The sequence below is a fragment of the Olivibacter sitiensis DSM 17696 genome (assembly GCF_000427965.1).
Lineage (GTDB): Bacteria > Bacteroidota > Bacteroidia > Sphingobacteriales > Sphingobacteriaceae > Olivibacter > Olivibacter sitiensis.
In genome coordinates this window covers 57672-103166 of record NZ_ATZA01000015.1, presented here as the reverse complement: position 1 = coordinate 103166, position 45495 = coordinate 57672, and the positions used below count along the sequence as shown (strand labels likewise).

The following is a 45495-nucleotide window of genomic DNA, read 5'->3' as shown; positions in this document are numbered from 1 at the left end:
CTCAGCCTATACCAACTACCAAATAGAGGACGATCTGCTGGAGAACGATCAGATTGCCCTTAAAGTGCACCGAAAGGCAAACAGCAAAAGGAAGGACAGTGCAAGCGCGGCATTCATAAAAGAGTATATGAGAAAAAGGGTGGAGACGACCATCAGTGAGATAAAGGGGCTGTTTCTTAGAAAAATCCATGCCGTAACATTTAGGGGATGGATTCTTAAAATATCCCTGTTCATCTTCGCTTTTACATTGAACAAGATTATATAACTAGCAACTTGAATTAATTATGAACATTTACTTATGAATTTAAGTAAAAAGCTACAACTATCGTTTCTTGTGTTCCTATTAAGTATAGGACACAGCATAGCTCAAGAAGCTCCTTTAAGCCTAAGAGAAGCCCTGAACTATGCCATGCAGAACAGCGAAGCGTTGCAGAAGGCAAAGCTTGACATACTGAATGGTCAGCATCAAATAGACGAGGTGAGGTCTAATGCCCTCCCACAATTGAGCGCTACGACCAATGCAGCTTATAACCTCATCATTCCGCAGTTTGTTTTTCCTAACGAGAACGGTGAGTTCCAGACCATTCAGATAGGACAGGCTTGGCAAGGTATGGCGCAAGTGCAGCTGAGCCAGCAACTCTTCAACCAAGCGGTATTTACAGGCCTAAAGGCGGCGAGATCTACCGAAGAATACTACCGTCTGGCCGCTGAGCTGAGCGAGGAAAACCTCATCCAGCAAGTAGCAGCCAATTACTTTCAGGTGATTTTGAACAAGGAACAGATCGCCGTCATTGATGCCAATATAGATCGGACCAAAAAACTATTGGAAATGACCAATAGCCAATATGAGGTGGGCCTGGCCAAAAAGATAGACCTAGACCGCGTGAAAGTGAACCTGAGCAACTTGCTCGCTCAACGCGAGCAACTGGAATCGGCCATAAACCAGCAGACCAACCTGCTCAAATATTATATGGGTATGCCCGTAGACCAGTCTATCACACTACCCAATGATATCGTGTCTCAACTGGAAAGCGAAGCCACGATCACCAATGACGACTTTAACGTGAACAAGCTACTGTCGTTCAAGGTGCTTCAGAGTCAAGGGGTGCTATTGGATTATCAAAAGAAATCCATTGTGGCCGAGTACTACCCTACGCTCTCAATCGGCGCCAATTATGCCTATAACACCCAGAGCGATCGGTTCAATCTGTATACAAACAATGCGCTGAACTATGATATGAGTGCCATCACACTCACGCTCAACATACCCATATTCGACGGTTTCAACCGCCGCTCGCGCGTACGCCAAGCAGACATCGAGATAAAAAAATTGGAGCAGGACATCAAGAACACCTCGAACTCGTTGAAGATGGCGCACGATAACGCCAAACAACAGATCAAGAATAGCCTAACTACCATAGAAACCCAAAGGGAAAACAAGCAACTGGCCGAGGAAGTCTACAACAGTACGCAAAACAACTACAAAAACGGCTTGGCGAGCCTGACCGACCTACTTACGTCGGAAACCGATCTGGTAACCGCACAGAATAGCTATAACGAGGCTCTGCTAAAATACAAATTGGCCAAAATTGAATTACTAAAGGCAAACGGCAATATTAAATCACTGATCAATCAATAGTACGAAAGGATATGAAAAAGGGAATCATTACCATTATTATAATAATCGCGGTCGCCGTGCTCATCGGCTGGGTGCTGAGCAACAACAAGAAGAAAAACGAAGAAGCGACGCGTGTAGTTGCCGAAAGTGGAAGCGGAGCCGTACTGGTAAATATAGATACCGTAAAGAAGCAGTCCGTAAACTTGGACTTCTCCTCCAACGGCAATTTTGCAGCAAACCAAGACTTGAGCCTATTGGCAGAGAACAGCGGGCGCATCACGCGCCTATTAGTGGATGAGGGATCGCGCGTATCCAAAGGCCAAGTGTTGGCCCGCATCGACGATGAAATACTTACCTTGGATGTGCAAAGCGCCGAAGATGCCTACAACAACGCTAAGACCGATCTCGAACGCTATGAGAGCTCATTCAAAACCGGTGGTGTCACCAAAGCGCAACTGGATCAAACTACCCTTGCCTTTCGCAATGCGGAGACCCGACTGAACCAAGCCAAGCGCAGGGTGCAAGACTCTTATGTTAAAGCCCCGATATCGGGCATTGTCAATGCGCGCAACGTGGAGCTTGGCTCTTATGTAAGAGTAGGCGATCCCTTGTTCGATATCGTGGATGTTTCGCGCCTGAAGCTTAAGGTAACAGCAAATGAAGTGCAAGTAGTCAATATTAAGGAAGGAGATGCTGTCAAGATAAGCAGCTCCGTATTCCCAGATAAGTCCTTTGCCGGAAAAATCAATTTTATCGCCCCGAAGGCCGACAATACGCTGAACTACCCAGTGGAAATTCTGGTTGACAATACGGACAACCAAGTGCTAAGAGCGGGCATGTATGGCACGGCAACCTTCGAGCTGCCACAGCAGGCTCCTACTATTGTCATTCCTCGTTCTTCATTTGTAGGCAGCGTAAACAGCAATCAGCTCTACGTGGTTGAAGGCAACAAAGCCAAACTGAAAAAAGTAACGGCTGGCCGCATATTGGGAGAACAAGTGGAAGTATTGGATGGGCTCAACGAAGGTGAGCTAGTGATCACCAGCGGCCAGATCAATTTAGTAGACGGCACCGAGATACAGTTGCAAAAAAAATAACAAGAGCGCCCCTTTTTAGGGCATAAAGCACTCAAATCGATATTTTAAAAACATTTACGAATGAAGATAGCAGAAATTTCTATCAAGAGGCCATCCATTGTTATTGTGGTATTCTCTGCCCTTACCATGCTGGGCATCATGAGCTACCTCTCGCTCAACTATGAGATGCTACCCAAATTCACGCCAGGAGTTGTTTCCATCTCTACCGTATATCCCGGAGCTTCGCCAAACGAAGTAGAAAACACCGTCACCAAAAAGATCGAAGATGCGGTGTCTTCCATGGAGAACGTCAAAAAATTGGAGGCTACCTCATACGAAAGCCTGTCGTTGGTAACCGTGACGCTCAACAGTGGAGCAGATCCAGACTATGCATTGAACGACGCCCAGCGAAAGATAAATGCCATTTTATCTGACCTGCCCGATGACGTGGAGACGCCTTCATTGGCCAAGTTCTCATTGGATGACCTGCCTATTATCACCATGTCTGCCACGGGCAATATGAGCGATGTAGAATTCTTTGATTTGATAGACAAAAGGATACAACCAGTACTCTCCCGTGTAAACGGTGTGGCACAGGTGAACCTGATTGGCGGTAGCGAAAGGGAAATACAGGTAAACCTCAATGCATCCAAGCTGGAAGCCTACAAACTTTCGCCGTTAAATGTACAACAGGTTATCCTTGCTTCCAATCTCGACTTCCCTACAGGTAGCGTGAAAACGCAAAATCAAGATATCCTGATTCGTTTGGCTGGAAAATACCAAAATGTGGAAGAATTGCGTAACCTGATAGTCACTACCACGGCAGATGGTTCACAGATACGACTAAAGGACGTAGCTGATGTACAGGATACGCAAAAGGATGTGGAGAAAATAGCACGTGTGGATAGGCAGAACTCCATTGCGCTTCAAGTATTGAAACAATCGGATGCCAATGCGGTGGAAGTGAGTCGTGGCATCTCGGAAATCGTAAATACCTTGCAAGAAGACTATAAGGAAGTTGGCCTTAATATAGATATTGCCAGCGATTCCTCTATCTATACGTTGGAGTCGGCCGATGCGGTCATCCACGACTTGTTCTTTGCCGTCATCCTAGTGGCCTTTGTCATGCTCTTTTTCTTGCACAGCTTGAGAAATGCCGTTATCGTGATGGTTTCCATTCCCGCTTCGCTTATAGCTACCTTTATCGGCATGAACTTGCTAGGCTATACGCTGAACCTGATGTCGCTATTAGGGCTCTCGCTAGTCGTAGGTATTTTGGTAGATGACGCTATAGTAGTCATAGAAAACATCTATCGCCACATGGAAATGGGCAAGAACAAAGTGAGGGCTTCCTTTGACGCTACTAAGGAAATAGGCTTTACCGTTATTTCCATTACCTCGGTTATCGTCGTGGTATTTTTACCTATTGCACTCAGTACCGGATTGGTATCTGATATTTTGAAGCAATTCTGCGTGGTCGTGGTTATTTCTACTACCCTCAGTCTACTCGCCTCTTTTTCCATCGTACCGTTGCTAACATCGCGCTTTGGTAAACTAGAGCGCATATCAAATAGGACCATATTTGGCCGTTTCATCCTTTGGTTCGAAAGACAATTGGACCGCTTCACCCACTGGATTACCGACATACTCAACTGGACCCTAGAACACAAGGCCATCACCCTCGTTACTGTAGTAGTTTTGCTGTTCGGTTCCTGTGGACTAGTAGGTGGTGGTTATATCGGCGCTGAATTTTTTGCCCAGGGAGACCGTGGCGAATTCTTGGTACAGATAGAGCTGCCCAAGGACGCTTCCATTGAACAGACCAACCAGATGACACGCAAGGCAGAAGATTACCTAAGTACAAAGCCTGAGATTACCCGTATGATCACCACCGTAGGACAATCGAGCGATGCGATGGCGGGCGCGTTGACTACAGCCTACAAGTCGGAGATATCGGTGCAGCTGGTAGACAAGCAAGACCGGGCCGATCCATCCAATATTTACGCAGCCAAACTGAAAGGCGAGCTAGAAAAAATCTTGATAGGTGCCAAGATCAAAACCGTACCGGTCAGTATCTTGGGTATGGCAGAGCAAGCTCCTATAGAAATGGTCGTAATAGGCCCAGATCTAGATAGTGTGATGCATTATGCGGAAGAGGCAACGTCCATCCTGACAAAAACATCGGGCGCATCCGAAGTAAAACTTTCTGTTGAGGGAGGCAATCCAGAAATCACGGTAGAAGTAGACAGAGATAAAATGGCCGCTTTGGGATTGAGCTTGCAAACAGTAGGTGCTACCATGCAAACGGCATTCAACGGCAATACCGATGGCAAATTCCGCCAAGGGGAATATGAATATGACATCAACATCCGGTTTGACGACTATGACCGCAAGAATATAGATGATGTACGCAACCTATTGTTTGCCAATGACCAAGGCAAACTCATTAAGCTGTCGCAATTTGCAGATATCAGGGAAGGTTCTGGCCCCAGCCAACTGGAAAGAAGGGACAAGAGCACTTCGGTAAAAGTGCAATCCCAGGCCGTGGGCCGCCCATCAGGTAGTATCATTCAGGATTTTGAAACACAATTAAAGGAGGTACGCAGGCCACAAGGCGTAAGTTACGTATGGGGCGGAGACATGGAAAACCAAAGCGAAGGCTTCGGTACACTGGGGGCGGCATTGATTATCGCCATCGTGATGGTGTATTTCATCATGGTAGCACTCTATGATAGTTTTGTATACCCATTTGTGGTATTGTTCTCCATTCCGCTTTCCGTTATTGGAGCCTTGCTGGCATTGGCACTAACCAACAACTCGCTGAACATCTTTACCATACTCGGCCTCATCATGCTTATCGGTCTGGTGGCAAAAAATGCGATCATACTGGTGGATTTCACCAATCAGATGAAAGCCGAAGGACACGGTACCAGGCAAGCACTTATCCATGCCAACCATGCCCGTCTGCGCCCTATCCTCATGACCACCATAGCGATGGTAATCGGAATGATGCCTATTGCACTGGCTTCCAGTGCAGGCTCCGAATGGAAAAACGGACTGGCTTGGGTTATCATCGGTGGTTTGATCAGTTCCATGTTCCTAACGCTCATCATCGTACCCGTGGTTTACCAAACCATGGATAATATCCTCCATCGCTTCGGCATGGATAAAAAAGGTCTGGATATCGACGCCTTGCTAACAGAAGACTACGAGCACAAAGAAGTCAAGGAATACGAAGGAAAGCATTAGGTAGTTACTCGTTGTTGGTTGATGGTTATTTATTATCGACCACTTGGCAAGGAGAAATCTCTGACGAAGGGATTTCTCCTTGTTTTTTATATCGTTAGATAGTCAAATTACAGTAAAAGCTGAAGATATATTACTATGCTGTATAAGTGCTGTATATATTTGTGAAGTTCTCCATCATTCAGACACGCTACAATGACATCATCGCAATCCTCTGCTACCGCGCTCAACATATTTGGAATCATTGCCTTATTGGAAGGTATTTCCTTTATTTTATTGGTATTTGTAGCTATGCCGCTAAAGTATTTTGCCGATCTTCCTATTTACGTGCGTATAGTCGGCAGTGCCCATGGGGCACTCTTTGTAGCTTACGTCATTATGCTCTTCTATTGCCACAGCGAGTACAAATGGTCACTGAAACGCTCTGCGCTCCTATTCTTGGCTTCCCTCATTCCATTTGCTCCATTTTATGTAGAACGAAAGCTGAAGAGGGAAGCTGAAAGCTTAAAGACTAGAGCCTAAAGCTAAAAGCTAAAAGCTTAGTCTTCCAATACCCTACCAGCAATTACTTTTTCAACCTCTTCCGGTTGTTGCGTACCAATTAGTACGTTTAGTCCCTTCTTTCTTATCAACTGAATCCCCCAATTGCCCGAAACATTGTAGGCCCTACCCTTTGCACCAAATCGAATGCCCCAGCCGCCGTATTCCAACAAAGGACGGTATTGCCTTACATATACCTTATATAGATCTTGCCAAGGGAAATATTTGTAATGAATATGAAAAGGGAAAAACCGTACATATATACCATCTTCCTTTATAACCGTTTCCAGTTGGAGAACAAAGAACAACACGTTCACTAGAAAAAGGATGACAGAGGGTACTATCAGACCACTTTCACTGAAATCATTTGATACTTGCCCCCATTGGTACCATCGCCATAGCATGAACAGATCGAAGCCCAATAACAAAACCCAAAACCACCATTGCCGAAACTGCTGCCGTTCTTTGAATAGAATCTTACCGTCTTTCATTTTACTTTACTTAATACCTGACACTTCGATATGTTCCGTAGGATCATTCCGACATGACTAAACTATAAAATCTCTCACAGATTAAACAAAAGCGAATATAAAATAAATAATATTAAAACATAAATTAATATTATCAAATAAATTCTAGACAAAACATCCCTCGAGAAACCAATCCTATGAAATTTTGCGGGCATACGATATACAGGTCTAGGCTTTCCTTAAGTGATTATCGCACGTCCACATCAAATTTCCTATCTTTACCAGAAGAATTTATGAAGCAGTACATTATACGAACGGTACAGGAGACAGACAATCCTTTATTGGCAAAGGTAATCAGACAGGTCTTTGAAGAACATGACTCTCCAAAATGTGGCACGGTTTACTCCGACCCTACCACAGATCAGCTCTTCCAACTATTTCAACAAGAACGTTCAATACTATGGGTGGCCGAGATGGACGATGAAGTAATGGGTTGTTGCGGCATCTATCCGACAGATGGCTTGCCAGATCTGATGGCGGAACTGGTCAAGTTTTATATCAGCCGGTCGGCCCGCGGCCACGGAGTAGGAAAGATGTTGATGGAAAAGAGCATGCAATCGGCCAAAGATTTCGGTTATAAAGCCATATATATCGAGAGCTTACCACAGTTCTCCAAGGCCGTATCCATCTATGAAAAGCAGGGATTTGTACACTTGGATGCTCCACTTGGAAACTCGGGGCATAGCTCTTGCAACATTTGGATGAAAAAAGACCTATAGAAAGCAGGTACCAAGGGGTACGTCTAAGTACTAAATACGTTTACTAAGTGCCAGAAAGAGCCTTACGAGTATGACCAACGCTATCCAAACACATGAGCCAAGTGACAAACTGAAACCATTTGTTCTATGCTATTATTTCATCAAAAGTGAAGATCCCAATTTCAGAAGCGTACATTACTCCTTTCCTAATACCTTCACCGCATTGACCCTTTATAAAGATTCGGAGTTTGTATTTGCCGAGAACTACTTTTTGGCTAAGCAAAGTATGGTGGGCAAGGGTGGCGCCATTGTCCAGATAAGGAAACAAGCCCCTTTGCTGGTAGACATCATGGGTAAAGTAGATCGAGTGACTATATTATTCAAGGATTTTGGTCTCAATCAGTTTATCCCCTTTTCGATGGAGCAGGTCATGTCCGAACAGAACGGTTTCTTCGACCACTGGAACCAAGATGACCAGTTCCAGCAATACAAGGACAGGCTATTCTCGTTAGAAGCTCACAAGGAGCGTATAGCGCTTTTGGAAGAGTTTCTTTGGTGTCGATTGGTACCAAGGGAATATCCCTTGATGCGGAAGGCCGTAGCCATGCTGCAGGATTTTGATCGCGATTGGAAAATGGAAGAGATAGCCCAAGAGCTCCATTTGTCTCTCCGCTCCTTCAATCGGCTTTTCAAACAGGCCATCGGCAATACGCCCATCACTTATCGCCGCATAGCGCAGTTCCGCTACTCACTGAAGCGACAGTCTTTCCAAGACCAGTTTCAGCGCCTCACGGACATCGGCTATCAAAGCCATTTCTACGACCAATCCTATTTCAATAAGGTCTACAAAAAACTCACGGGTTCCAATCCCAAAAGCTTCTTCCAGTCCATAGATCGAATGGGCAACGATAGACTCATATTTCAGTACGTCAAAAAATAGAGGCTTTGGCCGAAAAGTACAATTTTCATTCCGTTTAACGTTCTTCCTTTGCATCAAATCAGTCTTTAATCTATAATTGCCATGCGTTGGAAAAAAACTATCTACATTTTTATATTGAGTTTATCAAGCAATATTGCAATAGGCCAAGAAAAGCAAATCAATCTTTATGACTCGGCAAGGTATTACTACGAAAAAAAAGACTTGATACAGGCCTTCAAATTCTACGATACGTTCTATGCTGACACCAGTAATGGGCAGAGTAATTACGATACGTATTTTGCCGCAGTGGCAGCCTGCCATGCCGGCCAGACGGAAAAGGCTAAGTATTATCTCAAACGATCCGCTGAAATAGGGTATGATTTGGATAGCTACAATTTCTTTGCCAACGATACGTTAAATCAATGTCTTCACGAGCTGCCCGAATGGAAAAAGTTTATCGATGATTTTAAGACAAAGGCAGATTCAGCCAATGCAGCCATCAACGCCATACTGTCTGATTTGAAGGATAGTACCAAGCATGTCAATATTAGTATCATGGACGATGAGAACTATTGGCAAAAGTTCCAACAAGACCATACCGTCCAAGAATTAATTGCGCAAATCAAATCGTTTCATGACTTTGACACGCCAAATGAAAAAGGGATCTGGACATTGTATCAGATCAAGGTCAATGATACATTGACGATCCCCTACCTATTGTATATACCCGATAGTTATACGAGTTCGAAAAGTACGCCATTATACGTTTATCTGCACGGCGCGGTTGTCAACAGGTCTGCCTTTTCAAATCCTGCCCACATACCCAACGGAAAAGAGATCAAGATCATGGACAGGACAAAAGACTCTTTCATACTATATCCCTTCGGCAAGAAAGACTTCGGTTGGATTTATCAGCAAGAAGCTTTCGAAACCATCCTAAGAGAGATAGTACAGGTAAAATCGCGCTACAACATTGACGATAACAAGGTATATGTCGGTGGACACTCCAACGGTGGTTCCGGTGCATTCTGGCTTGCATTGAACAAGCCATCCATGTTTGCCGCTTTCTTTGGTCTCAACTTCCTGCCCAAGGTATATACCGGCAACACGACAATCAAGAACCTCGGGAACGATAAGACATTCTATGGGATAAGTGGCATAGAAGACGATGTCTTTCCATATCCACTGGTAAATCAAATTTACACTTTTTCCCGAGAGCAGGGTGCCAATTGGCGGAATTACGCTTTTCATGGCAGTCACGGATTGGCCTTCAACCATGTAGACAGCATCAATTTCCTTTTTGACACCTTAGCTACCCACAGAAGAAACCCCTTTCCAAATGAAATCTATTGGGAAACGGACGACGTGCGCAACGGACGCTATGCCTGGATAGCGATCAGCAAGCTAGACACCGTAGGTGAAAGGGCTGATTGGCACCAACCTTTGAACCCAATGGTAACACAAAACGGAAAAACAGAGCAGGCAACCTTCACCAAGAGTAAGTCTGGTGCCGTCAGAGCAACAATCAGGGATAACATCATCACCATTGAATCCTCATGTGTAGCACAGATAGAACTATACTTATCACCAGATATGATCGATTTTGATAAACAGGTAAAAATCTATGTAAACGGTAAAAACACATTCAATTTCAAGCCGCAAATGAGCAAGGAAACCATTTTGAACGAATTTCTTAAAACAAAGAATAGAAAGTTCATTGTGGCAAGCATCATCAAACTTGGCGTGAAATGAAAACTTAAAAACTACTGCACAACATGCTGACGTATCCAATCTACCAAAAGCGAAAACAGCTTTTCGTTTTCATCCTCGTTGTGAATCTCGTGATACAATTGCTCAAATACGTGGAGCTTTGCCTTCCCTTTTGCATGTTCCGTAAAGGTCTTTGTTCCTTCCAGTGACGTGATTTCATCGGCCGAGCCATGCAGCAGCAAGGCGGGCACCTTCAACTCATGCGCATGGGCAATGGCCCATTCGCCTGCTTCCAGCAGGTTGACATAAAAGGCTGCCGTAATCTTATCGTGTACCAAGGGATCGTTTGCATAATCGATGGTTACCTTTGGGTTGTGGCTTAGCTTTTCGGCATTTAGCCCCGTTCTCTCCTGAAAAGTAGGCCAGATCTTATAGATCAACCTAGCCAACAGCATCTTCCAACGTGGAGGCGCAAAGGCCAAGCGCAACCAAGGTGAGGATGCGATGACGGCCTGTATCCCCCTGGCATTGCGCAGGGCATAATTGAGCACCAGATTGCCCCCCATGCTATGTCCATAAAGTACTATCGGCAGATGCGGATGGTATTCCTTTGCTTGCGATATGAGCAAGTTTATGTCCTCCATCAGTATATCATAGGAAGGACTATGTCCACGCAATCCCTCCGAACGGCCATGTCCTCGCTGATCAAAGGCCATCACACAGATACCTTGCCCATTCATATAGTTTATGAGCGGCAGGTGTCGCTGCACATGATCGCCCATACCATGTACCAGGCACAGCAGCGCCGATGGCTCGACCTCGGCCACGTCAAAATGATAGAACTTGAGTTTCAGCCCATCGCTACTCTTCACGTCAAATGCATTTGTCATCTTCTTTCCATTGAAAGTCTTATTACCTTCCTTGGCAAAAGTAACATATAAAGTCATATTTGTATACAAGGGTCTTACCTAGACAATGAGAGTCCATTATACGGCAAGTCGCACAAAGCCTTTCAAGAAGTCAAACTTTCAGCCATACCATATGTTTCAAATAAACTATGCGAAAGAAATCACCAACATCAGGCACCCTCACACAGCGGATAGCCAGAGTGGCTCTCGGCACCTTTTTGCTGTTTGCGGGCATTGCCCACCTGACCTTTGCCCGCAAGGCATTCAGGGCGCAGGTACCGCAATGGGTGCCTGTCAATACCGATTTGACGGTAGTTCTATCTGGCTACGTGGAGATTGCCTTTGGCCTAGCGCTGATCTTTGCGGGCAGGCATCAAAGGGCTATCGGAAAAATAGCCGCCATGTTCTTCTTAATGGTTTTTCCCGGCAATTGGGCGCAGTACATTCACAGAAGAGACGCCTTTGGGCTAGATACGGATGAGAAGCGCTTGGCACGCTTGTTTTTCCAACCCGTGCTAATAGCATGGGCCTTGTGGAGCACCAATGTTATGAAGAATAATCTGCAAATAGATAAGTGAAATGCCTAAATACGTCATCTCTTGAAATGACGCGTATTTTTAACAAGACGTTTGGCATAATGAACTGTCAGAACATACACGCAATCTTCAGCATCAGCAACCTGATAAACCATTCTGTAGTTGTCAATAATCAACTGCCTAATCTTATCATCCCTGAACTCCGATACGACACTACCTACTCTGGGATTTTCTTCAAGGACATCTGCTGCGGCAAACAGCTTTGACACGGTCAATTCCGCATACCTTTCTGAATCCTTGGCTATATATTCTCCAATGTCATTCAAATCAGCGACAGCATTATCTGTCCAAATTACTTCAACCACTTTGCTAGCTTCTTGCGGGCGTTATTCTTGGAATTCACTCTATCACTAGCTATATCATTCAGTCCTCTTTGTACTTTCTCTATAAGCACGGCGTGATCGACCAAATCATCGATGGAGAAATGCTCAGGTAATTTATCCAATGACTGGATTAATCTTGTTTTTGTTAACATAATCAACATCTTTTTTCAAAGATAGCCATAAATCAGCAAAATCAAAATGGTTAGTTAAGGTAATATCCGTTATTTAAGGCTGTTAGCTTCTCTGAAAGAGAAAAAACTAAAGCCATCCTATGATAAACGAGGATGGCTTTTGGTATCCTTTTAATAGCTACTCTTACTTTATTGCAATAACTCTGCTGGCACTTCCCTCCCCAGTAAATGCTTATAATAAAACCGATAGCGTTCATTGCGGTCGTGCCGTGTTTTTGCACCGCCCCATCCATGTCTCCCACCGGGATAGATCATCAGCTCAAAATGCTTGCCTGCGTCCTGCAACTTGTCTACTAGTTGTATGGTGTTCTGCATGTGCACATTATCGTCCATATCGCCGTGCATGATACGCAATAGCCCTTTATAGTTGTCCACATAGGTGAGTACCGATCCATTCTTGTAGCCCACGGGATTGTCCTGCGGCGTATCCATAAAACGCTCGGCATAATGGGTATCGTACAGCTCCCAACTCGTAACAGGGGCACCTGCAACGCCAAAATCGAAATAATCTGCGCCATAGGTCAATGCCATACAGGTCATATAGCCGCCATAGCTGTGGCCGGTGATAAGCAGCTTGTCCTTGGCTACCCACGGTTTGGCTTTCAGCCACTTCGCCGCGGTAATGTAGTCGTGCATTTCCCATTTCCCCAAGTTTCTGTGCATCAATGCCACGCCTTCTTTACCAAAATGCCCAGAGGCGCGATGGTCTACGGAAATCTGTACTATGCCTTCATTGGCCCACAATTGGTTGTTGGCCCCTTTCCATGTATTGCGTACTGTTCCAGCATTGGGACCACCATAGATGCTAAAGATAACGGGATAAACTTTGCTTTCGTCGAAATCCGTAGGATAGGTAATCACCGCAGGCAGCTGGTAGCCGTCTTCCGTGGGAATGGTAATCATCTCAGTCTGGCCAAACGTGTAGCTGTCGAAGTCATCTGCCTTGCTATCGGCCAGTTCCTTCACCAAACGCCCTTCGGTGGTGAGCAATGCCAGCTTGGTGGGCGTACCTACATTGGAATAGGTGGTGATGAAATGTTTGCCATCGGGCGATATACGCACGCTATGAGTATAGTCGCCAAAGGTCAAACGCTTTAAGTTCTTGCCCGAGTAATCTACCTTGTACAGATCTACCGTGGAGCTGGATTCCTTGCGAGCAGTAAAATAGACCTGCTTTTTCTTTTCGTCTACATACTCCAGGCCATTCACCTGCCATTTGCCAGATGTAAGCGGATTGACCAGCTGTCCATCCAAGGTATAGAGGTAAAAATGAGCCCAACCAGTACGGTCACTCTTAAGAATGTAGTGTTTGTTATCTTTCAGGTACTCGATGCGTCCATCTTGATCGAGGTCTATCCAGGCTGCTTGCTTTTCATCATAGATTTCCTTTATGGTTCCAGTCGAAGGGTCTACGGCGTAGAATTTCAGGTTGTTCTGATCACGGTTCATCCATTGCACCATCATGCTCTTGCTATCGAAGCTCCAGTAGGGTGTGCCGAAGTACTGATCGTCCTTTTCGTTGAAATCTGCCCATACGGTCGCTCCCCCTGCCACCGGTACAAAGCCTATCTTCACTTCGGGATTGGGATCACCTGCCTTGGGGTAACGCGTCTCTTCCAGATAGCCATGCTGTCCCTTAGAGCCATAGATAGGGAACATGGGTACCTTGGTATCATCAAAGCGCATATAGGCCAAATGTTTGCTGTCTGGCGACCACCAAAAAGCCTTATACTGTGTGGACCTACCCAATATTTCCTCATAATATACCCAAGAGGACCATCCGTTGTAGATGACATCGGTCGCATCCGAAGTATAGCGTATTTCCTTACCACTGTTCACCTCAATGGCATATAGATCCTTATTACGTGTGAAAGCCACATAATTTCCATCGGGCGACAGTGTGGGATTGCGTTCCTCATCGGCATTGTTGGTCAGCTGTTTTGGTGCTTCCGTACCATACTGTATATAAATATTGCCTTCCTCCACCAATACGCGCACATCAGCACTCGGAGCAGGTGTGTATAACTCCCGTTCTCCAGTTTTGATATGGACAGCATAGGTCTTGCGCTCCTGCCTATCTGCCTCCAGATAGTGCTCATTGTCAAGCCACCCGCTCACCGCAGGGATGTTTTTGGTAAGCGATGGCGCCATACCAGTGGATTGCCTTAGGTCTAAACGTTTCTTCTGTGCGCTCACTTGAGTCGAAATAAGTAAACTAGCGCTCATGATGACATATAAAATTTTGTTCATATCCATTGTTATTGGCCTTACGACACGACATTCACAATTTTCCCTTTTACCACGATAACTTTCTTGACAGCCTTGCCATCTATGAATTTCTGCACCTCTTCGTTGCCCAGTACTGTCTTCTCCACTTCATCGATATCCATGTCTAAGGACATATTGAGCTTCATGCGCATTTTCCCGTTAAAGGATATAGGATATTCAAACTCACTTTCCACCAGATAGTTGGGGTTAAACACCGGATACGAGGCATAGGAAATGGTACCTGGTGCGTTGCCGAGCAAAGTCCACAGCTCCTCGGTGATGTGAGGAGCATAGGGCGAAAGCACGATGACGAGTTCTTGCAAAATGGCCCGCTTATTGCATTTCAGCTCTGTGAGCTCATTGACACAGATCATGAAACTCGACACGGAAGTATTGAAGGAAAAACGTTCGATGTCTTCCTCTACCTTACGGATGATCTTGTGCAGGGATTTCAGTTCGGCCTTTGTGGGTTCGGCATCAGATACGGCAAAATTGCCTTGCGCGTCATGGAAAAGTTTCCAGAACTTACGCAGGAAATTGTACACGCCCGAGATACCGTTGGTATTCCATGGCTTGCTCTGCTCCAACGGGCCGAGAAACATTTCATACATGCGCAGGGTATCTGCGCCGTAGTTGGCCACGATATCGTCTGGATTGACCACATTGTACTTGGACTTGGACATTTTCTCCACCTCCGTACCGCAGATATATTTGCCGTCTTCCAATATAAAAGCAGCATCGACATATTCTGGCCTCCAAGCTTTGAACTTATCGATGTCCAAGACGTCGTTGCTCACGATGTTAACATCCACATGGATAGGCGCGGTAGTATATTGATCGCGCAGGCCGTAAGACACAAAGATATTGGTTCCTTTTCCTTCTTCATCCAGCACGCGATAAACGAAATTAGACCTTCCTTGGATCATGCCTTGATTAATCAGCTTTTTGAAGGGTTCTTCTTCTACTACAAAGCCCATATCTTTCAGGAATTTGTTCCAAAAGCGACTATAGAGCAAATGCCCCGTGGCATGTTCGGAGCCACCTATGTACAAATCCACTGCTTTCCAATAGTTAATGGCCTGCTTGGATGCAAACTCCTTATCGTTGTGTGCATCCATGTAGCGGTACCAGTACCAACTGGAGCCTGCCCAACCGGGCATCGTACTCCATTCATATTCATATTGCCCTTGGTATTTCCAATTGGTGGCGCGTGCCAGCGGTGGCTCACCTGTCTCGGTAGGCAAATATTTGTCTACCTCTGGCAGCAATAAAGGCAATTCGCTTTCCGCTATCAATCGGGGCAAACCGTTCTTGAAATAGACCGGAACGGGCTCTCCCCAGTAGCGCTGGCGGCCAAAGATGGCATCGCGCATACGGTAATTGATCTTAGCCTTGCCATGTCCTATATCTTCTAGTTTGGCAATAAGCACCTCAACAGCCTCTTTATATTCCAGGCCATTGATGATACCTGAATTGATATATTTCCCTTCCTTCCTGGCATCTGCCTCTTCATCGATGACCTGTGCATCGGTCACTGGGATGATGGGCAGATTGAAGTGCTTGGCGAAAAGGTAGTCACGCTGATCGCCGGATGGCACGGCCATGACGGCACCTGTACCATAACCAGCCAACACATAGTCGGCAATCCAGATCGGCACCTGCTCTCCAGTGAGCGGATGCAGAGCGTAGCTCCCTGTAAAAGCGCCAGATACCGTTTTGGTATCCGCCATTCTATCGCGCTCGCTTTTGCGACCGGTACGCTCGATGTATGTTTCTATTTCCGCCTGCTGTGCAGCGGTAGTGAGCTGGGTCACCAGCTCATGCTCAGGGGCCAGTACCACGAAACTGACACCATAGATCGTGTCTACCCTAGTGGTAAATACCTCAATGGCCGCATCGTGTCCCGCCACATCAAAGCGCACGCTGGCACCGATACTCTTACCTATCCAATTGCGCTGCATCTCCACCAGAGGCTCGGGCCAGTCGATGGTATCAAGCCCTGTGAGCAGGCGCTCGGCATAGGCCGTGATGCGCATGCTCCATTGCAGCATCTTTTTCTGCTCCACGGGATAGCCTCCCCGCTCGGAAACTCCATTGACTACCTCATCGTTGGCCAATACGGTTCCTAACGCAGCACACCAGTTTACCGAACTCTCGCGCAGGTAAGCCAAGCGGTACTTCAGTAGCTCACGCTCTCGATCTTCGTCAGAGAACGAGCGCCATTCATCACCCGTAAATTGCCTAACGTCTTCATCGCAAACGGCCTGTATGCCATCTGTACCTTGCCGCTCAAAATGTGCTACTAGGTGCGCTATGGGCATGGCCCTATCTGCTTGCTTATCATAATAGGCCTCAAAAAGCTGCATGAAGATCCACTGTGTCCATTTATAATAAGATGGCTCACTGGTGCGCACCTCCCGGCTCCAGTCAAAAGAGAAGCCCAAGTTGTCCAATTGCTCGCGGTAGCGATTGATATTGGTTTCTGTAGTGATGGCAGGATGCTGCCCCGTCTGTATGGCGTACTGCTCTGCAGGGAGACCAAAAGAGTCGTAACCCATAGGGTGCAAAACATGAAAGCCTCTCAAACGTTTATACCTTGCGAAGATGTCGGATGCAATATATCCCAATGGATGGCCCACATGGAGGCCTGCCCCCGATGGGTAAGGGAACATGTCCAGCACATAATATTTTGGTTTTTCAGAGGTATTGTCTACTTTGAATGTTTGGTTGTCGGCCCAAAATTTTTGCCACTTTTGTTCTATGTCTCTAAAATGATAATCCATTATGATCGTTTACACTTTGACTGGCGAAAGTACGAAAAATATGACATCTAATGACCGTTATATCGCAATGAATCGTTATTTTCGCCACATAAATGAAGTGTCATGGAAGAATTTGAAGTAAGCACATCCTCCAAAAAGACCAAATCGGTATACGTGTCTACCGTAATCAGTATAGCCTTGGTGCTGTTTATGACGGGGCTGTTGGGCCTCATCTTAGTGCATGCACGCAATCTTTCCCGTTATGTTAAGGAAAACATCGTACTGAACATTATCGTAAGCGACGGAGCCAATGAGTCTGACGTATTAAGTCTGCAAAAGGAAATAGATGCCAACGAGGCGGTGTTGCGCACACAATATGTGAGCAAGGAACTGGCAGCCAAGAATCTACAGACCGACTTAGGCGAAGACTTTATCAAGTTCCTGGGCTACAACCCATTACTTCCCTCAATAGATGTTTATCTAAAAGCTGACTATGCCAATCAAGCGGGCATACAAACTTTCATCAAGCAGATAAGTGACAACACCATGGTGAAGGAGGTGGTGTATCAAGACTCACTCATCGATATGGTAAACCACAATATTCGGATTATCGGCATTATCATCCTTGCATTTGCGGGCATCTTGCTCATCATAGCGGTAGCATTGATCAACAACACTATTCGCCTTGCCATTTATTCCGAGCGTTTCATAATAAAGAGCATGCAAATGGTAGGTGCAACGAAAAGCTTCATTCGCAGGCCATTTCTGGGTTATGGCATAGCACATGGCCTACTGGGAGGCATGATTGCCATTATTTTGCTCTTGGCCACCTTGTATTTCGGGCAACAACAAATTCCCGAAATAGTCATGTTAAGAAACTATTTTGAATTTGCGCTAATATTCGTCGGCATCATAGGATTGGGTATCTTGATATCAGGTTTGAGCACCTATTTCGCGGTAAGCAAATACCTAAGATTACGGATAGACGATTTGTACAGATAAAACTAGAGACTAAAGACAACAGAATTTTAACGAAAGCGAATAGTTGACAGCTAGTATCCAATAGCACTTAACTCGCAACTGACAACTCACACCCCATAAGATATGGCTCAAAAAAGAAAATACGGAAACACGGAAACCAAAAAGATAGAAATGGTTTTTGGCAAGCTCAATTATCAATTGCTAATCGTCAGCATCCTGGTGGTAGTACTAGGATTTGTGCTGATGGCTGGAAAAAACGACATTTATAGTTTCACGAAGATTACCATAGCGCCTATCGTGGTGGTGGCTGGCTTTGCCTTAGGTATAGTTTCCATCCTCATCAACCCGAATAAGTCTAGGAAGTAATGGATTTAGTACAAACCCTGGTGCTGGCCATCATTGAGGGGCTCACCGAGTTTTTGCCGGTATCTTCCACTGGACACATGATATTGGCTACGGCACTTATGGGGATACAACCCACCGATTTTGTAAAGCTGTTTACCATAGCCATACAGCTGGGCACCATCCTATCGGTATTGGTATTGTACTGGCGACGATTTTTTCGTTCGGTGGCTTTCTACCTCAAACTGATAGTAGGTTTCATCCCCGCGGCCATATTTGGTCTCTTATTCAACGATTATATCGACGAGCTGTTGGAAAGCCCTTTGGTAGTAGCCGTAGTATTGGTATTGGGAGGTATCATCTTGCTGTTTGTGGACAAGTGGTTTTTGAACCCCAAAATAGACGACTCGGACGAAATCGGTTATTTAACTGCATTGAAGATAGGCTTTTATCAATGCTTGGCCATGATACCTGGCACCAGTCGCTCCGGCGCTTCCATTGTGGGTGGTATGGCCGAAGGATTGTCGCGTAAAGCTGCGGCAGAATTCTCCTTCTTCTTGGCCGTGCCTACCATGTTTGCAGCAACGGCCTATAAATTGCTGAAATATTTCACCTCGGGCAACAGCTTTACGTCAGATGAGTTGGTGACCTTGGGTATCGGCAATCTAGTTGGTTTCGTGGTGGCCGTTGTAGCCATCAAGTCTTTTGTGGGCTATGTTACCAAATACGGGTTTAGGCTCTTTGGTTGGTACCGCATCATCGTTGGCTTAGCCATCATCTTGTTGTGGTACTACGGTGGGCAGAACCTGAATGTATTGTAATGAAAGACAGAAAATTTGACTTTGAAGGTGGAGAAGTGCTGCTCGTGGACAAGCCCTATAAATGGACTAGCTTTGATGTGGTGAGCAAGATACGAAACTCACTGAAACCACTAAAAATCAAAGTAGGACATGCTGGAACATTGGATCCACTGGCTACCGGATTGCTGATTGTGTGCACAGGCAAGAAAACGAAGACCATAGACGAATTGCAAGCTCAAGAAAAGGAGTACACAGGTTCCTTTGTACTTGGCAGCACCACTCCTACCTACGATTTGGAAAGCGAGCCCAGCGAAGCTGTCAGCTTAGAGGGACTTAGCGAAGATAAGATCAACTCTGCATGTGCCTTATTTTTGGGTAATATTGAGCAATATCCCCCTGCCCACTCTGCCGTGAAGGTAGGCGGCGAAAGGCTGTATGAAAAAGCACGTCGTGGAGAAGAGATAGAACTCAAGGCCAGGGCCGTCACAATCATGGCGTTCGATATCACCCGAATAGATTTGCCGGAAGTTGACTTTCGCGTGGTGTGCAGCAAGGGTACTTATATCCGATCATTAGCACACGATTTTGGCCAAACCCTTGGAGTTGGGGCCTACCTCGGCGCACTGAGAAGAACCCGAAGTGGTGATTTCCATGTAGATGATGCCTTCCAGGTATTAGATCTGACGGAACATATCAAGTCCTTAAAGACTAAAACGGAACAATAGGATGAAGATTTACAGAAGCCTCGACGAATTCACCCCCCTGGACAATGCTGTGGTCACCATGGGCACTTTTGACGGTGTACATGTAGGGCATCAAAAAATCATCAGCAAGCTGACGGAATATGCCCGCATCATTGATGGAGAGACCGTTCTATTGACGTTTTTTCCGCACCCACGAATGATTATCCATCCCGAGGATGAAAGCCTCAAGCTTATAAACACGATTGAGGAAAAAGCCGAACGCCTCGCTGCCTGCGGCATAGATCACCTCATCATCACCCCATTCACCCGCGACTTTTCCAACCAAGGGCCAGAAGAATATATTCGTGAGGTACTTGTAAGTAAGATAGGCACCAAACGGGTTATCATCGGCTACGATCACCACTTTGGCAAAAATCGCGGCGGCTCCATAGCGGATCTAAACAGATACTCGCAGCAATACCAATATACGGTACAGGAAATACCCGAGCAGGATGTCAATGAAGTAGCCGTATCGAGCACGAAGATTCGTGAGGCGCTCATACTGGGCGACATCGATACTGCCAACCGTTACTTAGGTTACCCTTTCCCATTGACTGGGAAAATCGTCAAGGGACAGCAGCTGGGCCGCACCATAGGCTTCCCCACAGCCAATATCGAAGTAGAAGAACCCTATAAGCTCATCCCAGCTTATGGAATATATGCCGTAGAGGCCTACCTCATTGACAAGGCACAATTTGGCTCAGGGGAATTTGTTCCGCCCACCACCAGCGAAAAGCTCAAAGGAATGGGCTACATAGGTACTCGCCCTACTGTCAATGGCATCACTCGAAGTATTGAAGTCAACTTCTTTGACCTCAATGAAGATCTCTATGGCAAGACCATCCATGTAAATTTCCTGCATTTCGTGCGTCACGACCAGAAGTTCACCACGGTGGAAGAGATGCAACTGCAGCTCGCCATAGATGAAAAAAATATCCGTAAGCTCTTGTTTGCAGAATAAATTTGCTTATTTGCATCATTTTGCACCGAGAATTTCGCCATGAAACTGCATATAGACAGACAGGAAGAGGAAACCATATCCAATGCGCTCTCGTACTGGGAACAGGAGGGATTGATCGATGGCCAAACGGCGGAGAAGCTCCGCGATTCCTACGAAGTGAAAGGCTTCGACTGGCGCAGGCTTGCCCAGTATTCTTTCTGGGTAGCGCTGTCCTGCGTGGTACTGGCCTTTCTCTCACTTTTCATTGACAAGGAAATCCTCGCGGTTTTCGAACGGTTATATGATACGCCAAACATTGTCATCAGTGCACTATGTGCCACACTTGCTGTTTTATTCTATGCGTTGGGTTATTATCAGAAAAAAAAATATCCGCAGAAAAAATTGAGTAGCGAGAGCCTGATGGTACTGGGCGTGTTTGCCACGGCTACCTGCGTGGGCTATCTAGGCAAGGTCATCAACAAAACAGATGGCAGCTATTCCCTGCTTTTCCTACTATCCATAGTCATCTACACCGTGCTTGCCATCAAGCTGTCTTCAAAAACTATCTGGACTTTCATGCTCGTGGCACTGGGCATCTGGTTTGCTACGGAAACCGCCTATCACAGCAATTGGGGATTCAAGTTCTGGGGCATGAACTATCCACTGCGCTTTACCCTTTTTGGCACGTTTCTCACTGCCTTTGCACTTTGGATACAGCCACGTATCAGGGTTGCCCAACCCTTCCAACAATTGAGCTATCTCATTGGCATCATTTACCTGCTCATATCCCTTTGGCTATTAAGTATATTTGGGAATTATGATGACTTGGACAAATGGGCCAAGGTGAAGCAGTACCACATCCTTTACTGGGGCTTGGTATCTACCGCTATTTCTTTAGGTTTTGCCTGGTATGGCTTAAAAAAGAACGATGCTATAGCACGCGAATTCGGCATCACCTTTGTGCTGATCAACTTGTACACCCGCTATTTTGAATACCTTTGGGATAACCTCAACAGAGCCGTTTTCTTTGCATTGCTCGCGCTCTCTTTCTGGCTCATTGGACGCCGGGCCGAAAAGATATGGAACGGATTTTCCTGATCGCTGTCAATGTATATCTTTGGGATCCACCTTCCCTGTATGAGCCACCACCTCCTTGTCTAGGTTATACTGCATACCTTTGCCGGTATCTACCCCGTTGATAAAACCCTGATCGTAAAGCTTATTCAACAGCTTAGCCACGATGACTTCAAGCTCTTCGACGTCTTCCTTAGAATTGAGCTCAGCAAGCTTGGCAGCTACCTGAGGAGCGGTCGCCCTGCCCAAATACGCCAAAGCATATACCGCTTGCTCCTCAATGTCGGCATCGCGGTCGAAAGTAGCGGGAACATGTAGCGGTTTAATGCCATTATCGAAATCCATCTTTGCCATAGTTATACCGTTTTAGTAGGAGAAACACCTGAAGTAACACAAATGTTTATCAAAAAAATGAGCTCTAACTCTTTTCTTTTATTGAGATTGTAATAGCCTATTGCCTTTATATATTTACGCCATTAGAGAGTTGACAAAAATCTTTTCGAGAAAAAATTAAACATTCGCAAGCCACGATTGTACTAAGTAATACTTTAAGTTTGGCATTTAGTTTTTACTTGAGATGATCCAACGCTTTAAAAGTATCAGCTGAACTTATTCCCTATTTGGACAAAACACAGATAGGGGGTTAAAAATATAAGTGGAATAATTATTCGACAATGAACATCTTACTAAACGGACTGAATAATTATTTGGGAGAGAAACTGGCCAAGTTCCTTGCTGAAGAAAATGGCTTTCAAGAGCTGTACTGCCTCATTAGAAATGAGAAGCATTTTATGGACTATGGGCTATCGTTGCTACCTAATATTCACCCCGCAGTTTGCGACTTGATAAGGGAACAGTATGCTTCATCTATCCCCTCGCAGGCCGATGCTGCCATATATCTTAGCCAAGACTCCGCCGAGTGGAACGACTCTTACCGCAATATGGAAATGCTCTCGCTACAGAATTTCGTGAGGTTGGCACGCAGAACCAATTGTGGGCATTTCATATATATAACCAGGTTGCGCACTCCCTTTGTGGAAGATGCTTTTCAAATGCTCAAGGAGAGCTACATCAATTTTACCGTGGTTCGCATGAGCAACATTATAGGCCCGGGCTCCATATTGATGAAAATGATGGATAGGTTGTCTAAGAAACCCATGATACTGACAGATAGAAGATTGGCCAATGCGAAGGCGCAACCCATTGCCCTTAACGATCTACTGAATTATGTCAACATGATGATCCTTAACCCTGCAACCTTTAATCAGCAGTTTGACATCGGTGGTCCAGACACACTCAGTTACAAGGATATGCTGCAGACTTATCTTGATATTACTCATATAAAACGAAAAATAATACAAATCCCAAGTATTGGCAATGAAATTGCGGCACTGTTCGTAAGCATGATAACAGGTGTAAGCGTTCCAGCGGCAAGGGCTTATCAAGAAAATATTACGGGAGACCTGCTCTGTGCTGAAAACAGAATCCATGAATTATTTCCAATAGACTGCATTCATTTTGATGAGGCCATCCGTCTAACATTGGCAGAAACAAATACGTAAATAGGGGTAATATGCGAAAAATATTAATAACAGGAGCCTCGGGACTGATAGGCAAGGCGCTTTCTACCCATTTAATAGAGAGAGGATATACCGTCCATGCACTTGTTCGCAGCTATCCGGAGCGCCCCATCGCCGAAGTCAGCTATTTTATCTGGGATACGGAGAATGGCACGATGGACAAAGAGGCACTTTCTGAAGTAGATACCATAATACACCTAGCCGGAGCAAATATAGCGGCACTTCCATGGAGCAATAGGGTAAAAAAAGGCATCGTCACCAGTCGTACAAAAAGCATAACCTTGTTATACAACACCATTAAAAAGGAAAATATCGAGAGCGTTCGGCATGTGATATCAGCGTCAGCCACTGGCTATTACAACAACCGTGGCAACGAGTTGATGACGGAGACTAAGCCCGCTAGCCTAGATTTCCTTGGCATGGCATGTACGGCCTGGGAAAATGCCGTCAACAAAGGAAAGAAGCTTGGCTTACGCACCGTAACCCTCCGTACGGGCATGGTACTGGACCTTTACGGGGGTGCACTGCCAAAATTGGCGACTAGTGCCCACCTGGGTTTATCTACCGCGTTGGGTAGCGGAAAACAATGGACACCTTGGATTCATTTGGCAGACGCCGTGGGCATATATACTTATGCTATTGAACATATGGATCTAAGCGGGCCGTACAACATGGTGGCTCCTCAGTCCATCACAAACGAGCAGCTGGTAAAAGCCATCGCCAGGCATTTGCATAAGCCTTATTGGTTGCCAAATATACCAGCCTTCCTTATAAGGGGTATATTAGGACAAATGAGCGAACTGGTGCTGAGTAGCACTAAGGCGAGTGCGCAAAAAATAATCCATACAGGCTACCACTTCCAGTATCCGACCATAGACCGTGCTTTAGAGCAGGTATACGGCCAGTGAAGATAGATAGTCTCCCTTAATCGTCATTACGAATGGTAACACTGAAATAAAGTGGCGTAAACTGCGGGATGGAGCCACTCCCGTTCCTGCCATAGGCAGAAGTAGATGGCGTGTAAAATTCTATCTTACCTCCCCTATTCACCTTGGGGATTATTTCTCCCCAAGAGGTAATCACACCACTGAGACGAAATACTGCAGAATCACTAGAGTCAAACTCGGCGCCGCTTAAGAACTTTCCTACATAAGAAGCGGTTACCAGAGAGTCAATAGTAAGTCCATCGCCATCGCCCAGCTCCAGTATTTTATAATAAATGCCCGTTTCCGTCTTCTCGTACTCATCAGCTGATGCGCCCGCATTGGCAATAGCATTCCTAATCTGAAAATCTTCATAGGCTGGCAAAGTCGAAGCAGATAGTACGTGAAATACATAGTCAAGAGACGCGTTGGCGGGAATACCTAAGCTACTATTGCCGTTTCTTCCATATAGATAGCGTGATGGAATGATAATTCTAATTCTACCGTTCTCATATTTCAACATTTCGGCCAAGACATTCTTTATGCTATTATTGGCCTCAACGGGCGAAGAAGGCAAATTGGCCGATGAACTGTTGCCATAAGGGTAATATCCCAAGAAATCATAATAACGATTGCTACCTTGTAAGGTATCTGAAGAAACGTAAGTCCCATCCAAGGACTTAACGGTAAACACCATAGGCACAAGCGCATCGAACTTCAAGAGCTTTTCTGGGTCACCTTCTTGCAACACTTCGTAATACATACCCGTAGTACCGTATTGCTGCACGGAAAGGTTATTTTGCCGAATATACTGTTGTATGTTCTCTTCATCCAATTCTTCTATAGACTGATATTCCTTTTTTTCACAGGCTACTAGGCCCATCAGGATAGGAACGACCCAAAACATTAATCTCTTGAAATTAATAGTCATTCTGCTGTTTAACTGTTAAGGTGTAATTGTGCCTGAATCATAAACATCTAGCACTTCAATAGAAAAAAATAACGGGGAGTTGGCAGGAATAACTGCGTTGGACTGATTACGATAGGCGTACACAGAAGGAGTGACAAGTTTTATTTTTGCTCCTTTTTGAAGTCCATTTTGAAATAGCCCAAATGCAATCTTTGCTTTAGGGATGAAAGCAATTTTCCAAGCATCGATCAAATAGTAGAGATTGCCATCCAGCGGTTTATCGTCTTCACTTTCATCAAAAACAGTACCGTCCAATAGCTCTCCTCTGTAGTGTACCGTCACGTTGGGATACTGTTCATATGGATAATTGCCGCTACCGGTACTCTCCAGCACGTACCAAATACCCGTTTCTTCATCATATTGTGCCCCTTGCATCTGTTCACTCTCTTCTACATAAGCGGCGATAATAGGTGCTTCTTGCTGTTTTTGAAGCTCTGGATCATAAGTAGGTTGTTCATCTTTCATGCAAGAGGCAATAAATAGCGCTCCTATGAAGAACAAGTAACTATATTTTGTTTTGCGTAGCAATCTCATAGCAAGGGCAAAGTTATTGAATTAATTTGTTTTATTGCATTGTTAACACAATTTAACATACGTAGAAATGGGCAAAGACAACATCAATTAGTTCTAGTTAAAAATGACATCATTGATTTGTTTGTCTAAGATGCACAAGTGAAACTATCAAATAAGCCTATCACGAACGACCAGCGTCTTCGCCAAAAGATCATGCAGGCATTGCTGCTTTCTATTGAAAAAACCTATCAAGAAACCAATGCCGAAAGTAGCCACCCCAAATAGTTTAAACGCATGACGGGCAAAAACACGTCCAAAGGAGGGTTTGTTGCCTTTCGTATCCACAACACGAATATGCAATAAGAATTTACCAGGAGAAGCCTGTACTCTGCCGCTTTCAAAGACTACCGATAGTATGAACTTAATAAAAAAGAAAAAGGGCACAACATAGATCAATAAGGTGAATAGGGTCTGCCTATCTTCTATTTTGTGCATCATCACCAGAACGACGGGGGCAACGAGTATTGCTGCGATGAAATAATCTATGGCACAAGCCAAAAGCCGAATATCCAAAGAAGCAAAATACTGTGGTTGAACCGCTTGATGCGCCAAGCCCAAAACCTTGCTCAACAAGCTCGACTCTCGAATTTCCATGAACTCCCCCTTATCCCCAATTTTTACAAAGTCAGTACCCGAAAGCGACAGCCCCATAAGCTCTTCCAAGGTGTATGGCCCTGTTGGTTTCCCGTCCTTTATCACATAAAATCTATCTTCTGGCGAGGTATCCATTTGCTTAATACCAATTTACGGAAAAAGAGCTCAGTCCGCCCTCATAATCTATGGTATAAAAGCTACCATTCTCATCAAAACCCTCTGATTCGTAGACACCATCGCGTATTTTCTTGAAGTTTCTCAGTTTATTGGAAGAGATGGCAGACTCCATCTTAATGCGACAAGAGGTTCCTTTGGGCAATAAAATTTTTGTGCTAGAAGCACCACTTTCTATGCTCACCTTGCTATTTTGATAGGGCTTGCCAAACTTTAACTGCACTGAAGACGCCCCTTCTTCCACGCTCATCTTAGCTACCTTCAGGTTGCTCAAGTCAAAATTGGCCGAACCAGCACCCATTTCCAATTGGATATCCCAGACTGGTTGTTGGTGAAGCATTATTCCTACGCGCTTGGAGCTCCCCCCTCCTCCGCTGGATTTCGTGGCGAGCGAAAGCGTTGCCTGCTCTCCTTTCACTACAGTTTGCAAAGAATGTCTTGGACTGTTTTTCGGCATATCCACATTTATGAGGGCATTGTTCCCACTGGCCAACCTGTAAGACACTGCACCGGCCTCTATTTTCAGCTTGGCATATTTTATCTCATCAGACCATGCCGCGTCAATTTTCTCGTCAGAATTGCTTTTCGCTGTTTCTACCGTATCACCATTGCTGCTTTTGTTCCACGTAAACGGGCTGTATGTGCCAGTTACACCTTGGTAGATGAAAAAAGCTAGGCATATTACCATAAAGAAACCGTATGCATAATTACCTTTTTCGTTTTTTGGCAACATGATATTGATCCCCACCAGGATAATGATGAGTGGCCAAAAACGGAAAACAGACATCCATGAGAAATCAATTACTCCCAAATTGTCCAACAACCAGATAACTCCTGCCGAAAGCAGTGCCAATCCCCAACTGATTTTCGATCTATCCATGACCTTATTTTCTACTTTAATATTCTACCGATAGAATGGCTTTACAACCACTTCCTCCACATTAGCGGTTTCTCCAACAGACAAGCAGGCCACCACGGCACGCGCTACGTCATCTGCTGTCACAAACTTTTCGCGCGGTAGGTCGCTGCCTTCCCAAGAAGAAGTCCAAGTAGCGCCAGGAATCACTTCCGACACTTTTATACCTTTGGGAGCCAATGCTGCCCTCAAGTTTACTGTTAGACCATGTAGGGCAAACTTTGTTACACTATACGCACTGGCATGCTCCGTGGCCTGCTCGGCAGCTATGGAGCCTATATTGATAATGTGTCCGCTCCCTACTTTGGCCATTTTGTTTCCAAAAAAGGCCGAAAGGTACTGAGCCACAAAATAGTTGATATCGAACAATACCTTCATCTCTGCCAGGGGAATATCCAATATCGATCCTGCATGGAATAATCCCACATTATTGATCAGTACATCTATCTGTGGGCAATTGGCATCAATAGATACTGCACATTCCCGCAGGTCACTTTCTATACTCAGATCACATGGATATATCATCACGTTAATAGTGCTATAAGCAGCCTGCAGCTCTTTTTGATATTCTGTTAAGTTTGCTTCACTTCTGGCAATCAACAAAAGGTGATACCCTGCCTGGGCCAATCTATAAGCGATTGCTCTACCAATACCTTTCGTCGCTCCAGTTATCAAGGCATATTTTTCTCTACTTTCGTCCATCTTATGAATTTATAGCCAAACATAGTCAAAACTAGTTACATGTAATCTCTTTAGCTGCCAAGTTTCTGCATCGCTCTTTTCTTTTTCAACGGGGAACTTGTGGTGCGGCCCTTAGGCACCAGACATAATCATCCCGTTACCATATTATTCAACAATTATTTTATTAAATAAAACAAAATGACGCACCCAATGGTTAGTTGCTTAGTTTGGAAACGGGGGAGCATAAAAAAAGCATGAAAAGTCTACCAAATATTCCCATATAGCGAATGCAAGGGCTTTTTGCGGCTTTCTTGATTCATATGCTTTATGCTTATATTGCACAAAATTTGTGGTTTATTTACGCCAAACCCTATATTTGGACAAAACATTAGAGAAATTATTGAAGATATTTCAACATTTACACCCTTGTATATATGTTTTTTAACAGCTTAGGCAAATATCTTATCTTATTGAAATCGGTGTTCAAGAAACCCGAAAAATGGGCCATATATAGAAAGGAAATCTTACATGAGATGTATAGTGTGGGTGTGGATAGCCTAGGCTTAATAGCCATTATATCGACTTTCATAGGCGCGGTAATGACTATGCAAATTGCCTTTCAGCTTGTCTCAGATTTAATCCCTAATTCCATCATTGGGCAGATAAACCGAGATTCCAGCATCCTGGAACTAAGCCCTACCATCTCGGCATTGGTGCTGGCTGGAAAAGTAGGGTCGTCCGTCTCTTCGCAAATAGGCACCATGCGTGTTACCGAACAAATAGATGCACTGGAAATCATGGGCATCAATGCACCTGGCTACCTCATCCTTCCCAAGATCCTTGCAGGGATCACCATGGTACCAATATTGGTAGTATTGTCCATCGCCCTGGCTTTGACGGGCGGACTTATCGGAGGTGCGCTTTCCGGAGCCGTAACCCCTGCTGACTATATCAGCGGCATCACCGACGGCTTTAGAGGCTATACGATTACGGTCGCTATGGTAAAGGCATTTGTATTTGGCTTTGTCATCACGTCAGTATCCGCTTATCAAGGGTTTTATGTAAAAGGCGGGTCATTAGAAGTAGGACAGGCTAGCACCAAAGGGGTAGTGGTAAGCTGTATAAGCATTCTGGCAAGCGACTATGCCATCACAGCCGCCATGTTATAATTAACTATTAGTCACCCTAGCAGAGCAATGATCGAAGTTCAAGACATATATAAATCATTTGGAGACAACGAAGTATTAAAGGGGATATCGGCCAAGTTTGAACCTGGACGCATCAGTCTCATCATTGGAGGGTCTGGATCTGGGAAAAGTACCTTGCTGAAATGTATGGTAGGGCTACATGCGCCTACCAAAGGCAGAGTGCTGTATCAAGGTCAGGATTTTACTCGAATGAATTTTGACGAACGTATCCCAATTCGCAAGGAGATAGGCATGCTATTTCAGAACTCGGCACTTTTCGATTCCATGACAGTGGAGGAAAACATCACATTTCCTTTGCAAATGTTTTCGGACATGAGCAAAAAAGAAAGGATAGAACGCGCTAACTCCTGTCTAGAGAGAGTAAACTTACCTAAGAGCAACAAATTGTATCCGGCAGAACTGTCGGGCGGCATGAAAAAGAGAGTAGGTATTGCACGCGCCATAGCCATGAATCCAAAATACCTGTTTTGCGATGAGCCCAATTCCGGGTTGGACCCTAAAACTTCGATCGTTATAGATGAACTGATTCAAGATATTACCGAAGAATTTAATACTACCACGATCGTAGTGACCCATGACATGAATTCCGTTATGGGTATTGGGCAATATATTTTGTTCCTATATCAAGGGGAAAAAAAATGGGAGGGCTCCAACAAGGAAATTGCCCATACAGATGTGAAAGAGCTGAACGATTTTGTATTCGCAAGCCCATTCATGCGAATTGCTAAAAAAAGCTTCTGACGAACATCGTAACTTTTTAGCCTATACAAGTAGTTTCTTCCATTGAGAAGTACGCTGTTGATTGGCATTATTTGTAACTTTAACACCCTTTGTTTGTTAGACAATAAAATTGATAATACTAAATAAATGATAATCAAGTAATGAATAAACCAACTTTAGTTATTTTAGCGGCAGGGATGGCCAGCCGTTATGGTGGGAACAAGCAAATTGACGGTTTTGGACCAAATGGCGAGACCATTTTGGAATACTCCATATACGATGCCATAGAAGCTGGTTTCGGCAAGGTGTGCTTTATCATACGTCCAGAACACCAAGAAATCTTTGAAAACAATATTGCTTATAAAATAAGCCCATACGCCGAAGTGTCCTATGCCTATCAAACGACTGACCTGAGTGAATATGGTTTTACGGATACTATCGAGCGCGCCAAGCCTTGGGGCACCGGACATGCTCTATTGTCTGCAAAAGATAAAGTAAGCGAAAATTTCTGCGTCATCAATGCCGATGATTTCTACAGTGCCAAAGCTTTTATTGCTATGCACAAGTTCCTTACCGAAGAGGTAGAAGACAATTATTTCTCCCTGTTGGGGTACACCATAGGGAAAACACTGTCGGACAGTGGCCCCGTGACACGTGGTGTATGTGCCACCACGGATGAGGATGATCTCAAACAACTGGACGAACGAGCCAAGGTTTTCCGTGATGAGACTGGAGCTATTCGTTATGAGCAAGGAGATGGTAGCTTGGGCACCTTGGCAGAAGACGAGGTAGTTTCGATGAATTTCTGGGGGTTCACTCCCGCCATATTTTCGCTTTTGGAGCCTATGTTTGTTGATTTCGTCTCAAAAAACAAGCAAAACCCAAAATCAGAGTTCTTAATCCCGGAAGCCGCTCAGGACATCTTAAAGGCTGGCAAAGCTAACTTTAAAGTCATTCGCGTAAATGCACCTTGTTTTGGAGTTACTTACCAAGAGGACAAGGCATTGGTAAAAGAATCGCTGGCACAACTAACAAGAGAAGGAGTATATCCAGACAAATTGTGGACTAAGGCGATTAACCAATAAGCGGCTTTACCATCTTTATATCCCGTTACTCAAACAAATTCTACGGAAAAATGTCTTAAAAGTAATTATAAACTTTTATCACATACGATATGAAAAAGCGCATTAAAACAACATTTTACCTTGCTGCCTGCCTAATTGGCTTATCCTGGCAATTAATGGCCTGTGGTGGCAATGCACGTAATGAACCCGACGAGAATGAGACATATATAGACACCCTTTTAGAAGGCGATCCTCAGGATGGAAATAACATGCGTAATGAGCAACCTACGGAACCTCTAACACAGAAAGACTCTGTAAGTACCGACTCAATGTAGGATAAAAAAGGCATTGATAATTTACTCAATGCCTTTTTTTTATTTAGATCTTTAGCTATTTCCCTAAATGCGCACTGTGAACCAAAACATCCGCTATTGGCGCACTACGCAACCAGCATATATCTCTGTGTTCATCAAGGACAATCCATGTAGATCCTCATAGGCTTTACCCGAAAGGACATATTGTTTTATTCTGTCCAGATGTTTTTGATGATGCAAATCAGTACCCACTAAGTCATATAATCCCTGTTTGATTAGGTGACTGGCCATTTTGGCTACTTCTTTCCCATAATATCCCGTGGGTGACAAAAGATTGAGCTGCAATAGGCAGCCGGACTCTTTGAGTGCGTTTATGCGATTCCGATTTTGAAAATAAAATGCGTAGCGTTCCGGATGCGCCAAGATAGGCTTATAGCCCTTAATAGAGATATCGAAAAGCAGCTGTTCCACATTGGCCGTTTCCACGATATACGACATTTCAACCAAAAGATAATTGTTTGGCTGTGGCAACAGCATATCTTCCGCTAACAAGGAAGGAAATGCTCCTGACATCATGTACTCGGCACTTGCAGACAAAGGGACCTCCATACCTCTATCATTCAACTCTTTCTGCAACAAGTCACGTGAAGATTCAATGGTAAAAGGCGTATTGGGGTGTACTTCGTCATACACATGTGGCGTACAGATAAACCTTCGATAGCCCAAAGCAAGCAATTCTTCTATGAATGTCGCTCCAGTGGCTGCATCTTGCACCCCATCATCTATACCGGGCAACAGATGCGAATGCATATCCACCCCTATCCATCCGGCATCCTTAATCAACTTCTTCTTCGACCACAAAAATGAAAACATTGAACAGCTATGATTCTTAAAACAAAGTTAAAATTTATTTATGAAGTATGGTAGTGTTTTACCAGTAACTATCTAAATAAATCGAGCGTATCATGTGCACTTCATCGACAACAGATACCGTATATCCTCCAAATTGCGCTTTTCGTCTATTTTATTACCATGCTATTTTTCACAGCACTATGTTTGCTTCTCAAAAAAGAAGAATAAAAATTAAACTCAAATGAAATCATTACAAAAAGGCATTCTCTTAATTACGACATGCGTGTTGTTAAGTTCGTGTTATTCTTACACAGCAGTGGTAGGAAAGGGTCCACAGACCAATCAAAAAGCAAGCAAATGGAATCACTATGCAGTATATGGCCTCGCACCAATTTCCGTAGTCGACAGCAAGGAACTGGTAGGCGATGCGAAAGATTATTCCATCAACATTACACATACTTTTATCAACGGTTTAGTATCGGGCCTTACTTTTGGACTCTACAATCCAACTACCGTTACCGTGACCAAATAGTTCTCTTTTCACCATGAGGCTTTATAAAAGATTGTTGCTTATTCTGTCGATCACGCTTTTTAGCCTGTGTGCAGTTCAAGTATTTCAAGTATTGTACACTAACGGATTTACACTCAATAGATATGGCTATGGCTTTTTGATAGGCAATCTGCTGCTACTGCTTTTAATAGTATATTTTACCTATTGGCTCATGAAAGGCAAAAGGAAGACCTCCGGCAGTTCAAGCGGGAAATGCTGGAGGAGTTCAAGCAAATCATCGGGAGCGGGGAAAAAGAAGGCCTTGACAGGGAATGGCTGAAAAGTGTCGAGGTGCGCAGGCTGCTGGGCATATCGCCCGGTACATTGCAGAACCTCCGTGTAAACGGCACGCTACCCTACCGCAAGGTGGGCGGCAGCATGTACTACCGCAGGGAGGACATCAGGAAAATGATGGAGGGAGGTAACGGCAAAGGCTGAACGGATGGAATTGCCCAAGCACGCGTTCAGCGCGTTCTTTGAGCGGATTGGCAATGATAGGCGCTTACTGCCCACGCACATCGGGTTGGTGGCAGCATTGTTCTACCACCACGATTGCGGCAACCCACAGCCTATGGCAGTCAAAATGTTAAATAGTTTAAAACATTGTTTTACAATTAGTTATGATGTTATCAGTGAGTAAAGGTATGCGAGGAATTGACTCACTGTTTTTATGCGAATAATTGAATGAATCAGGATTTTTGTTTTTTGATGTGAAGATCTGTAGCCCACCTGGTACTTTCTGTGAACACCTTTTGGCCTTTTTTGAAATACTGAGGCCGATTTTAAACAAAAAAGGAGGATAGAGGTAGAGGGAAGCCGCAAAATGTCACGAAACATAATGGATGGGAATCCATTTAGGATAACATCGAGTTTAAGACCAATTCGACATTGACTTTATTGACATTATAATTTTTGGACAGATATTCCCATCGTGCTAATGCGCTCTTTGTTTGCTCTATAATTTCTTCAATAAGTCTTTTGGACAACTTGGCTTCCAAGCCAAGTTTGACCATATCACGAATCGCCGGGTTTTTACCCTCGCCCATAACCATGGTACTTTGTTCTCCGTTTGGTCCACTTGAAAAAGTAAGGTCATAAGCAGGGGCTAATTTCCAGTCTCCGTTTTCGTGCATGAGAAAACTGAAATTTTTGGCGTGATCGTCCCTGTTATGCGCCAATACATTAAAGACAGCAAGGCGATACATTTTTTCGACTTCACGAATATCTTTTGTTAGCGCACCGGTTAAATTGAGCAAGTCTTCATAATCCAACGACGGCGTTCTAAAATCACTATGCAACAAGCCGCTTGCGGTATGCATGTGCAACCTCTTGTTCCCATCCCTGTCGAAACGTTTAACGGCAAAATAGCCCGCGCCTTTCTGCGAAGGGAACAAATGCACATCAGGCATTAAGACACCTGCTTCTTTCGCCATTAATGCATAAACGTATTCAATCGCTCCTGCGTCAGGACCATCTTGCGAATTGGGGAATTTGACAAGCCAAGGCTCATAGCCCACCTCAAGTTGCTTTGCTCCGTATGAGCTGTTTTTGCGATCGGCATCCACACCAATAAGTGCTTTTGGCCGTGCGCCGGCAGATGATCCGTTCAAAGCAAACAATTCTTTTATGACTTCTTCCGAGCTGCCTTGCAGTACTTCTTCTGTTTGTAACGCCAAATGATCCAGGTCAATCAATTCATGAACAGCGGATGGGCTATTATCGGGTTCGTAAACCAAGGCACCCATACCGTGCAAGCCGACATGTGCCAGACGATCCAGTGGCGATATATGGGTTGGCAATATTCCCTGTGCTCTTGCCATGCGCTCAAAGAGCAAACGCCCCCAACCATCGGGCAAACTATCGCTAAAGACACCTGCCAATCCCTCGAAAGGACGTTGTGGCAGTTCTACAACACCTTTTTGCAAGGGCAAGCGGAACGGAGATATTTCTATGCCTTTTTGTGTGAAGTCCTCATTATACTCAAAATAAATAACACGGTCGCGTATGGCTAAACGCCCTACCGGCTGAATCCCCGAACCGAAATCCAACCCGACCTTGATTTCTGTAACGGGCTGGATCATTTTTTACGTCCTCTTTTTCGGGTTATGCTATTCGTATCTCTTAACACTTCATCTATGGATGTGAAGTTTGGCTTTGACGGTTTCAGAACGCCAATTATTTCTTCCAGCCCACCAACAACCATCAATAGTTTCAAAAGAGATTCTAAAGAAATAGCGCCCTTTTGTTCAAACTTGCGCAGTGTGGCAAGAGGAACTCCTGAACGTTCGGCCAAGCCCTCTTGAGTTAGTTTCATCAATAGCCGCCTTTCCCGAATGTTCCCAGCTATTCTTTGTTGAGCTTTGGATGGAGAAATAAGTGATATCATAATAGCAGTAAACCTATTTATAAGATAATTAATAACACTATAGTATCACAAATATAAGGAATTTTAAAGAAAAACAGACCATCCAACCTGCAGCGATAATCCTGTCAACCTTGCACGTTAAAATAGCCAAAATTTCAAATTTAATCTAGCTACAACATCAATATAATCTACCCAATCCTGCATCATTTTTGTGCGTTCAACTAAAAATTGCACCATGTCATAAGCTGTATCATAAAGAAGATCAAAATGCCGAAACCCTAAGGAGAAATCGAACTTTGGAAGAAATGCCTTACAAAACAGCCACAATAGCACACTCTCTTTTAACAGCTACATCGACTCAAGTATCACCATCGGAAGTAGTATATCCTTCGCCAATAGTAGCGTGTCAAATCATACTGTTAATGAAGCAATTTACCAGGTGGAACCAACATCCACCTATATGCTGAATGCCATAACGACCTTGCTTCTTTTGTCCACTACACCGACCCATTTTCAGTCGAAACGGGAAATCAGTTTTTAAAGCCTATGATAACGAATAATGTAAGAATAGGTTATCATTACCTCAACCATATGTTTTCGATATTACTGGATATACTGGCGCATACTGACCCCTCAAGATTGAATTAAATTTAGGGGTGTTTATTGCGTTTAAAGCCTATATTCGCCTGCCATACTGGCTGATGTTGACCCCCTAATTTCGTTTTTCAATTCATTACGCTGGAGCATGCTGACCCCTTTGCGAGTAGTTTCTGTTACTTAGTAATCAAACAATTGGATCACTGATGGCCGGGAAACCAAAACGAATGAGTCAGATAAAACAATTAATCAGATTGTACCAGGGAGGCAGCGGAATAAAGACAATCGCCCGCATTCTTGGAATGAGTAAGAATACGGTGAGGTCATACCTTAAAAAGATGGCCGAAGGCGGGTTCAATACCGAAGAACTTCTTAAACAGGAGGATCCTTTGCTGGAAAAATCGTTCCATGCAGGAAATCCTGCCTACAAAGCGGATAAGTTTGAATACCTAAAAAGCCGTCTTAGTTATTATGAAGAAGAACTTAAGCGCACTGGAGTCACTAAACTGTTGCTATGGCAGGAATATATTGAAAGTGATCCCACCGGCTATAGCTACCCGCAGTTCAACTATCATTTAAGACAACAGCTTGTCTCACGAAAAGGCAGCATGGTGATGGAACACATCGCCGGGGACAAACTATATATTGACTTTTCCGGTAAAAAGCTACATTACATTGACCGTTCCACAGGAGAGCTGATAGCCTGCGAGGTGTTTGTGGCCTGCTTGCCCTTTTCAGACTATGCTTTTGCCATGACAGTGCCGTCTCAACAGACGCCGGACTTTTTGTATGCACTGAGCTGTTGTCTGGAAACCTTGGGCGGAGTGCCCAAAGCTATTGTTCCGGATAATCTGAAAGCAGCGGTCACCAAGGCGGATAAATACGAGCCGGTCCTGAACCAGTCCATGGAAGACTTCGCCAACCATTACGGTACAGCTGTGGTCCCGGCTCGTGCAGGGCGGCCTAAAGACAAGTCTCTGGTAGAAAATCAGGTAAAAATGATCTATAGCCGTGTTTTTGCACCACTGAGGAACAGACAGTTCTTTGATATCCATTCGCTCAATGCCGCTATAAAAGCCTGTATGTTAAAGCACAACCAGACGCGGATGCAGCAAAAGCCATACTGCCGGGAAGAGCGGTTCTTAAGTGCAGAAAAATCCACATTAGGCGAACTTCCCAGAGATCGCTTCGAGCTGAAGTACTATGCTGAACTCAAAGTTGGTGATAATGGGCATATCTACCTACAGCGCAACAGACACTACTACAGCGTGCCCTTTGCCTATATCGGGACAAAAGTAAAGATCATTTACACACGCAGTATGGTCTGGATCTATTGTCAGGGCAAACAGATTGCTGCGCACATACGCAGTTATCAGGAAAATGCCTATACCACTGTTGCCGAACACCTAAGATCTGAGCATCAGGCCTATAAGAACCGATCCCATGAAACGTACCTGGCAAGAGCAAAAGCGCATTCTGCGGAGTTTGCTGAACTTCTGGAGGCTCTCTTTGAGCGTGCGCGCTATCCCGAACAGTTATTCCGTACCTGTGACGGACTGTTCAGGTTAAAGCGGGACTTCCCGGTAGAAGAGTTTGATAAAGCATGCAAATACGTCCTAAAGAATAAGCTATATACCTACTATTACTTTAGAAATGTGCTTGAAAACGGAACAGCCAACAATCAGGAAGAGACTTCCGTAAAAAGATCCTTACCGGAGCATACCAACATCAGGGGCAGGACATATTACCAGAACAGCGCACCGACACTATTTGATCAGCCTGAAGATGGACCAGCGATATAGTAACCCCATAATATATAAACAGAATAATACATCAATAATAAAACAAGATGAACATTGAAACACAGATGAGAGCGTTGCGCTTACATGGTATGGAGCGCAACTGGAAAGCGCTGAATGAAACACGCCGTAGTACAGAACTTACCCTTTCCGAAGGGTTGGCCCTATTGCTGCAGGCAGAAGCGGATGAACGGGATGAAAAGCGGTTTTACCGCCTTAAACAGAATGCGGGGTTCCGTTATCAGGCTTCCATAGAAGAGATAAACATGGTTGCCAGCAGGGGTCTGGACAAAGGGATGATCACTACGCTGGCCACCGGTGAGTACATAAAAAAGGGAGACCCCATATTGATCAGCGGTGCGACGGGCTGCGGAAAGAGCTTTCTCTCTTCAGCTTTGGGCCATCAAGCCTGTGCCCAGGGATATAAAGTAATGTACTTCAATCTACAAAAACTACTTCTGAAGACTAAAATGGCCAGACTGGAAGGCACTCTGCATAAGCTAATGGATAAAATATCAAAATCAGACCTGCTTATTGTCGATGACTTCGGACTGGTAAATCTGGACCAGCAGCAAAGGCTCGATCTAATGGAGATAATTGAAGACAGACACGCTAAGGCATCCACCATAATTGCCAGTCAGCTGCCTGTGGCCAGCTGGTATGACGTCATCGGGGAAGACACAATTGCCGATGCGATACTCGACAGACTGATCCATGGATCTTACAGAATAGAACTTAAAGGCGAAAGTCTAAGAAAAAAGAAGTAATATTGTCAGGTCATCAGTTGGACTAAGATACTAACTCGATAGAGGGGTCAATATGTCCAGCGGAGGGGTCAACATCAACATTATATCCAATTACTAAGCAGAGACGATTCCCCCATTGCACGGAACCAGGTAACAGCCAATTCTACAGGGGACTTAATGATGCTTGCTCTACAAAACCTTGTCCGGCAGGATAACTTAACACTCTTAGTAGGTCTGCCTTTTAAAATAGGCAACTGGTGGGATATGAATTACCATATTACCGGAGGCTGGCGGCGGTTTAATCTAGATTATACAGCTTTACCTGTTGAGAAAATATATTTTACCTATTCTGCAAGCGTAAATCATGCTGTCAAACTACATAGAGACTTTCTGATGGAAATCTCCGGATGGTATAATGCCTTGTCGTATGATGGTTCAAAAAAGATAAAAGGTTTCGGGTCCGCTAATATGGGACTGAAAAAGACATTGAAACAGAACTGGGGGAACGTTCAATTGTCGGTGGTTAATATTTTTAAAACCATGAACCTGAAAAGCTATTACGGAGCATTAACGAGGGAGGCCTTTAACTTGAACAGTGAAGTGACCTACGTTCCGGAATCAGGAAAATCCCGCATTTTTAAGGTCACCTATTCCAGGAACTTCGGTGGTACGCGAGCAACATCACGGAGCAATGGCAGTACAAGCGACGAAAATGATCGTATCAGATAAAAAAGCGCGGAAAAGACAGCTGCGTTGAACGACCAACTCATCAGCAACATAGTTAACCAAATGTAGCCCACGTTGAGGATGCGAGGTCAAGGACACGAGTAATTTATTTTATGAGCGCTTATTTGCGATTTTTTCAAAAAACCTATCAAAGCCTTTCCTGTTCTTCAGTTCTTCTTGTGGATGACTTGAGGAGCTCACCGCCGAAATGATATTGAAGTGATAAACCGAAAATTCTGCTATAAGGTTTGTCCCGGTAATAATAATCCGTAACATCAGTTTGCGAATTTGCCCAGTAACGATTGGTGTTCAACACATCACTGACGCTGAACTGTGCTTCCAGCTTGTTGTTCAGGAATGACTTTTTTATACCGAAATCGATCCAGCCGACAGGCTCGGTCAGGTAGATACCGCGCAATTCAGAGGTATAATAAAATCCCGAGAGATTCACGTTAAATCCTTTGGGCAATGAAATATTCTGCTGGAGGGAAAACATGCCCGACCATTGCGAGAGCTGCTTATCGCCAGAAAGTTGCGAAATGGGATAGGATGTATAACTGATGTCGGAAAAGAGCTGGGCATCCCAAAAAGGGAATAGCTCTATTGGTGCAGACAAGGTAACATCAAGGCGGTTCCGCGCGCCGAAATTGGCGCTCTGACTTTTGATCGTTGTGCCGTTATCATCAATGACCACTCTACGGTTAATATAATTGAGACTTTGATTGTAAGCGGCGGAGAAAATATATTTCCGTTTCAAGCTGTAGGTGAGACTATATATCCAGGAAAGTTCGGGAACCAGGTCGGGGTTGCCAGAATAATAAAAATACCGGTCATTGTACCAACGAACGGGGTTCAGCTCGGTATAGGATGGGCGATTGATACGCCTGCTTATCGAAAGATCTATTTTGTTATCATCATTAATGACCCGTCCTACAGTTAAAGAGGGAAAAAGCTTGGTATATTCCCATTTATTGTTGACATCCTGCTTTATGGTGATCCCATCCGCATTAGTGTGCTCCACCCGTAGCCCGGCGTCCACGCTTGTTTTGCCGAACATTTTAGACCCCGAGAAATAAGCCGCTGCAATCCTTTCCTTGTATTTGAAATGGTTGCTCATAGCTTCTACTTCCACAAACTTTCCTGTCTGTAAGGTATCAAAACGGAATTGGTTGTCGTTTTCCACTTCGGCATATTTCAAACCGGCTTTAAGGGAGAATTTTCCATAAGGCAATTCGGTATCGGTCTGAACAGATTTTATTTTCACAAAACCTGGTTGATATGACCTGAGCAAATGTTCGTTCTGGAAATTTCCGTTCGCATTGTAATTTTGTGTTGTCATCAATCCGTCGGAATAATTTCGGTACGATGTGAAATATGCATCTGCCGTAATTTTTTTTCCGAGCGAATCTATATCATGCTGATAATTAAAATTAAGGGCATCGTAATGATAAGGTTCTATCAGGTCGTTTGTGGAACGGATAAAAGAATGCGATCCGTTTGAAGAGCTTAATCTGTTTACAGTAGAATTGTTGTAGCTTTTAAAATCGTCAAAATAACCGTGATAGTTTAAACCTATTTTGTGTTTTGGCAAAAACTGCCAGTCGGCGCCCAATCGCCAGGTGTAGAATTTTACTTTATAAATACTTTCATTCTCTCTTTTTAATTGCAACAGATTTCCCGCATCGTTGATGGTATTTCCGCTTTTGTTTTGCGTGTAACTGTGCGGCGTTTTGAAATCGAACATTCCGTTTAAACTCCAATTTTCTGCGCGGAAACTAGATGCAATGTTTTGGTTGTTCATCCAGAACTTCCCCTTTGAAACAGCACCGCGAATGTCCACCGCATAGCCTTGATTTAAATTTCTTTTGGGGATGATATTGATAATTCCCGAATTGCCCGCAGCATCAAACTCTGCCGGCGGCGCGGTAATCAGCTCAATTTTATTGAGGTCTTCGGCACTCATTCCTCTAAGGTAATTGCTTAACTGACCACCGGAAAGATAAGTCATTTTCCCATCTATCAAAACATTTATCCCTGTCGACCCGCGAAGTATAATGTTTTCGTTTTGGTCAACGGTAACGCCGGGCAGTTTTTTCATCATGTCAAAAGCGGTAAGCCCTGATGTAGTAGCCAGACTTTGCACATTGAAAACAATCTTTCCCTTGTCGGTTTCAAAGATTTGCTTTTTACCTGTAATGACTACTTCTTCTAGACTGGTAAATTCTTCCTTGAGTGAAATGTTTAACATAAATGGATTATTGGCTTCCGTTATTGCTATCGTATCACTTATAAACTCTTGGTAGCCGAGATAAGATACTTTGATAATATATTTATTGTCTTTGTTTACTCCAAACTGAAAATATCCCAGGCTATCCGTCCATGTTTGCAGCTGATCAGTTTCGTGGGCTACGTTTTTCAATGCAACACTGATAAAAGCGATTCCATTTGCACTATCCGTAACCCTTCCTTTGATAAAGGTCTTTTGCGCAAACAAAGGATTGATAAAAAAAGTAAAACAAAAAACAACAATTCTATGCCACATCATTAAAGACTGTTTTATATTCCATTATTCTCGATGACGTTTTTAAAATCAGAATGGCGCTCATCAGAGTGAATAAAACGAAGCCCATCCACGATAAGCAGCATGATATCGGCCGTTTGTTCTAAAATCTATTTTCAAGCACCGATAAATTATTCGCGATATTATCGCAACTGTGTTGCAAATATAAACAAAAGAACATAATGCACCTATGTTGCACAAGATGAAAAAGAGGCCAATGACATAAAATACAAGTTTAGAGAGGTGTATTCAGTGATGGATGATCAGCAGGAAACCCTCTTTTTGTCCTGTATGGTTTTAGGTTGTTGGTGCGGACTACTCCAGAGCAGTTAAGCTGTTAGTTGTACTGAAACACAATCTTAGGCCAATTCACATTAAAATTTTTGAAATGACCGCACCTAAACCACCTGCAAGACGTTGTGAAATTTCTGAACTGATGCTTGTAACAAAGTCGCCCACTTTCAGTTCATCCAATGTCAGTTTTCTTTTTTGATCTTTCATTTTTTTTGAAATTTAAAAGTAATGCCTGATAATAAATGGGGGCTGCATATCCCATTACGGTGCAACATCTCAAAGACAACAACTATAGCAATACTGTTGCATAATAAATGCAAATATTTTTTACAGCTGGAAGGCAACCGAAAGTTTAAAATTAAAAGGCATTCCCTCTGTATAATAGCCATTTCCGTTATAAATATCACCCGTTTTGAGCAAGTTCGTCCCGGAACATTTTCAGCGCTTCTTTCTGTTGGATGCTGATATTAGAATAGGTTTTATATCCTCCGATTGTAGCAAATAGCAATAAACCCCAAACGATAAAGCTTAAAAAGATAAAGATTTTACTACGGAATGTTTCCTTGATCTCTTTTTTTGCTACGATTAACCACATGTCAGTAAATGCTATTCCAGTAAAGATTGATGCAATATTGTTGCAATAATAAACATAAACCAACTAAATAGCAACTATATTGCATTTGTAGTTTAGAACTACTATATTTTTTATGCCAACGTGTCTCTAACGCATCAATTTCTTACCTCGCTCTTAGATAATCTTGCAAACCGGCAATTATTCTTTCTTTGTCAATCTCCTGCCCCGATAAAAACCAGCTGCATTCAGGTAGCCGCCCCATTGTTTGTTCCAAAGGCATTCAAAAGTTTTTCCGTAATAGATTAAGGTAAACGAAAAGGTCTTTGGTGATTTCTTATCTTCATTTTAATCACTTTTCAAGGCCATTTCAAGCCATTGAATGATGTTTTGCAAATGCTGCTCTCCGTAGAGCTGAACGAACTTGCAGGTTTCGGGATTCCCCTCGTCCCAGTAAACAGCCAAGCGTTGCCTTGCAAACTCTTCGGTCAGGTTAATTTTGCAATCGTTTATGATACAGCTTTTCCACTGCTCAAATGTTTGCGGTATCATTTTCAGTTGTTGGTTTTAAATGCGTTCACATATTCGAGAAACCTCTTCTTATCCACCGTTTCTTTGTTCCAGCTATCTTGTAGCAGCAGTTCCACTTTTTTATCGATCACAGCCTGTATATCGGTTCTGTACTGGCGGTAAGCATAATAATCTGTTTCGCACAGGGCATTTATCCTGTTCTGAAACCAGCTTACGGGATTGAAGCAACTGGTATTCCTTATAAAACGGTTCTTGTCTTCATTGCTGTTTTCTACCGTTAAGGCAGCCTTTTTCATTAGCTTGTTGATCAGTCCGCTTGCCGAATTGCCTATAATCCCCTCGTTAGCCAACGTATCTTTTGCGTATTGGGTTTCTGTAAGGTCAGGATAGGCTGCCAGCAACCTTTGCTTTACGGTATCGGCGGACAGGCGGTACAGTTTATAGGTTTCGTCCCGGCTGGCATCGAGGTAATCGGTCATATAGCTTCCAGGATATTTAAGCGAAGCCAGTTGATGTATGCCTCCGGGTATAACGACACAGAAAAGCAGCCATAGCGAAGCCATCTTTATAGCTTGGCTAGCACTTCCTTTCCCATTCAGGTTGATAAAATAGAAGGCCGCAAACCATAGCAATGTATATAGCACTATCAACAAATACAGTGTTATAAATGTACCTGACAATGCTCCTGTAATGGTGGCGTAAATCAGCATCAGGAGAAGCAGCGTTCCCGTAAGCAATAGGAAATAAAAACCAAATCTTGCCAACAGCCATTTTCGGGATGAGGAATGATTGACCCGTATCAAACGGTCAAACCCCAGATCTTTTTCCAATCCACCGATGTTGAACAGCAGGATGATGGCTAAAACCGGCAGCAGATAAAGGATCACAAAACTGAAATCCAGTGTGCCGATAGCCAGTCGTTCAGGGTTGGCTATTTCTTCGGAAAGGTCGGCATCGAACGTGCTGCTCCCGTTGGTTACCTCCTTGTAATACCCGAACTGTTCTGCTTGCCCAATGCTAAAAGGCATCAAAGGGGAGGGTACTTTAAGAACGGATGCCGGAGCGTACCAGATGGCCCGCATCGGGGTGGTAACATCTATCCACGGTTTATCATCAGGGCCTTTTTTACCGGCATCATACCAGCCGATTACTTCGGCCGTGTTTTCTTTGTTTTTAGCCTTTATGGTTTCAATCTCGGCATTTTGCCCGTGCAGCAAAATATAGCCGTTTTGCAGACCGTAAACGGCAGCCCCGATAAATAAAATCAGGGAAGCTATTTTAAAAGGGCTCCGGACAAAATGCCGGAACTCGAATGATATAATGGAGAACAATTGCTTCATATCAGTTTTATTTTTTTAGCCGTGAGCCATACAAGTAATGTAGTTGCCAAAGCCCACAAAGCCAGCAATAACATATCCGTTCCATAATGAATGCCTACACTCCGGACAGCAGGCGTGCCGTACTCGAAATCTCTTACGGATCTAAAAAAATCATTGCCTTCTTTCCAGCCCCAATCGCCTGTTTTCGAGCCTCCGTAGGCTTGCTTTTCGTTCAGTGTTTTGATCAGGTCCCGGCGGTAATTTTCTGCCTGTCGCAAAAAGTCTAGGTGATGGTACATATCGCTGCCGCTAAAGCCCATGCTGGCGCTTTGCAAGGAGGCAAAAGGGTTAAAGATGCCCGAAAGTTGATACACTTGCTTCTGCTTTTGAAGAATATCATAGTTGTTCCCGAAATGCTTATCCCAAACGTCATTTCCGTAATCTTCGTCGGCTTGCATGCGCAACCCATCGTAATTAATAGGAAGCTCTTCAACACTGTTAACATTGTATTTTGCCAGCACTTCCTGTTTAAGTGCATCGGAACGTTTATCGGAGGGATTGTGCCCGTCCAGCCCTTTGGAACGGTCTTCCTGCATAGCTGTC

47 protein-coding genes and 1 pseudogene (1 of these 48 cut by a window edge) are annotated in these 45495 nt (G+C 44.2%); 27 read left to right on the top strand and 21 right to left on the bottom strand.

Annotated elements, in window-relative coordinates; translation table 11 throughout:
• From A37S_RS27465 to A37S_RS0110030, 5 genes and pseudogenes are all read left to right on the top strand, one after another.
• Positions 1–265, top strand: a pseudogene (locus tag A37S_RS27465) (IS982 family transposase); the annotation flags it as partial.
• A gap of 33 nt (positions 266–298) precedes the next feature.
• Positions 299–1639: a TolC family protein gene (locus A37S_RS0110045; protein ID WP_028296872.1), complete on the top strand. Its 1341-nt coding sequence runs from the start codon at positions 299–301 to the stop codon at positions 1637–1639.
• Positions 1640–1650: 11 nt separating this feature from the next.
• Positions 1651–2715, top strand: a complete 1065-nt coding sequence (locus A37S_RS0110040) for an efflux RND transporter periplasmic adaptor subunit (protein ID WP_028296871.1) — start codon at positions 1651–1653, stop codon at positions 2713–2715.
• Positions 2716–2775: 60 nt separating this feature from the next.
• Positions 2776–5943 carry an efflux RND transporter permease subunit gene (locus A37S_RS0110035; protein WP_028296870.1) on the top strand — a complete coding sequence of 1056 codons (3168 nt, stop codon included), beginning with the start codon at positions 2776–2778 and terminating at the stop codon, positions 5941–5943.
• Between the two features lie 192 nt (positions 5944–6135).
• A complete protein-coding gene (locus A37S_RS0110030; RefSeq protein WP_036602097.1) occupies positions 6136–6462 on the top strand; it encodes a DUF3817 domain-containing protein in 327 nt (108 codons plus the stop codon).
• Positions 6463–6479: 17 nt separating this feature from the next.
• Here A37S_RS0110030 and A37S_RS24295 read toward each other — a convergent pair whose 3' ends face one another.
• Positions 6480–6971 (bottom strand): hypothetical protein, encoded by a 492-nt coding sequence (locus tag A37S_RS24295; RefSeq protein ID WP_036602094.1) that lies wholly within the window; start codon positions 6969–6971, stop codon positions 6480–6482.
• A gap of 272 nt (positions 6972–7243) precedes the next feature.
• Here A37S_RS24295 and A37S_RS0110020 point away from each other — a divergent pair, with 272 nt between their 5' ends.
• From A37S_RS0110020 to A37S_RS0110010, 3 genes are all read left to right on the top strand, one after another.
• On the top strand, positions 7244–7729 hold the full coding sequence (locus tag A37S_RS0110020; RefSeq protein WP_028296868.1) for a GNAT family N-acetyltransferase: 486 nt from the start codon (positions 7244–7246) through the stop codon (positions 7727–7729).
• A 70-nt stretch (positions 7730–7799) separates the two neighbouring features.
• Positions 7800–8648 (top strand): helix-turn-helix transcriptional regulator, encoded by an 849-nt coding sequence (locus tag A37S_RS0110015; RefSeq protein WP_028296867.1) that lies wholly within the window; start codon positions 7800–7802, stop codon positions 8646–8648.
• 81 nt (positions 8649–8729) lie between these two features.
• On the top strand, positions 8730–10379 hold the full coding sequence (locus A37S_RS0110010) for a hypothetical protein (protein ID WP_028296866.1): 1650 nt from the start codon (positions 8730–8732) through the stop codon (positions 10377–10379).
• Between the two features lie 11 nt (positions 10380–10390).
• Here A37S_RS0110010 and A37S_RS0110005 read toward each other — a convergent pair whose 3' ends face one another.
• Positions 10391–11284 carry an alpha/beta hydrolase gene (locus tag A37S_RS0110005; protein ID WP_051292974.1) on the bottom strand — a complete coding sequence of 298 codons (894 nt, stop codon included), beginning with the start codon at positions 11282–11284 and terminating at the stop codon, positions 10391–10393.
• Between the two features lie 110 nt (positions 11285–11394).
• On the opposite strand from A37S_RS0110005, the gene A37S_RS24290 reads away from it, so the two are divergent.
• Positions 11395–11823, top strand: a complete 429-nt coding sequence (locus A37S_RS24290) for a DoxX family protein (RefSeq protein ID WP_036602091.1) — start codon at positions 11395–11397, stop codon at positions 11821–11823.
• Positions 11824–11837: 14 nt separating this feature from the next.
• On the opposite strand, the gene A37S_RS0109995 is transcribed toward A37S_RS24290, so the two are convergent.
• The 4 genes from A37S_RS0109995 to leuS form a co-directional block, all read right to left on the bottom strand.
• Positions 11838–12146: a type II toxin-antitoxin system RelE/ParE family toxin gene (locus A37S_RS0109995; RefSeq protein ID WP_028296864.1), complete on the bottom strand. Its 309-nt coding sequence runs from the start codon at positions 12144–12146 to the stop codon at positions 11838–11840.
• Positions 12134–12286, bottom strand: a complete 153-nt coding sequence (locus A37S_RS0109990; protein WP_157278546.1) for a hypothetical protein — start codon at positions 12284–12286, stop codon at positions 12134–12136. Before A37S_RS0109990 ends, A37S_RS0109995 begins: the two co-directional genes overlap by 13 nt.
• Before the next feature lie 198 nt (positions 12287–12484).
• Positions 12485–14605: a S9 family peptidase gene (locus A37S_RS0109985; protein WP_036602144.1), complete on the bottom strand. Its 2121-nt coding sequence runs from the start codon at positions 14603–14605 to the stop codon at positions 12485–12487.
• 17 nt (positions 14606–14622) lie between these two features.
• Entirely contained in the window at positions 14623–17406 is a 2784-nt protein-coding gene (gene leuS / locus A37S_RS0109980) for a leucine--tRNA ligase (RefSeq protein ID WP_028296861.1), read from the bottom strand.
• A gap of 102 nt (positions 17407–17508) precedes the next feature.
• Here leuS and A37S_RS0109975 point away from each other — a divergent pair, with 102 nt between their 5' ends.
• The 6 genes from A37S_RS0109975 to A37S_RS0109950 all read left to right on the top strand — a co-directional run bounded on the left by A37S_RS0109975 (position 17509) and on the right by A37S_RS0109950 (position 22289).
• Positions 17509–18387: a cell division protein FtsX gene (locus A37S_RS0109975; RefSeq protein ID WP_028296860.1), complete on the top strand. Its 879-nt coding sequence runs from the start codon at positions 17509–17511 to the stop codon at positions 18385–18387.
• 102 nt (positions 18388–18489) lie between these two features.
• Positions 18490–18732, top strand: a complete 243-nt coding sequence (locus tag A37S_RS0109970; RefSeq protein ID WP_028296859.1) for a DUF3098 domain-containing protein — start codon at positions 18490–18492, stop codon at positions 18730–18732.
• On the top strand, positions 18732–19529 hold the full coding sequence (locus A37S_RS0109965) for an undecaprenyl-diphosphate phosphatase (RefSeq protein ID WP_028296858.1): 798 nt from the start codon (positions 18732–18734) through the stop codon (positions 19527–19529). Before A37S_RS0109970 ends, A37S_RS0109965 begins: the two co-directional genes overlap by 1 nt.
• Positions 19529–20233, top strand: coding sequence for a tRNA pseudouridine(55) synthase TruB (truB, locus tag A37S_RS0109960; RefSeq protein ID WP_028296857.1), 705 nt, complete (start codon positions 19529–19531; stop codon positions 20231–20233). Before A37S_RS0109965 ends, truB begins: the two co-directional genes overlap by 1 nt.
• Position 20234: 1 nt before the next feature.
• A complete protein-coding gene (locus A37S_RS0109955; protein ID WP_028296856.1) occupies positions 20235–21212 on the top strand; it encodes a bifunctional riboflavin kinase/FAD synthetase in 978 nt (325 codons plus the stop codon).
• Positions 21213–21251: 39 nt separating this feature from the next.
• A complete protein-coding gene (locus A37S_RS0109950) occupies positions 21252–22289 on the top strand; it encodes a DUF2157 domain-containing protein (protein WP_051292970.1) in 1038 nt (345 codons plus the stop codon).
• 6 nt (positions 22290–22295) lie between these two features.
• Here A37S_RS0109950 and A37S_RS0109945 read toward each other — a convergent pair whose 3' ends face one another.
• Positions 22296–22619, bottom strand: a complete 324-nt coding sequence (locus A37S_RS0109945) for a hypothetical protein (protein WP_028296854.1) — start codon at positions 22617–22619, stop codon at positions 22296–22298.
• A gap of 320 nt (positions 22620–22939) precedes the next feature.
• Here A37S_RS0109945 and A37S_RS0109940 point away from each other — a divergent pair, with 320 nt between their 5' ends.
• On the top strand, positions 22940–23827 hold the full coding sequence (locus tag A37S_RS0109940; protein WP_028296853.1) for a Rossmann-fold NAD(P)-binding domain-containing protein: 888 nt from the start codon (positions 22940–22942) through the stop codon (positions 23825–23827).
• 11 nt (positions 23828–23838) lie between these two features.
• Positions 23839–24753, top strand: a complete 915-nt coding sequence (locus A37S_RS0109935) for a TIGR01777 family oxidoreductase (RefSeq protein ID WP_028296852.1) — start codon at positions 23839–23841, stop codon at positions 24751–24753.
• A 16-nt stretch (positions 24754–24769) separates the two neighbouring features.
• Here the strand turns inward: A37S_RS0109935 and A37S_RS26240 are convergent, their stop codons facing one another.
• From A37S_RS26240 to A37S_RS24275, 5 genes are all read right to left on the bottom strand, one after another.
• A complete protein-coding gene (locus A37S_RS26240; RefSeq protein ID WP_084163847.1) occupies positions 24770–25699 on the bottom strand; it encodes an FKBP-type peptidyl-prolyl cis-trans isomerase in 930 nt (309 codons plus the stop codon).
• A gap of 15 nt (positions 25700–25714) precedes the next feature.
• Positions 25715–26272: an FKBP-type peptidyl-prolyl cis-trans isomerase gene (locus A37S_RS0109925; protein WP_051292966.1), complete on the bottom strand. Its 558-nt coding sequence runs from the start codon at positions 26270–26272 to the stop codon at positions 25715–25717.
• Between the two features lie 147 nt (positions 26273–26419).
• Positions 26420–27040 (bottom strand): RDD family protein, encoded by a 621-nt coding sequence (locus tag A37S_RS26235; RefSeq protein ID WP_028296850.1) that lies wholly within the window; start codon positions 27038–27040, stop codon positions 26420–26422.
• 4 nt (positions 27041–27044) lie between these two features.
• Positions 27045–27959 carry a LiaI-LiaF-like domain-containing protein gene (locus A37S_RS0109915; protein ID WP_028296849.1) on the bottom strand — a complete coding sequence of 305 codons (915 nt, stop codon included), beginning with the start codon at positions 27957–27959 and terminating at the stop codon, positions 27045–27047.
• Positions 27960–27983: 24 nt separating this feature from the next.
• Positions 27984–28697 (bottom strand): SDR family NAD(P)-dependent oxidoreductase, encoded by a 714-nt coding sequence (locus A37S_RS24275; protein WP_036602086.1) that lies wholly within the window; start codon positions 28695–28697, stop codon positions 27984–27986.
• A 413-nt stretch (positions 28698–29110) separates the two neighbouring features.
• On the opposite strand from A37S_RS24275, the gene A37S_RS0109900 reads away from it, so the two are divergent.
• The 4 genes from A37S_RS0109900 (at position 29111) to A37S_RS0109885 (ending at position 32003) form a co-directional block, all read left to right on the top strand.
• Positions 29111–29845 carry an MlaE family ABC transporter permease gene (locus A37S_RS0109900; protein ID WP_028296848.1) on the top strand — a complete coding sequence of 245 codons (735 nt, stop codon included), beginning with the start codon at positions 29111–29113 and terminating at the stop codon, positions 29843–29845.
• A 27-nt stretch (positions 29846–29872) separates the two neighbouring features.
• Positions 29873–30625 (top strand): ABC transporter ATP-binding protein, encoded by a 753-nt coding sequence (locus A37S_RS0109895; protein WP_028296847.1) that lies wholly within the window; start codon positions 29873–29875, stop codon positions 30623–30625.
• Between the two features lie 140 nt (positions 30626–30765).
• Positions 30766–31689 carry a sugar phosphate nucleotidyltransferase gene (locus A37S_RS0109890; protein WP_028296846.1) on the top strand — a complete coding sequence of 308 codons (924 nt, stop codon included), beginning with the start codon at positions 30766–30768 and terminating at the stop codon, positions 31687–31689.
• Between the two features lie 89 nt (positions 31690–31778).
• Positions 31779–32003 (top strand): hypothetical protein, encoded by a 225-nt coding sequence (locus A37S_RS0109885; RefSeq protein ID WP_028296845.1) that lies wholly within the window; start codon positions 31779–31781, stop codon positions 32001–32003.
• Positions 32004–32096: 93 nt separating this feature from the next.
• On the opposite strand, the gene A37S_RS0109880 is transcribed toward A37S_RS0109885, so the two are convergent.
• Positions 32097–32855, bottom strand: coding sequence for a tyrosine-protein phosphatase (locus A37S_RS0109880; protein WP_028296844.1), 759 nt, complete (start codon positions 32853–32855; stop codon positions 32097–32099).
• Between the two features lie 220 nt (positions 32856–33075).
• Here A37S_RS0109880 and A37S_RS0109875 point away from each other — a divergent pair, with 220 nt between their 5' ends.
• On the top strand, positions 33076–33366 hold the full coding sequence (locus A37S_RS0109875; RefSeq protein ID WP_028296843.1) for a Bor family protein: 291 nt from the start codon (positions 33076–33078) through the stop codon (positions 33364–33366).
• Between the two features lie 231 nt (positions 33367–33597).
• Positions 33598–33822 carry a helix-turn-helix domain-containing protein gene (locus A37S_RS0109870; protein WP_051292976.1) on the top strand — a complete coding sequence of 75 codons (225 nt, stop codon included), beginning with the start codon at positions 33598–33600 and terminating at the stop codon, positions 33820–33822.
• 416 nt (positions 33823–34238) lie between these two features.
• Here A37S_RS0109870 and A37S_RS0109865 read toward each other — a convergent pair whose 3' ends face one another.
• Positions 34239–35465 (bottom strand): type II toxin-antitoxin system HipA family toxin, encoded by a 1227-nt coding sequence (locus A37S_RS0109865; protein ID WP_028296841.1) that lies wholly within the window; start codon positions 35463–35465, stop codon positions 34239–34241.
• Positions 35462–35770: a helix-turn-helix domain-containing protein gene (locus tag A37S_RS0109860; protein ID WP_028296840.1), complete on the bottom strand. Its 309-nt coding sequence runs from the start codon at positions 35768–35770 to the stop codon at positions 35462–35464. Before A37S_RS0109860 ends, A37S_RS0109865 begins: the two co-directional genes overlap by 4 nt.
• Positions 35771–36199: 429 nt before the next feature.
• Here A37S_RS0109860 and A37S_RS28290 point away from each other — a divergent pair, with 429 nt between their 5' ends.
• The 4 genes from A37S_RS28290 (at position 36200) to A37S_RS0109845 (ending at position 39620) form a co-directional block, all read left to right on the top strand.
• Positions 36200–36397, top strand: a complete 198-nt coding sequence (locus A37S_RS28290; RefSeq protein ID WP_157278550.1) for an outer membrane beta-barrel protein — start codon at positions 36200–36202, stop codon at positions 36395–36397.
• Between the two features lie 176 nt (positions 36398–36573).
• Positions 36574–38148, top strand: coding sequence for an IS21 family transposase (gene istA / locus A37S_RS24270; RefSeq protein WP_245586349.1), 1575 nt, complete (start codon positions 36574–36576; stop codon positions 38146–38148).
• A 47-nt stretch (positions 38149–38195) separates the two neighbouring features.
• Entirely contained in the window at positions 38196–38912 is a 717-nt protein-coding gene (istB, locus tag A37S_RS0109850; RefSeq protein ID WP_028296839.1) for an IS21-like element helper ATPase IstB, read from the top strand.
• An 84-nt stretch (positions 38913–38996) separates the two neighbouring features.
• A complete protein-coding gene (locus tag A37S_RS0109845; RefSeq protein WP_342663598.1) occupies positions 38997–39620 on the top strand; it encodes an outer membrane beta-barrel protein in 624 nt (207 codons plus the stop codon).
• 145 nt (positions 39621–39765) lie between these two features.
• Here A37S_RS0109845 and A37S_RS0109840 read toward each other — a convergent pair whose 3' ends face one another.
• The 6 genes from A37S_RS0109840 to A37S_RS0109815 form a co-directional block, all read right to left on the bottom strand.
• Positions 39766–42162, bottom strand: coding sequence for a TonB-dependent receptor (locus tag A37S_RS0109840; RefSeq protein WP_084163845.1), 2397 nt, complete (start codon positions 42160–42162; stop codon positions 39766–39768).
• Between the two features lie 384 nt (positions 42163–42546).
• Positions 42547–42678: a pinensin family lanthipeptide gene (locus A37S_RS27745; RefSeq protein WP_211229759.1), complete on the bottom strand. Its 132-nt coding sequence runs from the start codon at positions 42676–42678 to the stop codon at positions 42547–42549.
• A 196-nt stretch (positions 42679–42874) separates the two neighbouring features.
• Positions 42875–43066: a hypothetical protein gene (locus A37S_RS0109830; protein ID WP_028296836.1), complete on the bottom strand. Its 192-nt coding sequence runs from the start codon at positions 43064–43066 to the stop codon at positions 42875–42877.
• 324 nt (positions 43067–43390) lie between these two features.
• Positions 43391–43594: a hypothetical protein gene (locus A37S_RS0109825; protein WP_028296835.1), complete on the bottom strand. Its 204-nt coding sequence runs from the start codon at positions 43592–43594 to the stop codon at positions 43391–43393.
• A gap of 2 nt (positions 43595–43596) precedes the next feature.
• Entirely contained in the window at positions 43597–44913 is a 1317-nt protein-coding gene (locus A37S_RS0109820) for a DUF3526 domain-containing protein (RefSeq protein WP_028296834.1), read from the bottom strand.
• Positions 44910–45495, bottom strand: partial view of an ABC transporter permease gene (locus tag A37S_RS0109815; RefSeq protein WP_028296833.1) — the 3' portion only. It continues 824 nt past the right edge of the window; only the last 586 of its 1410 coding nucleotides appear in the window; its start codon lies off the right edge, out of view; the stop codon is at positions 44910–44912. The genes A37S_RS0109820 and A37S_RS0109815 overlap by 4 nt, the downstream gene beginning before the upstream one ends.

Coding starts and splice junctions, on each gene's coding strand:
- A37S_RS0110045 (WP_028296872.1), top strand. CDS start 299: ATGAATTTAAGTAAAAAGCTACAACTATCGTTTCTTGTGTTCCTATTA.
- A37S_RS0110040 (WP_028296871.1), top strand. CDS start 1,651: ATGAAAAAGGGAATCATTACCATTATTATAATAATCGCGGTCGCCGTG.
- A37S_RS0110035 (WP_028296870.1), top strand. CDS start 2,776: ATGAAGATAGCAGAAATTTCTATCAAGAGGCCATCCATTGTTATTGTG.
- A37S_RS0110030 (WP_036602097.1), top strand. CDS start 6,136: ATGACATCATCGCAATCCTCTGCTACCGCGCTCAACATATTTGGAATC.
- A37S_RS24295 (WP_036602094.1), bottom strand. CDS start 6,971: ATGAAAGACGGTAAGATTCTATTCAAAGAACGGCAGCAGTTTCGGCAA.
- A37S_RS0110020 (WP_028296868.1), top strand. CDS start 7,244: ATGAAGCAGTACATTATACGAACGGTACAGGAGACAGACAATCCTTTA.
- A37S_RS0110015 (WP_028296867.1), top strand. CDS start 7,800: ATGACCAACGCTATCCAAACACATGAGCCAAGTGACAAACTGAAACCA.
- A37S_RS0110010 (WP_028296866.1), top strand. CDS start 8,730: ATGCGTTGGAAAAAAACTATCTACATTTTTATATTGAGTTTATCAAGC.
- A37S_RS0110005 (WP_051292974.1), bottom strand. CDS start 11,284: ATGACTTTATATGTTACTTTTGCCAAGGAAGGTAATAAGACTTTCAAT.
- A37S_RS24290 (WP_036602091.1), top strand. CDS start 11,395: ATGCGAAAGAAATCACCAACATCAGGCACCCTCACACAGCGGATAGCC.
- A37S_RS0109985 (WP_036602144.1), bottom strand. CDS start 14,605: ATGAACAAAATTTTATATGTCATCATGAGCGCTAGTTTACTTATTTCG.
- leuS (WP_028296861.1), bottom strand. CDS start 17,406: ATGGATTATCATTTTAGAGACATAGAACAAAAGTGGCAAAAATTTTGG.
- A37S_RS0109975 (WP_028296860.1), top strand. CDS start 17,509: ATGGAAGAATTTGAAGTAAGCACATCCTCCAAAAAGACCAAATCGGTA.
- A37S_RS0109970 (WP_028296859.1), top strand. CDS start 18,490: ATGGCTCAAAAAAGAAAATACGGAAACACGGAAACCAAAAAGATAGAA.
- A37S_RS0109965 (WP_028296858.1), top strand. CDS start 18,732: ATGGATTTAGTACAAACCCTGGTGCTGGCCATCATTGAGGGGCTCACC.
- truB (WP_028296857.1), top strand. CDS start 19,529: ATGAAAGACAGAAAATTTGACTTTGAAGGTGGAGAAGTGCTGCTCGTG.
- A37S_RS0109955 (WP_028296856.1), top strand. CDS start 20,235: ATGAAGATTTACAGAAGCCTCGACGAATTCACCCCCCTGGACAATGCT.
- A37S_RS0109950 (WP_051292970.1), top strand. CDS start 21,252: ATGAAACTGCATATAGACAGACAGGAAGAGGAAACCATATCCAATGCG.
- A37S_RS0109945 (WP_028296854.1), bottom strand. CDS start 22,619: ATGGCAAAGATGGATTTCGATAATGGCATTAAACCGCTACATGTTCCC.
- A37S_RS0109940 (WP_028296853.1), top strand. CDS start 22,940: ATGAACATCTTACTAAACGGACTGAATAATTATTTGGGAGAGAAACTG.
- A37S_RS0109935 (WP_028296852.1), top strand. CDS start 23,839: ATGCGAAAAATATTAATAACAGGAGCCTCGGGACTGATAGGCAAGGCG.
- A37S_RS26240 (WP_084163847.1), bottom strand. CDS start 25,699: ATGACTATTAATTTCAAGAGATTAATGTTTTGGGTCGTTCCTATCCTG.
- A37S_RS0109925 (WP_051292966.1), bottom strand. CDS start 26,272: ATGAGATTGCTACGCAAAACAAAATATAGTTACTTGTTCTTCATAGGA.
- A37S_RS26235 (WP_028296850.1), bottom strand. CDS start 27,040: ATGGATACCTCGCCAGAAGATAGATTTTATGTGATAAAGGACGGGAAA.
- A37S_RS0109915 (WP_028296849.1), bottom strand. CDS start 27,959: ATGGATAGATCGAAAATCAGTTGGGGATTGGCACTGCTTTCGGCAGGA.
- A37S_RS24275 (WP_036602086.1), bottom strand. CDS start 28,697: ATGGACGAAAGTAGAGAAAAATATGCCTTGATAACTGGAGCGACGAAA.
- A37S_RS0109900 (WP_028296848.1), top strand. CDS start 29,111: ATGTTTTTTAACAGCTTAGGCAAATATCTTATCTTATTGAAATCGGTG.
- A37S_RS0109895 (WP_028296847.1), top strand. CDS start 29,873: ATGATCGAAGTTCAAGACATATATAAATCATTTGGAGACAACGAAGTA.
- A37S_RS0109890 (WP_028296846.1), top strand. CDS start 30,766: ATGAATAAACCAACTTTAGTTATTTTAGCGGCAGGGATGGCCAGCCGT.
- A37S_RS0109885 (WP_028296845.1), top strand. CDS start 31,779: ATGAAAAAGCGCATTAAAACAACATTTTACCTTGCTGCCTGCCTAATT.
- A37S_RS0109880 (WP_028296844.1), bottom strand. CDS start 32,855: ATGTTTTCATTTTTGTGGTCGAAGAAGAAGTTGATTAAGGATGCCGGA.
- A37S_RS0109875 (WP_028296843.1), top strand. CDS start 33,076: ATGAAATCATTACAAAAAGGCATTCTCTTAATTACGACATGCGTGTTG.
- A37S_RS0109870 (WP_051292976.1), top strand. CDS start 33,598: ATGCTGGAGGAGTTCAAGCAAATCATCGGGAGCGGGGAAAAAGAAGGC.
- A37S_RS0109865 (WP_028296841.1), bottom strand. CDS start 35,465: ATGATCCAGCCCGTTACAGAAATCAAGGTCGGGTTGGATTTCGGTTCG.
- A37S_RS0109860 (WP_028296840.1), bottom strand. CDS start 35,770: ATGATATCACTTATTTCTCCATCCAAAGCTCAACAAAGAATAGCTGGG.
- istA (WP_245586349.1), top strand. CDS start 36,574: ATGAGTCAGATAAAACAATTAATCAGATTGTACCAGGGAGGCAGCGGA.
- istB (WP_028296839.1), top strand. CDS start 38,196: ATGAACATTGAAACACAGATGAGAGCGTTGCGCTTACATGGTATGGAG.
- A37S_RS0109840 (WP_084163845.1), bottom strand. CDS start 42,162: ATGATGTGGCATAGAATTGTTGTTTTTTGTTTTACTTTTTTTATCAAT.
- A37S_RS27745 (WP_211229759.1), bottom strand. CDS start 42,678: ATGAAAGATCAAAAAAGAAAACTGACATTGGATGAACTGAAAGTGGGC.
- A37S_RS0109830 (WP_028296836.1), bottom strand. CDS start 43,066: ATGTGGTTAATCGTAGCAAAAAAAGAGATCAAGGAAACATTCCGTAGT.
- A37S_RS0109825 (WP_028296835.1), bottom strand. CDS start 43,594: ATGATACCGCAAACATTTGAGCAGTGGAAAAGCTGTATCATAAACGAT.
- A37S_RS0109820 (WP_028296834.1), bottom strand. CDS start 44,913: ATGAAGCAATTGTTCTCCATTATATCATTCGAGTTCCGGCATTTTGTC.